This window comes from Erythrobacter sp., from assembly GCF_030066995.1.
GTDB lineage: Bacteria > Pseudomonadota > Alphaproteobacteria > Sphingomonadales > Sphingomonadaceae > Erythrobacter.
The window spans coordinates 743,373-800,419 of the sequence record NZ_JASJAP010000001.1 but is presented as its reverse complement, the minus strand read 5'-3'; the positions used below and the strand labels follow the sequence as shown (position 1 = coordinate 800,419).

Here is a 57,047-nt window from a genome sequence, read left to right as displayed (position 1 = left end):
GTCCTTCGCCCAGGCTTCGTATTCGGCGATATCCGTGCCGGGCTTGAGGTTGAAGGGAACGATAATGCGCATGGCTCAGGCTCCTTGTTCAGGCGTTTGGTTCAGACACTGGCGGATATTGGGGCGGGCGATAGGCACCCATTTTCGTGTCCAGCTTGCGGGCCTGCGCGAACAGGCTCGCTTCGGCCCCCGCGGGTCCGACGATCTGCACGCCGATCGGTAAGCCGTCCTCGCTCCATCCCGCGGGTATGGAGATAGCTGGCAGACCGGCAATGTTGGCAAGGCAGGTGAAATCGGCCTGCGCCGCGGGCTCTGGCTCGGTGTGAGGGAAGGCCGTGTTGGGCACGCTCGGCATGATCAGAAAGCCGTGATCCTGCACAATCCTGCGCACCGCATGCGCAGTCTCGGCGAGGATCGCATAGTCGTCCGCAAACTCGGTGACGGAACGCTTCGGACCGTAGGTTAGCAGCTTGGATAGCTTGTCCGAGACCGCAATCCCACGCAGGTGCGCCGCCATTTCCTTGGAGACCTGAATAAACCCGGCGAAGCGGATGCGGCTTTGTTTGTGCGCGAGCGACACGGCGCTGGGCGTGTCTGGAAGCGCCGTTACCGCCGCATCAAGAGCGGCGGCGATATCAGGGGCGACTTCGACACCATGATCGACGAGCACTGCGCCACTGCCCTCCAACGGATCATCACCAAAGCCGGAAATGATCCGTGAAACCTGCTCCAACAAATCGAGATCGCGCGCCAGCGGGCCAATCGCATCGAGAGTGAGGTCAGCCGGTTCGAGCCCGTTCTGGGAAATGCTAGCGGTGGCGGGCTTGAAGCCATACACCCCGCAATGGGCCGCCGGGATGCGAACCGATCCTAACGTATCCGTGCCAAGGGCGATATCGCAGAGCGACACTGCAACGGCTGCCCCGCTGCCTCCGGATGAACCACCGGGCGAATAGCCGTGGCGGTGTGGGTTGTGGGTCGGGCCGAAATGCGGGTTGTTGGTCTTGGCGCCCAGCGCGCCTTCTTCCATGTTCAGCACACCGATGATCGCCGCTCCCGCTTGGCGCAGCAAGGCGACAACATCAGAATCGCGCTCCGCCAGGCGGCTTTCAAAAGCTTCGAGCCCCGCGTGCCACGGCATACCTTGCACAGCGATATTGGCCTTCACGCCTACGGTCAGCCCAGCGAGCGGGCCATCGCCGAAAACTGCGCTCCGATCGAAATCGGTAAAGGCATTGAGCGGCGCATTGCGCGCTTCAAGATCATCAAAATCGATCACCTATCTCCCCTCCCGCTCTCGGGAGGGGTCGGGGGTGGGCAAGAGCTCGATAGAGCCCACCACGCTGCGACTAGCGAGCGAGCTCGCAAGTCTCGCTGCCCCTCCCGTAAACGGGAGGGGAGGTCGTATGGCGCCTCCATCAGACACCCCGCTCGTCAATCAGGCGCAGTGGCTTTTGCCGCGTATCGATCTCGGTCGCTTTGGCCGTGCCGCCTGGTTCCACCAGCGCCACTTCCACTTCGACCCCGAGCCCCTGCTTTAACGTCTCAGCGAGCGCGCCTTCATCGGTTCCACCCCGGCTCTCAAGCGTCACCCGCATATGATCCTTCTGGGCTTCATCGCGGCGCAGGTGGCAGACATATTCACCGGTTAGGTCTGCACGGTTCTCGATGATCGCGCCGATGGCATGCGGGAACACGTTTATGCCGCGCAGCTTCACCATGTTGTCGCTGCGCCCTTTGAACCCAGCGATGCGTTTAAAGGCGATCTCACCGCGCCCATCAAGCTCATGGGTAATGTCGTGCGTGTTGAAGCGAATGCAGGGCGCGATATCGTCTTTGTAAAGGCAGGTCACGACCATGTCCCCCGTCTCGCCCTTCGCGACGGGCGCGCCGTCCTCGACGCCCAGCAGCTCAAGATATTGCGCGTCCTCCCAGACATACATCCCGTCTCGATCCGGCCCCTCGCCCGCGATCGTACCGGTATCGCCAACACCATACCAGTCATAGGCCTTTGCGCCGTGCCACGCGGCCTCGGTGCTCGCGCGATCTTCTGTGCCAAGATGGCCGATGATCATGCGGATATTGATCTTGTCGAAGAGTTCCTCGGCCTCCGCCGTCGCGGCCAGTTTGCGGACATAATCGACAAAGCCGACAATGCAGGTGACGCCGAAATCGGCCATCAGCCGCACCTGGTTGATGCTGCGGGTTTCGATCCCCGTACCCGCGGATAGGAACACGCTGTTGGTGAAATGGGTAACGGCCTCGCGGATGTAGTGACCGCCATTGATCATCCCGTGGCCATAGACCGAGTGGACCACATCGTCGGGCTGAAGTCCCATCCAGCGGTACATCCGGCCGACCATCAGATTGCCGACCTCCCGCCCCTTGGGCCCAAACATCAGCGTCTGCGGCTTGCCTGTGGTGCCCGAGGTGGTGTGAAAGATCGTCGGCGGGCGGGTCGCTGCATCACCCATTCCATGGAAATCGCCATAGGGCGGGTGTTCGGCGATGGACGCCATCAGGTCCGACTTATCGTATACCGGCAGCTTGGTGATGTCCGAAAGCCCTTTGATATCGCCCGGTTCAATGCCCTTCACGCCCCACAGACGCTGATAGAAGGGGACCTGCCACCCGCGTTCCATCAACCGCTTGAACTGTTCATCCTGGATCGCAAAGAGCTCGTCCCGGCTCATACCCGTATAGCGCGCGGTGAATGCCTCACCGATGGGATAATCCTTGAGCAATTGCTCATGATCAAGCGCTTCGAAATAGGTCGGATAGGTCATCGGGGCCTCGTGAAATAGGCAAGCGGGTCAGAGAAAAGGCGCGGGTCATGGCCATCAGGTGCCAGCTCATGCGCGAGATCGAGTTTCGCCCTAGTCTGCGCCTGGTTGAGCGGGTTGTCCGGACTGCCGAGCGTTGCCGCAATCCTATGGCTTGATGTCTTGGCGCCCTTCATTGTGACGCGCAATTCCTGCGGAAACAGGGCGTTGGGATCGTCATTGCCATCCGCGACCAGTTCCACCCTGCCCGCAATCTCGGCAAGATCGGGCGCAGCCATCTGATCTGGTGTAAAGCGGCGCGGGTCTATTCGACCATCGGTAAGCATCAGCGCGGCAAGAAACGGGAGACAGAGCCGCGCATAAGCGGGTGTCATCTCGGGCTTGTATGGGCGGCCAACAAGGCGCCGGATCAAGGGCGGGCAGGCAAGCTCAACCCGCTCCACCTGAGCAGGATCGAGCGCCAAATCCTGTAATTTGCCCAACGCCGCATGGCTGGCCCTGCCACTCGGGAACGGCTTCACGCTCACTTCGCTGATCCACCAGATATCACCGAGACGATCAGTGTAGCTCGAAAGCTCGCCTTCATCGAACAGCGTGAAATAGCCGAACTGACCCTCCAACGGGTCTTTGGGCCCTGGAAAACCAGCGCGCGCCAGATCGCTTGCGGTTACAGCCGCGCGAGCCGCGTTGGCGATCTGAAACGGGAGGGTCGCGAGCCCCTCGACGTGCGCCTGCATCGTCCCGGCAGCGCTTGAGTAGGCGAGGCCCAGCGCATCATCCATCGGCGCACCGTCTATGCGAGCGACTGCCGCTGTGGCTCCGATCACCCCAGCGGTGGCGGGTCTGAAAAAGCGCAACGGACTGCTCGCCGCGAGACCAAGACCAGAGGCAATGTCTACCCCAACCGCCAATGCTATAAGAGCCTCGTCCGCCTCACATCCTCCGCGCCGATCAATCGCTGCTCCAAGCGCGGCCACCACAGTGCTCAGCGCATGGACCACGGCGGGCTCGTGCACCGCATCCCATTCAAGGCAATGAATACGGTAGCCATTGACAAACGCCGCAGCGGGAGCGGGAAGTCGCTTGGTTGTGCCAATAGATCGGGCATCCTCGCCCGCCCCCATCGACTGCGCGGCAAGGAGTATCGCATCGGCACCCGGCGCATTCACTCCGGCTGCACCGACGGCCAGAGTGTCGCCCAGCAAGCGCTCAGCATCCGCGCGAACAGGCCCAGGCAGAACGTGTTCCGCTTGCGCAAAGGCGAGAAGCTTTTCTGTCGGCGTCACCTGATCCAGTCCTCCAGCAACGCATCGATCGCTGCGGGATCGTCCCCTTCGAGCGCCAGCGTCACCGCCCTCGCCGCCTGATCTTCAGCGATGCGGCCCCACCGCGCGAGGCTGTGCATCTTTGCAACGATATCGTCTTCGCTGACGGGGCGTTCTGGATCACCCAGCGTATCGACAATCTCAAAGCCATTAACCCGCGCGCCGAAATGCGCAGGATATCTGGCGGTGATCTCGGGATCTTCGGCGACGGTGACTTGCCCGCGCAGATCGGCCAGCGCTGCAATGGCTTCGGTCGTAAAGTCTCCGGGTTCCGCTTTGCGGCCATCTGCCACCACCGCGATCGAATGCTGGAGCGAGAATTTGGCCTCCAACTCGGTCTCTGGATCAGGCCGGTCGCAAAAGGTCAAAGCGTCGGCGAAGGTCTCAACCTGGAAGGGTGGTTCAAGCTTGCCCGCCTTGCGCAGTTCCATCGCCGCATCAATCGCGGGATGTGCATGGCGGCACGCAGCGAACGGCTTGAAGCTGACAGTCTGGATCAGCCAACCGTCTCCATTCTCTGCCAGAGCGCCCGGCTCTGACGTCATGGCGGCAAAGAGCCCTTGTGGTCCCTCTAGGATCCGCTGCGGCCCCGTTGCGCCATAATGGACATGCAACGCGGCATCGCGACCGGTGCGCACGGCGTGGTGGATGTGCCATTGCTTGGTCAGCACCCCGCTGTCGTGCCGCATGTGCCAGACCCCGCCTGCGACCGAGCCCGCATTGCCGAGCGCGTTGGCATATTCGACCGGCGCGAACCCGATCAGCGATCCGAACGCGGCGCATGCACCGAAGACGCCCATCGTCGCGGTGGGATGCCAGTGTGCATAGTGCTGCGCATCGAACGCCGCGCCGATCGCGATCATCGCCTCATATCCGCGCACGGCGGCATCCAGGCGGGCATCCATTCCCGCGCTGCTCATACTCATCGCGGCAGGCCAGATCACCGGCCCCGGATGAAGCAGCGAAGTTCGATGGACGTCGTCCATCTCCAGCACGTTGCCAAGATAGGTCGCGCGCTCCCATCCCTTGAGCGAGATCGCCCCGCCCAATTCTCCCGCCTCGCTGGTTCGGGCACCCGCAACGCAGGCAAGCCAGTCCAAAAGATGAAGGCGCGCTGCGGCACGCTCGCTTTTTGAAACAGGGCGCGCTAATCGTTCAGACAAACTGGCAAGTAAGGGAACGCTCATGGACGTCTTCCTGATTTGCCCAAGATTTTCAGGAGCGTGTCTTGGCTTCCAAAGCCGCTGAAAAAAAGCCCGGCAAGATTCCGCGTTATCTGCAATTGGCGGGTGAATTGCGCGAGGATATCCTTGCGGGGGCCTACACCAAGGATTCCCCTTTTCCGACTGAGACGCAACTGTGTCGCGACTACGATGTGAGCCGATACACAGTGCGCGAAGCGCTGCGCCGGCTTGAAAACGAGGGGCTGATCCAGCGTAAGCGTGGGTCGGGCACCACCGTTCAACCCGCTGCGGCGCGCGGTGGCGCGTTGCATCAGCCGCTCTCCAATGTCGGAGAGCTGTTGCAATATGCGGCGGGGAGCAAGGTCACCTATGCCCATCTTGGCGCGTGCAAACTTCCGGCCAAAATCGCCGAACAGATTGCCGATCCTGTCCCGGGCCAGTGGTCGTGTTACCATGGCGTGCGGCGCCACGAGGCGGACGCTCTGCCGATCGCCGCGACGCACGCCTATTTTCACGAACGCCTGAGCGATGCCTTGTCTCAACTTGATCTCGCCAAGGGAACGCTCTTCAGTCAGCTGGAGCAATTGGCGGGCATCCGGATCGGAAGGATCACCCAGGACATTCAGGCGATACCTGCAACTGAGGCTGTCGCGGAAGCGTTGGAGATCGAAGCCAATGAACCGGTCTTGCGGATCCTGCGGTGCTATTACGCGCCGGAAGGCGATATCTTTGAGATTTCGGTCAGCCACCATCCCGGTGACCGCTTCGCCTACGCCATGCATATTGACGTCGACGGCTGAAGTCCCCCCCGAAGCTCTCATCCCTCGCCCAACCCCGGCACTTTCCCCGGGCTCCACGACTCACCACTAAATCGGACCGCTGGTGCGATATGCCGCCCGCCATCCTCGGCCTCGATCCATAGTCCGCGCTCGGCGATATGGGGTTCGTCCAACGCCTCGCGGAAGTTTAGGACAGGCGAGAACGCGACATCCTTGTCCGCGAACCAGGCAACCCATTCATCACGCGTGCGAGTGCCGAATGTCTCACGCAGAAACGCGATCAGTGCTCCCTGTTCTCCCGCCGGTGCTTCGGCAAAGGGGAGCAAATCCTCCCGTCCCAGCGCGGTGAGAAGGTTTTTGGCGAATTTGATCTCACGTCCGCCCAGCACCACATGCCGACCATCCTTGGTTTGATAAACCTGATAAAATCCCGCCCCGCCCAGTGATCTCTGGCGCGCGCTGACAGGGCTTTCGCCGCCCGCAATCGCACTGCCAGCGGTGTGCACGCACCACGGCAGCAGGCTGTCAAACATCGCACAGTCTATATAGGCGCCCTCGCCCGTGCGATCACGACCAACCAGCGCCATCAACACGGATGACAGCGCGGTCAATCCGGCAGCCAAGTCTGCGCTGGGAGCACCCGGTACAACAGGCATGCCGTCTGGACCGTCATTGACCGATAGAAAGCCCGCAAGCGCCTGCACCGCCATATCATGCGCAGGGTGATGGGCGAGCGCGCCTTCCTGTCCGAAAGCGGAAATGGAGCAATAGACGATATCGGATTTCAACTCTTTGACGGCGTCGTAATCGAAACCGAGACGCTTCATTACGCCAGGCCGAAATCCTTCGACGAATACGTCCGCGCGGGCGATCAGCTCACGCAATTGCGCTTTCCCCTGCTCGCTTTTCAGGTCGAGAACTACCGAGGATTTGCCGCGATTAAGATTGGCGAACCAGACCGAATGCTGTTCCCCGCCGTACGTATCAAACGGTGCCTGTTCGCGCGCGGGATCACCTGCCTGGGGTTCGACCTTGATGACTTTGGCACCCTGATCGGCCATCATCACCGTCATCATCGGGCCGGGCAAAAACAGCGACAGGTCGACAACGGTGATGCCTGAAAGTTTCCCCATGCAGCGCCTCCCGAAACCTCTCGTTCAGACGATACCGCTGGCGCGCATCTTCGCGATCGCGTCAGGATCGTAGCCCAGGTCTTCAAGGATCGCGTCGCTATCGGCTCCGAGCAAAGGCGCCGCGCGATTGGGGGGACGCTGCCCATCGAATTTCAGCGGGCTCGCGAGGATCTGCAGGTCCGCCTTGTCCGGATGCTCGACCTCATCGCGCAGCCCGATTGTGCGCAGCCATGGATTGTCGAGCGCCGCCCCTAACTCATAGACTGGAGCAACCGGCACATGTCCGGCCAGCAAATCCTGCCAATACGCCATCGGCTGTTTGGCGAACTCTTCATCGAGCAACACCGTCAGAGCATCGCGATTGGCGAGGCGATCCGGATTGGTTGCAAAACGGGGATCGTCCTTGAGGTCCTCGCGGCCCATGCGCGTTGTCAGGATGTCCCAGAACTTGGGCAGCTGGCACATCACGAACATCCACCCATCCGACGCCTTGAACATCTGGCTTGGCGTGGCGGTCGGATGCGCGCTGCGCGGTGTGCGCGCAGTCTCATCACCGTTGTTCATGTACCAAAGCGCGGGGTAGCTCGTTTGATGGACTGCGGCGGAAAGAAGATCGGTGTCTACATCCCGCCCCTTGCCCGTCCGCTGAGCATCCACCAGCGCCCCCAGCAGGCCGATGCAGAAGATCGTGCCAGTGATGAAATCGACCATCGAAAGGCCCATGCGCTGGGGGTCACCGCCTGGCTCGCCGGTCATCTGACAATAGCCGGCCTCCGCCTGCATCAGATAATCATAGCCTGGCCATTTGGCGCGCTCATTGTCGCGGCCATAGGCGGAGAGATGCGCGCACACGATAGCCGGATTGATTGCGCTGAGCGAGGCGTAATCGAGCCCAAGCTTCGCAGGCAGATCACCGCGCATATTGTTGGCGACCGCATCGCTTCTCTCGGCGAGCTTGTGCAGCACTTCCTGCCCCTCATCTGTCCGCAGATCGAGCGTCAGGGAGCGCTTGTTAAGGTTGAACGCGTTGAAATAAACGCTCTCATTCTCGCGCAGGAAATGCGGGCCAACCATGCGGGCGGTGTCGCCCCCGCCGCGTCTCTTGCCGTCTTCACCCACTTTGCCTGGAGGCTCGATCTTGATCACCTCTGCGCCCATCTGCGCGAGGAACATCGTGCCATAGGGCCCCGCGCCATATTGCTCGGCGCTGATAACCCGGAAGCCTTTGAGCGGGAAATGCACTGGCCCGCCCGCGCTCAGATCTGGTTCTCTTTGATATGCTGATTGGCGATGATGATCCGCTGCATCTCGTTGGTGCCCTCACCGATGCACATCAGCATCGAGTCCCGGTAATAGCGCTCGATATCGTACTCCGTGGAATAGGAGTATCCGCCATAGATACGCATCGCTTCCTGGCTGTTTTCGACGGCCGCTTCTGAAGCGAAATACTTCGCGATACCGGCCTCTTTGTCGCAGCGCTCACCCTTGTCGTACGCTTCAGATGCATCGAGTGTCAGCAGGCGTGCCGCGCGGGCACGGGTGACCATTTCACCCAGCTTCAATTGGATTGCCTGATGCTGAGCGATGGGCTTGCCCATGGTCTCACGCTGCTGCGCATATTCCGTCGCAAGCCGCAGCGAGCCTTCGGCCAGACCAACTCCGCGCGCGGCAACATTGATACGGCCCAGTTCCAGACCGCCCGTCGCCTGGAAGAAGCCCTGCCCTTCCACACCGCCAATCAGTTGATCGGCGGGGATGACATAGTCCTCCATCACAAGCTCAGCGGAATCGATCGACTTGTAACCAAGCTTGTCAAACTTCTTGCCGGTCGAAAGCCCATCGCGCTTGTCGGCAATAAATAGGCTCATGCCCTTGTAACGCGGATCGGCATCGGGATCGGTCTTGGCGAGCAGGGCAAAGGCCTGACCGTTCAGCGCATTCGAGATCCACGTCTTGGTACCGTTGAGCACGTAGTCACCATTCTCATTCTTGCGCGCGACGGTGCGGATCGCCTGCAGATCGGTGCCCGCATTGGGTTCGGTCAGCGCCAGCCCACCCCGGACCTCACCCGTCGCAAATTTGGGCAGCCAACGCATCTTCTGCTCAGTCGTCCCGAACCGCTCGACAGCGGCGGCCATGATCAGATGTGAGTTGAAGATACCCGTGATTGCCATCCAATAGCTGGAGATGCGCATCACGATCTTGGCATAGGTTGTCGCGGGCAGTCCCAGCCCACCATACTCCTGCCCGATCGTCGCCCCGAACAGGCCCATTTCGGCCATTTGGTCCACAAGTTTCTCGGGCCAGATATCGCCGTGATCGTGATGCTGAACAACCGGGATCACCTCACGTTCGAGCCAGCGATCGATCGCGTCCATGAAGGCGCGTTCTTCATCGGGATCGATGGTGCGGATCTGGTTTTCGAGAATAGCTGCGGTTGCCATGGTTCAGGTGTCCCTAGAGTGATCTGTCTATAGATTAATCGTCGAGCCCGCCAAAGCCGCGCTTCCATACGAGTACGGTGCGCTTGTAGTGGCTGACAACGTCGCCGTGCTGGTTTTTGGCGATGGTTTTGAAGGTAACGATGCCCTGTTCGGGGCGGCTTTTGCTCTCGCGTTTTTCGAGCACTTCGCTCTCGCAATAGAGCGTATCGCCGACGAAGAGCGGCTTGGTCATTCGCACCTCGTCCCAGCCCAGATTGGCGATCGCCTTGCCGCTTGTGTCCGACACGCTCATTCCGGTCATCAGAGCAATCGTGAACGGTGAGACTACGAGTGGCTTGCCAAACTCGGTGTCCTTCGAGAGCTCATAGTCGAAATGCGCCGGATGGGTGTTCATGGTCAGCAGAGTGAACCAGACATTGTCCGCATCCGTAATCGTGCGTCCAGGCCGGTGCTCGTAGACGTGTCCTTCGACAAAATCCTCAAAGTAGCGCCCTTGCACCTCGCGGAAGCGCCCGGGAGCGACTTCGATAACACCATCACGCATGGGCAGTTTCCTTCTTCCCCGAGAGAGCGGCATGCCGTGCGAGCACCGCCCGATAATTCTTCACAAACGGCGCTTCAAGCATGCGCCCCTTGAAGCGGATTGCCTTGCCGCCCCCAGCGTCATACGCATCCAGCGCCTCGCGCGCCTCGGCCACTTCCGCCTCACTCGGCGCAAAGGCAGACGCGATTGCGGGCACTTGCCGAGGATGAATGGCCGCTTTTGCCGCAAACCCGATCGCGCGCGCTTTTGCACATTCCTCGGCGAGGCCGACTTCGTTTTCCAGCTGGATGAAGGGCACATCGATAGCAGGCTTTTTAGCTTCCGCACAGGCGAGGACAACATGCTGCCGCGCAGCCAGCAGCGGCTCCCATGCGAGTTCAACACCCAGCTCGCCTGAGAAGTCCCCCCCGCCAAACATCAGTGCGGACACCGCGTCACGACCGACAATGTCGAGCGCATGGCGCAGACCTTTGGGCGTCTCGACCAGCGGAATAAGCTGCGGGCACCGGTCACCCAGGGCACCGCTGATCACATCAATCTCCGCGGCGCTTTCGACCATGGGGACGAGCAAAGTCCCCGGAAGCGTCTCAGCATCGATCAGAGCCGCCAGGTCTCGAACACCTGCTGCCGTGGTGACACCATTAATGCGGATCGCCCAGCCAGATCGATCATCAGAGATCTGCGCCAATGCGGCGGTACGCGCGCTTAGCTTGTCCTGATCAGCAACCGCATCTTCCAAGTCGATCACCGTCAAGTCTGCGCCACCTGCCTTCGCCTTAGCGAACCGGTCCGAACGAGAGCCGGGGACAAACAGGAGGGTCGCAGCTGAGAACACAAAATCGCCTTTGCCTTTAACGGATACAGCCATACGATGGTGGCTTCCAAAATTACCTTCACAATTTGTCCGGACAAATATAAAGTCAAGGACGAAATGCTTAAATATCCGGACAGACTTGGCTTTCCGGACAGCTATGGGGAGATATGTCTATGCGTTTCGCGAAAACGGTCCTCGGTCTGAGCGGTCTGAGCGGTCTGGCACTAGCATCTTTTGGCATGGCGGCCAGCGCCAGTGCTCAGATGCTGGACCCCGAAAAGCCCGAAGACGCGCTCGAAATATCCAAGCGGCTGCAATGCGGTGTCTCTGCGGACGAGCCGGCCGTCTATCACTGGTCTGGCAACATCTATGGCCGCTCGCCGGGGGTTCGCGACAAGTTGTTATTCAAGGGCGAAGGGATGAACATCCGCCGATGCGTCGAGGTGGAAGACCCGGTACGCGGCAAAGGCTGGCGCCTTATCAGCCGCGAAGTGATGCTGATGCTGGACCCCGATACCGGCGAAGTGGTCGATGAATGGGAGAACCCCTACACTGGGGAAACCGTCGCGGTTATGCAGATCCACAACGATCCTGTGAATGGCCGCCCCAATTTCGCCAAGGGCGCCGATGGTACGCCGTTCGAGCTCTCGACCCTGCGCGAGGCGGGGCCGTTCGTCTTCATCCCGTTCGAAGTGCCACTGTTCTACCGCAACCCGCTGGCCGGGGGATATCAGGACGCCGTCGGAAACATGTATCACGCGATGGAAATCTTTGATTTCTCAGCGCTCAAAGAGGAGCTTTATGACGGCTCCACCCCAACGGCCTACCCGATGATCAGCTGGGTGCGCGTATCACCCTGGGCGCCGTGGATGAAGATGGGTGGGCGGCCCGGCCAGATGGTCTTCAACGCCATGGGACGCAAGCTGCCCGGCGGCTTCGAAGAGCTGCCTGACGTGCTCAAGAGTGAGATTCGCGAGAACTACCCGATCTACGAGAGCGCTCCGCCGAAAGACGATACGCGGCGTAACGAAACCACCTGGACCAAGTATAAGAAGCTAACAGACGCCGCGCGGGCGGAAATGGAGCAGAACGCGAAAGTGGCCGGCGGCGAGGACTAAGCGGCAAACCAGGCGGGCGGCTTTCTGGCCGTCCGATCGGACAACAGGAAAGGGAGGAAGGCACCGCGCCATCCTCCCTTTTCTTATGGTTAGCCTTGAGAGCTACAGCACTCAGAAGGTCGAGAGCAGATTAACTCCAAACCGCCGACCGGGGCGCAAGCCTGCGATAAAGCTGCGCTGGAAGCTGTTGTCGGCATCGGCATAACGCAACACCTGCTGCACCGCGTCTTCGTCGAACAGATTGTCGACATAGAACTGCACGCGGTATGTCCCATTGGTAAACCCAAGGCGTGCATCGACTTCAACCGCATCGCCGGTCTTCGCTTCGTTGTGCACTTGAGCAAAGCTGCTCGACGTCAGCGTTACGTTGGCGCCGGTGAAGAACTGCCAATCGCTCGAGCCAAGATCTGCCCGGTAATCGAGATCGGCGAAGACCCGATGCTCTGGCGCGCGTGGGATGCTCTTGCCCTCGATCGAACCGAACGCGCTCTGGCACCCGTCAACGTCTGGAAATTCATCGCCTGTCGAACAGTTTACCAGGCCATCATCTGCAACGTCGTTCAGCACACCTTGGTTCTCATCAACGCCGTCGGTGAACTCGCTGCTGGCCAGAGCATAGTTCATGGTCAGCGTGAAATTGCGCGTAATCCGTCCCACAAACTCCGCTTCCAACCCGATGATCTCGGCATCGCCTGCATTGGTGATAACGCTGATCTGATTGGGTGGGACAGAGACGTTTTGGGTAAGCTGATAACCCTCGACCTCAGTGAAGTAGGCAGCCAGATTGATCGTTACCCGACCGTCGGCAAAGGTGTTCTTAAGCCCGATTTCATAGGTTGTGTTATCCTCGGGATCATATGTTGCGATGTCGAGCGTGGGATCAGCAGCCTCTGCCTCCTTCGCCAGAGCACCATTGAAACCACCGGGCTTTTGGCCCTCCGCATAGATCGCATAGAGCAGGTTATCCGGCGAAACCTGCCAATCGAGTGTCACACGCGGCGTAAAGGCTTTGAAGGTCTCGCTGTCTGATACGGGATCCGGACGATCCTGGCCCTCGTTGAAGCCAAAGGTTGTCTGACTGACCTTCTCTTCAGCGTAGCGCCCCTCGATGCCGATATTGAATTCCGGCGTTACGTGCCAGTTGACCGCCCCGAAAACAGCTATGTTCTCGATATCGGTCAAAGTCTCGTCGCGCGGCTCTTCGAGCAGGGTGATCAACTGTGGGGATGTGTAGAAACTAAAAAAGCATCCCTCCGCAGGTGAGCACAGTTCGGCGGCGCGTGCATCGGATGCCTCCAAGGCGATATCTTCTGCATCCGCTGGCAGTTCGCGGATCGAAAAGCTGTCAGAGCTTTGATCGAAAAAATAACCACCAATGAGGAAGTCGAAAGCATCGCTTGCGTACGTCAATCTCAGTTCCTGAGACCAGTCCGACACTTCGCTGCGATTGGCAAATGAGAAATCAACCGGCTGGCCGTTCACAATACCAATCCCACCATTCACGGGGAAAGTCGCAAAGGTCGTCGGTTGGAAACTGGTTGGACTGTAATCACCATCGGTCAGTTGGGTCTCGGTCCGATCATTGTAGCCGGTCAACGAGGTTATCACCCAACTATCGCTTACCTCATAGTCCATTCTCAGCGAGATATTATAGGTATCGGCCTCCAGCCCCACTTCGCTTTCATCAATGAATTGACGCGAGTAATCGGTGTTGATTTCCCCAGGCTCGATCGTCCCACAGAAATAACGGCCCCGCCCGTTATAGAAGGACCCATTATCAATGAAGCAATTGTTCTCTTCGGTACCCTGCTGGAAGATCGCCGGTTGGCCATCATCCGTGCGGTTGTAGTAAGCTCGCGCGGTTGCGGTGAACGGGCCACCATTATCCCAGTCAAGCAGCCCTGAGAGCGACCAGGACGATTGCTGCCCAACCTTCTCGCCATCAAATTCATTGGTGAATTCGCCGCCAAAATCATAATAGCGACCGTTAATGCCGAAACCTAAGCCATCGGTGATGGGTCCGCGAATGCCACCAGTGATCTCATAACGATCATGCTCGGCAACATCGATTGACAAACGACCCTGCAAGGTGTCGGTCGGCTGCTTGGAAATGATGTTGATCGCACCCGAATAGGTGTTCCGCCCGTAAAGCGCGCTTTGCGGCCCTTTGACAACCTCTAACCGCTCGATCGTATCCACATCATAGTCGGCCAGACTGCCAGTGTAGTAGATGCCATCGATGAAGAAGGCGACGCCGCTCTCGCCAAGGATGTTTGCCTGCCCGCGAATGACGGGGCGATTGCCGTTACGCCCAAAGCTCTCATCAAAGAACAGGCCGGGCGTGGTGTTGGCGATCTCTTCCAAACTGTCGAGCGCAAGGTTCGTGATCGTTTCAGAAGTGACCACTGCGACCGATGTCGGAACTTCCTGCAGGTCTTCCGACTTTTTACGCGCAGTTACGATGATGCGATTATCATCTTCGGTATCTTCTGAGGCGATCGATACCGGCTCCTCATTATCGCTGGACTGCGCATGTGCGCTTGTGGCAATCATCATTGCCGGCGTCAGGATCGTTGCTCCAAGCAAAGCACGACGAGTAAACGCATTCATATGCGATCCCCCAGTTCTTTTCCGCGACGTCCCGACGTCGCTCCCATCCAGTGTCGCATTACTGCCGCAGGTCGATCATTTGTCCAGACAAATTTGGCGGCGGATTCGAACTATCGGGTGTCACTGAGCCCATCGCGCAACACCTCGATCAAATCTCCCCTATTTCCAGTGCTTTATACGCAGCCATCAACGGCAAATCCGATCAAAACGGCTTCACATTTCCCAGAAACGCAGTGATGATGAGCAAGATATACACCGCCCAAACCCAGATCCTGGTGCGATCCATTGTCCGGCGAAGCGGCACCTCAGTCGCATCGGATGACCCTTGCTGGAGAACTGCCGCGAGTTGTGGCCCCACAGGCTTGAAGGTCACATCGATCATGATCGCGGCAATGAATATGAGGCCGAACATAAGCGCCTTCCAAGCCAGCCAGTCCGGCTTCAAAGGAGCGTCGGCAACAAGGCTCTGGCCACCCAACCACAGATAAAAGCCGCCAATGATCCAGCGCAGCCAGCCTTCGATCCGGCGATTGCGCGCCGCACGCGGTGTCTGATCATGCCAGTGGGAATCCCAGACCAGGGCCAACCAAAAAAGCCCGACAAGCCACGCGCCAATCGTCAGCCAATGTGGCACATCCCACCAACCACCCAGGTCAACAACGCTTAGAGACAGCGGCACCATCAACGCCCAAGCGGTGCGCGGGACCATATCGATCTCTACCAGCAGAGTAAGCAGCGCTATCCGCTGATCGAGAGACCACTTTTCACGCTTGCGAAAATGCTGGCCCAGTACGAACACGCCAACATCAGCGCCAAGCCACAAGACGAACATAATCAGGTGGACATAGACAAGCGTCGGATAGGCATAGACTGATAACTCCATTAAAGATCCTCCGCAAAAGTGTTGCGTCGATACAACGATCCGCGACATTTTCCATCCGTTTGTCCGGACAAATCGCACTTCCCTGCTTGACAAGCAAGAGCTTGTCCGGACAACTTTGCGTGCCTTGAGGGGTCGTGCAGCCGCACGATACGGCGGGGACACAAGGCTTTTGAGGGAGCTACTGTCGATGAAATCTTCTCTGTTTGCGACGCCGGCGACGGCAAAGATCACGCTCGTTGGAATGGCATCGGCGATCGCCTTGTCGGCGCTGCCGTCAGCAGCCCTGGCGCAGGATGCAGAAGCCGAAGGCGAGGCTGAAGAGCAGACAGGGGTCGCGCAGATCATCGTCACCGCTCAGCGCCGCGAAGAAAGCGTCCAGGACGTACCGATCGCCATTAGCGCCTTTAACACGGAAGAATTGCAGCGACGCGGCATCCAGAATGCGCTTGAGGTGGCTCAGTTTGTCCCCAACCTCGTCGGTCTCAACAACACCGGCCTCGGCACCGCGAATGCATACTTCCTGCGCGGGGTCGGAAACACGGAATCCATTGCAACATTTGACCCGCCGATCGGCACATATGTCGACGACATCTATCTCTCCCGCCAGAATGCCAACAACCTTTCCTTGTTTGATGTCAATCGAGTGGAGGTGTTGCGCGGGCCGCAAGGCACTCTGTTCGGGCGCAACACGACCGGCGGCGCCGTAAACGTTTTCATGAACGATCCCGGCGATGAATTCGCTGGCTATGCTGAGGTCGGTTATGGCGCCTATGATCAGTATCTTGCTCGTGCATCGGTCGACTTGCCGTTGGCTGAGACCTTTTCGGCGAAGATTTCTGGTTATTTTCAGGACGACGATGGCTACGCGATCAACTCGGTGACCGATGAGCGTACCAACGAGAATGATGGCTGGGGCGTGCGGCTTGGCTTGCGCGGAGAACTCTCGGATAGTGTGCGGTGGCGAGGTTCCTACATTCACACCTATGCAGACGCCACGAACACCCTGAATTTCGACTGTGATCCGGCCAACCCCACCAATTGCGATGGGCGTTTCACTTCGACCGGCTTAACCAATGGCGGCGACTTCAACAGCGATGTGTTCGGCCCGTTGGTCACAGGCGAGAAGAACGACTTCGGCCAAGGCAATGAAGTGGTTATGGACTTCGTTTCGTCCAATCTCGAAGTTGATATTGGCGAAGACTGGGCAGTCAATTTCATTACCGGTTTTGTCAATCTGGACCAGGATTTCGCGGTCGATTTCGCCGACGGGCGCGGTTTGCCCTCGACGTCGAATCCAAATCCGGCGGTCCAAGGCTTCACCTATGGCGGGTTCACGATCGTCAATGACGGGAGGCACACCCAGTTCACCCAGGAAATCAAACTGACCGGGTCACTGGGCGATGGCCTTGTCGACTTCGTGGGCGGCGTATTCTACTTCCATGAAGACAACCTCACCGATTTTGCCGATATTTTCTCGCTCAATCTGGGGCCCGGCCCCTTCAACGCACCGGATGGCTTTCCGCTGGTTTTGGCTGACCGGACGCTCGACAATACGACGGAATCTTGGGCTGGCTACGCGCAGGCCGACGTCAATCTCAGCGATCGACTGACTGCAACCGCAGGCATTCGTTACACCGATGAGACGAAGACACTTGGGGTGCGCGACAATCGCCCAAGGATTGGCGGCGGCCTGTGCCAGTCTGCAGCGCAGTTCGGCCCGTCCACCTGCATCGACACTGCCAACCTTACCGCCTCCAACGGAGAGCCGATCCCGACCGAGCAATCGGTGGGCATTTTCACGCCACGTTTTGCAGTGCAGTACGACCTTGACGATGTGCTGCTCTTCGCCAGCGCCACGCGTGGTTTCAAGTCGGGTGGGTGGAATGCGCGCGGGACAAACCCGGCCGAGCTTCTGCCATTCGAAGAAGAGATCGCCTGGTCTTATGAAGCGGGCTTCAAGTCGGACCTTTTCGACAATCTCGTGCGTCTCAACGTAACCGTTTTCTGGCTCGATATCGAGGGTCTTCAAACACCATCGGCCTTTATCCGCGACGACGGAAGTATTGCCTTCCTCACTCGGAATTTTGCCGATTATCGAAACCGCGGTGTCGAAGTCGAGTTTACGACAGTGCCGGTCGAGGGGCTCAACCTGTTCGCATCGCTTGGCTATCAGGATGATGAGTATCAGATCGATCAGGACGCCCCTGAATTCGACGAATTCGGTGTCCAGTCAGTCGCCGCACAACAGAGGGATTGTCAGGCGCAACTCGCCGCTGGTCTTCTCCCCAACACCACCGGTGGAGACAATGCGACGTCCTGCGGCGTTGGAATCGTTGCGCCCGATGGATCAATTTCCGAACCCGTGCGCACACCCGATTTCACCATCGCAATTGGCGGCAGCTACGATATCGATGCGGGCGACGTGACCTTCCGACCATTCGCTAACGCCAATTGGCGCAGCGAGAGTGAAGTTGGAACCAGCAATGTAACACTCTTTGACGAGCCGGTGACTGGCCTATCAGGGACGGAATATCCAACCAACACGTTGGGCCTTGGCGACCCGCTCGATCCGTCGACGGGCTCAGGCTCGGGCTCGCTCAGCCCCTCGCGCTGGATCGTCAATGGCGGTCTGACATTGGCGCACACCAATGGCATTTCAGTCACCGCAGAATGCCGCAATTGCTTTGACGTCGAAGCGGTTGAAAGCGCGCTGGTCAACTACAGCTATCTCAACCCGCCACGCACCTGGATTGTGCGGGCCAAGGTGGAATTCTGATAGCTTCAATCCGAAAGGGCAGGCACGGCAAGAACATGGCTGTGAACGGCTCTCGATGGTCAGGAATGGTGGCAGTGGCGCTCAGCGTTGCTGCCACCCTTGTATCTCTCGCCGTGCCCGCTCACGGGCAGGCATCCGAAGACGACACCAATCCCCATGGCATCCAGCCGTGGGACGAAGTTGTTGTCAGTGTCACTGATTTGGAAGAGAGCTCGGAGTGGCTTGTCGAGGATGGTGGCTGGCGCGCTACCAGTTCTGGATCGTTGGCGCGCAGCGAGCTTGCTTACTGGGACCTACCCGTCACGATATCTGGAGAGTTCCTGAAGATCTGCGCCCCGAAAGCCACAACCGGCTGCATCCGGTTTGTTCGTTTCGACGGCGCATCTGAGCAACGCCCCATCCGCCTCGCCGCGAGGCCATGGGACACCGGCGGCATCTTCTCGATCATGCTCCGCAGCGAGGACACGCAGGCCCTGTTCGACGCCGCGATTGCGCGCGGATGGTGGGCGGAGAGCCCGCCCTACGCGTTCAGCTTCGGTGGTTCAGACCTGCTCAATGTCGTCATTCGTGGGCCTCACGGGGTCAACTACGCGGTCTATGAACGCAAAAGCCCGCCCTTCACCGGCTTTCCGGTCGGGCGATTGAGCCAGGCGTTCAACACTATGCGCATGGTCAAGGATCAGCCGACAAGCCTCGCCTTCTATCGTGACACGTTAGGCTTTCAGACACTGTTTGACGCCCCGTTCACTGATCCCGAGCCGCGTGCGAACAACTTCTCAGTGCCTGCCAATCTCGCGACCAATCTGGTGCGGCGCGCAGCTGTGGTGCAGCCGGTCTTCCCTGGCGAGGATGGCCGGATCGAGCTTATGCAGTTCGAAGGCTTTGACGGGCGTGATTATTCCGCGCACGCTTCCCCGCCCAATCTCGGGATAATCTCCGTTCGCTATCCGGTGCGCGATCTCGACGGCTATCGCGCCGCTATCGCTGCCAAAGGCGCAACGCCGGAATATGCCGGCTCAGCCGTGGAAATCCTCGCTCTTGGCGCGGAACCAAAAACCGACATAATGGCCATCAGAGATGCCGACGGAAGTCTCTCTGAGTTTTATGATGTCGATTAGAAGCGCGCTTTCAGGTGTTAAGCGGCGCGGCTTTTTATTTGGCGCAGGGAGCGTTCTGGCAGCAACTATGATAGCGCGCGGATATTCCCGATCTCGCGCCGCCCCAACCGCCGCCAAACGCGATATCATGCTGGTCCATGGCGCATGGCATGGCGGGTGGTGCTGGGATCCGGTTCGCACCCCGCTCGAAGCGGAAGGGCACCGGGTGTTTACGCCGACGCTGAAAGGCCTGGCCGAGCGCGCGGATGAACTCAGCGCCGAGGTTAGTCTGGAAGACCATATCGAAGATGTCCTGACGGTCATTCGCGACAACGATCTCTCCGACATCGTGCTGTGCGGACATTCCTATGGCGGCATGATCATTACAGCCGTCGCCGACCGGTTGAAGCCGCGCATCGGGCATATTGTCTATCTCGATGCGGCGCTGCCCGAAGATGGAGAGACGATGGTGAGCTATGGAGAGCCGCGACCACGGGCGGTGGTCGAGGCCGCCGAGCAAGCTATGCGCGAAATTGCGCCCGACGGTGTCGGCATGATGGTGTTTCCTCCGGCCCTTCTCGGGGTACCGCCGGATCAACCCCGTCATGGCTGGGTCGAAGCGAAGTTGACGCCGCATCCACTCAAAACCTGGCTAGATCCGATATCGTTGGCAAATGGCGGGCCTGCCGGGCTACCGCGTACCTATGTCCATTGCATCGACCCCGTTCTTGCGCAAACCCAGTTTGGGTGGCTCTATAGCCAATTCAAAGACGACCCGGAGTGGAATGCAGTGACGCTCGCAACTGGTCACGACGCGATGATCACCGACCCGGCTGGCGTTGCACAGATATTGCTTAAGGCTGCGCACGCGCCCGCGGGGTCCAAAGAAACCGAGAAGAAGGGCTAATCGACTATATGGCCACGCACAGCGATAATGGCGGAGAATTCTCCAAAGGCTGGAAAGTCCTGCTGGCGGGTGTCCTCGGGGTCATGTGCGGCGCCTCACCCATCCCCTTCAATGTGATCGGTTTTACGCCAGGCCCACTGCGGGAAGAGTTTGGCTGGAGTCAGACAGAGATCATCCTCCCGATCACTATCTTCGGGGTGATCGCAAGTTTCCTCGCGCCGGTCTTCGGCTGGATGGCGGATCGTTTTGGCGTGCGCCCGGTGGCACTGTGGTCGCTCTTTGCATTCGGGATCGCCTTTGCTGCGATTTCGCTGACACCGAGCTCAAACGACCCATCCACGCTGTATATCTATTACGCGCTTTGGGTAGTCGTTGGCGTCGTCGGTATCGGCTCGACCCCAGTTACTTGGAGCCGGGCAATCAACCTGTGGTTTTACAAGAACCGCGGTCTCGCGCTTGGTATTCTGCTTACGGGGACAAGTTGGGCTGCGATCGTTTTTCCCAAAGTCGCCGTTTGGGTGATCGAGAACTATGGCTGGCGGGCAATGTTTGCCAGTGTCGGGCTTTTTCCCCTTGCTGCCCTCATTGTCGCCTACTTCCTGTTTCGAGAACCGCGCCCTGAAGAGCGCCCCGCTGCAATTGAAAGCGATAGCGGAAACCTGACCGGTAAGACACTCGGTAGCGCGCTCGCTGACTATCGCTTTTACATCATCTGGCTCAGCATCGCACTCATCGCCGGTGCGTTTGGCGGGGCATTTATCAATCTTCCGACCATGGTAGGGCTGCGCGGGATCGAAGGGCAAAGCGCCGCGACCGTCATGGGCATTTTGGGCATCGGAATTCTTTCCGGACGGCTGATTACGGGTGCCTTGCTTGACCGATTCTGGCAGGGGTTTGTCGCGTTTCCGCTTCTTTGCCTGCCAGCGATCTCTGCCTGGCTGCTGTTGGACGAAAGCCTTACCTTCCCGCTGGCCGCGCTGGCGGGCTTTCTGCTGGGCTTCGCTGCGGGAGCGGAGAGCGATCTCATCGCTTATCTTACAGGCCGCTATTTCGGCATGGCGCATTACGGCAAGATCTATGGCATGCTGTACATGCCCTTCGGTCTGTTCTCTGCCGCCTCGCCGGTCATTTACGCACAGGTGTTCGATCGCACGGGGAGCTATGACGCGATCCTCGAAGTGGCGATCTACGCCTTTATCGCCGGCGGCGCGCTCCTCCTGCTGCTCGGTAAATATCCAGAGGACTTCCCCGAAATCGAAACGCCCCACCCCGAACTGGAGCCCGCTTGATGGCCACCCTTGCCTCTGACAATCCGCTCGCCCCCCTTCGCAGCGCGGTCGCTGGCACATCGCTGTTGACGGATGACGCCAGTCTCTCGCTTTTCAGTCATGATGTGCTGTCGAAGGGCAATGCGCCGCTGGCCGTGTTCCAGCCCGCCTCGGTTGAGGAATTGGCTGCCGGTGTTGGCGCTGCCACGCGCGCTGGCGTCGCGATCGTCCCGCGCGGTGGGGGGATGAGCTACACCGGCGGGTATCTCTATGAAGGGGGACCGCACATCCTGATAGACACGCGCTCGCTGGACCGGGTGCTGGATATCAATCAGGACGACATGACCGTCACGGTTGAAGCGGGTTGCAGCTGGGGGAAACTGCTCGGCAAATTAAAGCCGCTCGGCCTGCGCGCGCTGGCCTGGGGCACGCTGTCGGGTCTGCGCGCCAGCATTGGCGGCGGGATGAGCCAGAACGGCATATTCTGGGGTGCCCGCAATGGCTCCGCCGTCGATGGCGCGCTGAGCTTTGATGTCGTGCTGGCCGATGGAAGCATCATCTCCACCGGATCGCAGTTTTTCCGCCCCTACGGCCCTGATCTGACCGGGCTGTTTGCGGCGGATTGCGGAGCGCTCGGCGTGAAGGCGCGCGTAACCCTCAAACTGGTGCGCGAGGCCAGCGCTTTGTCCTATGGCTCCTTCAGCTTTGAACGGCATGACCAGCTTCTCACAGCGATGAGCGAAATTGCCCGTGCCGAACTGGCGGCGGAAAGCTTCGCCTTCGATCCGTTCCTGCAAGCCCAGCGGATGAAGCGCGACAGCCTCGTCAAAGACGCCAAGCAGTTCGGCAATATGGTCAAGGAACAGGCCAAATCCGGCGGCATGCTCAAAGCACTTAAGGAAGGCGCGAAGGTCGCAATGGCCGGGCGCAGCTTTCTCGATGATGTGCCCTTCAGCCTCCATTGCATCGCGGAAGGCCGCCACCAATCAGCGGTCGATGCCGACATGGCGCAGATCGAGACCATCGTGCTCGATGCAGGCGGAAGGGTGGTCGAAAATTCGATCCCCAAGATTCTGCGCGCTAACCCCTTCCCGCCCCCCAATTCGATGCTGGGACCTGAGGGGGAGCGGTGGGTTCCGGTGCACGGCTTCCTGCCCCACTCCAAGCTGATCGCAGCATGGGACGCGCTGCAGGAGCTGTTTGCGGAACATGCCGAGGAAATGCAGCGCCTCAAGGTAGAGACCGGGGCATTGATTGCGGCCACGGGCCGCTCCTCATGCCTGATCGAGCCGGTCTTCTTCTGGCCGGGGGAGCAAAACCCGCTGCATAAAGCCTCGCTCGAACCCGATCATCTGGCGAAACTGCCGACTATGGCGGATAGTCCTGAAGCAACAGCGCTGGTGATGAAGCTGCGAGAAAAGGTCATCGCGATCTTCCAGTCGATGGATGCAATCCACCTGCAGATCGCGCGGTCCTACCCGCTCCAGCAAAGCCATGATGAGGCGGCATGGAGCATTCTCACCGCACTGAAAAAGCAGGTCGACCCGCAAGGGCTGATGAACCCCGGCTCGCTGGGGCTCTAGGTGAACCGATTGTATGAGCTAGACCGGAGACGCGCATTGGCAGCGAGTGCCTGCGCCGCTTTTGCCGCCCATGCACCTGTGATCGCTGCCAAAGGAGACAATGTGACCGATACCTCGAGTGACACAGCATCGACCTATTCAGCGGTGGCGATGCAGCTGACGGCGCGCTCGCTCGAACGCCTGACAGATGAGGCGGCAGCGCGGGCGGCGATGCTCGAACATATCGCCGCGATTGAAGGGCAAATCCGCACCAGCTCGATCTTCGTCGCGCAGTATTCGGGCAAGCCGGTGAAGCTGTGCGTGCTGCCGGAATATCTCTTCACGTCCTATCCGGGCCGCATCTCGATCGAGGATTTCGCCGCGAAAGTGGGCTGGGCCGCAAATGGGCCGGAATATGAGGCTTTGGGTGGGGTCGCCCAGCGTCTCGGCATGTTCATCGCGGGCAATGCCTATGAAACCGACGAGGCGTTTCCCGATTTCTACTTCCAGACCTGCTTCATCGTCGCTTCCTCTGGCGAGGTCGTGCTGCGATATCGTCGGCTGTTGTCCATGTTTGCGCCCTCCCCGCACGATGTGTGGGAAGCCTATCTCGATAAATATGGGTTGGAAGGCACCTTCCCCGTTACGCGGACCGAGATCGGAACGCTCGCTGCCATTGCCTCTGAGGAAATCCTCTATCCCGAGATCGCCCGCGCTCTCGCGCTGCGCGGGGCGGAGGTTTTCTGCCATTCCTCCAGCGAAGTCGGCAGCCCGATCGCGACCAATAAGGATATCGCCAAACAGGCGCGCGCGTTCGAAAACCTCGCCTATGTCGTCTCCTCCAACACGGCAGGCATTTCCGGCACGGCCATGCCATTGTCGAGCGCAGAGGGGAACAGCCAGGTGGTAGACTGGAAGGGCCGCGTGATTGCGCAATCCGGCGATGGCGAGACCTTCACCGCGTTTGCGAGCCTTGATCTTGGAGCCTTGCGCGAGGCACGCCGAACCCCCGCCATGACCAATTATCTCGCCCGCCAGCGCCCGGCCCTGTTTGCCGCAGCCTACGCAGCCGCTGCCGAGCCGTTCCACGGGCCCGACGGCATGATGACGGACGGCCAGGCCGCAATCCCGGACCGCGACTATTTCCGCCGCGCGCAGGCGGAAGTGATCGAGCGGCTCGATAAAGCAGGGGTGATCTGATGAAACACCGTAATGTCCGGGGCCGGATAAGCTACACCTCGACCAAACCCGAATGGGAAGGCCGTGAGCGCGGGCGCGAATGGTTCAACTTTTCACACCACGCAGACGGCTCGGTGATCATGACCGCGCAGTGCGAGATTGAGGAGCCAGACCCCACCGTTTTGCGCAACATCACCTGCCATATCGGCCCGGATAAGATGCCGCGAAACCTGCTGGTCCACCTGACGCTGGGCGATGAGTTTCTTGGCTCGGGCTGGATGGCCTATCAGCCCGAGAACAATGCGATCCTGTGTGAAAGCCAGGGGCCGTCCATCGGGCGCAACTCCGAACTGCGTGAGGATATCGGCGAATTCGACGGTTTCGGCACGCATCCGATTGTGGGCGATGGGTTCCTGACGCGGATCATGGATGTCTCCAAGGGTCCGCATAAACGCAAGCTGCGCGTCTTTCTCCCCTCCCCCGACCATCGCGGCGCGACCCCGCCGCAAATCGCCGAAGTCTTCATCACGCTCGAATATGTTGGCGAAGCAGAGAAGACCGTCGCTGCGGGCACGTTCGCCTGCCTTCACTTCCGCTTTGTGGACGACAGCGGCGATGGAATGGGCGGCAAGACGCACCCCGATTACGACATGTGGGTCACCGCCGATGAGGACCACGTACTCGTCTACGGCGCGATCGATGGCTATATGTGCAACCGCTACGAGCTGGTTGAGCTGGAGCGGTGAGCATTTAGGACAAGTGCCCGCTGATCCCAGTTTTCAGCGGACCTCCGCCCCTAGTTCTCGCTCTTTCAATACCTCGAAATAGGCGAGCAGGTTGGCAACGTCGTCATCTTCAAACACGAATACGGGCATTTCCATGGTATGGCCCACTTGCACGCCGCGCTTGAAAGACCCGGCGACTGCCCAGTCAGGCAGACGGTGAGCCGCCCTGCGAAGGCTGGGCGCATTGGGACTGGGCGACACACCGTCATCAAGCGCGTGACATCCAGCGCAGTTCGCTTGTGCGAAGTCCCTGCCCTGCTTGGCACTCTTTGACAAATCACTCGCATCGCGATCCGTTACGCAAGCGGCAACAAGGAGGGGAACCAGCAAGATGAGAAGTCGCTTGTGCACCGTACAACCTCCGTAAGGGCTTGAGTGGCTTAGCGCGGCAAGGTGTTGTTGAACAGGCTCGCCTCCCTGTTAGAGCGCGTTGGTTGAGATGCTCGCTTAGAGGTCGCAGGCTGGTTCAACCTACATGCGCAGGATACGCACTCACCCCACCCGCACCATCACCTTGCCGATATGCCCCCCGCTTTCGAGATGGGTGTAGGCCTGTTTGACGTCATCAAAGCCAAACACGCTATCGACCAGTGTCTCGACGCCCTTGTCCGCCAGCACTTTGGCCGCCTGTTCTACATGGCCGCGATGGCCGCTGGTTATGCCTTTGATCGTGATGTTCTTGCCCAGGATCGGACCTTGGCCAAAGTCTCCGGGCTCCTGCGGTGATCCCTTCAAGGCGCCAATCGTGCCGATGCGACCTTCGAGACCGGTCGCCGCCAAGGTCTGGGCAAAGTCCGCAAAGCCGACCGTATCGACGACTACGTCCGCACCGCGTCCGCCAGTTGCCTCAAGCAAAGCGGCTGACCAATCAGGCTGCGCCTTGTAGTTGACCGTATAGTCCGCGCCCATCTCGCGCGCTTTGGCGAGCTTGGCATCGCTGGAGGAGGTGATCGCGAAGTCCGCTCCCAGCGCCTTGGCCAATTGCAGCGCGAAGATCGAGACACCGCCGGTTCCTTGCGCGAGGACAAGCTTGCCCGGCCCCGCCTCTCCGAACGCCACCATGGCGTGCCACACAGTGCCCGCTACGACGGCCAGCGTGGCGGCGGTCTCATCGCTGATCGCATCGGGCACAGCGATCGCTGCATTGGCCGGGATCACCACCTTCTCCGCACACCAGCCATCCATCGTCACTCCAATATCGCGCGCGAAGATGTGGTAGCCAAACTCTCCCTCAGGATCCCAATCGACGAAGTTGGCAGCGATCACCCGGTCACCAACCGCAAACCCGGTCACGCCTTCACCCAGAGCCTCAACCACCCCCACGCCATCGGTAAGCGGAATGCGCGTTTCGGGGATGTCGCTGCCATAATGCCCGCGCAGGATCATGAGATCCCGGTAGTTCAGCCCTGCTGCCGTCACCCGCACGACCATTTCTCCGGGTCCTGCGACGGGATCAGGACGTTCAACCAGACGCATGTTGTCAATGCCGCCGCGCGGGCCGATTTCCCATGCCATCATCGCCTCATGCCTCCCTGATGGGCGCAAAGACCCGGTCAATGAATTCCTTGGCGCGCGCATCCTTATCGATCGAGGTACCGGACTTCGCTTCCTCGAGAGCCAGCAGCCGCTCTTCCTGCACCCACACTTCCTGCGCGAGATTCATGACCACCGCCACAAACCGGTCCATGCCCGGATCGGCAAAGAACCGCGGATTGCCCTGATCGTCGTAGAGGTTGGGCGGAGCATCCTCTGGCCGCAGCGGATCGCTCATCGTTTCCAAGCTCCAAAGCCGTACCACATCACGCCTTCGGCTAGCCGCCCGGTGGTCTCTTGCCCCACGCCCTCGGCCCGGTCGCCGCTGGCGGCGTCTGCCACGGCCTGTTCGCCATAGATCCCGATGGACGGCACGACGAATTCAAAGAAGTCATCTTCGGCAAATCCGGCGCGCGCGCAAAGATCACGCGGGACTTCATCGCGATAGCCTTTGTAGTAGGGCTCGTTGTTATAATAGCTGTCCCAGTCGAGATAGAAGCCATCAAACGCGCCCATCTGGGCGTTCGGCGGCAGCTCCATATGGATGACGAGCCCGCCCGGCTTCAGCACCCGATAGGCCTCTTCAAAGCACTTGGCGCGTTGCTTTTTTGAAAGCTCGTGCAGGAACATGCTCGACCAGACGATGTCAAAGCTTGCGTCTTCGAAGGCGAGATCATCGGCGCACATCTGGCGGAATTCAACCGCCTGCCCCTGCATCTTTGCCCGCGCGCTGCCGTAGGTCAGCGGGCCGGGCGCGGCATCGATCGCCACGACATCGGCCTCAGGATAGGCTTGCTTCCAGGGCAACGTGTTGTGCCCGATCATGCACCCGGTATCGAGGATCCGCCGGGGTGCGAAATCGGGGAAGCGCTGCTTGACATACTGGCTCATCGAAAGGCCAATGTCATCGAGATTGGCGCCCATCAGCCCCATGGAGAACACCGCAAGACCGCGATCATAAACCGCTCCCGCTTCCAGGCTATCGGCCCCGCGCGTGTAGCTGCCGGGCATCAGATGGACATCGATTGCATGGACATTTTTCGGCACATCAAGGCCAGGATCGAGAGTGAGTGAGCCATCCTGATCGGCAACCTTGGCCGCTTCAGCGGACAGCCGGTCAGCCTCGCGCTCAACACTCTCGGCCACGCTCGCCCAGACCATTTTCTGCGCCTGCACCCGCATCGCCGAATAGATGTTGAACGCCGGATCGCCGCGCAGCGCCTGATGCGCCTCGCGACTGGTCGCCGGATCGCGACCGTGCTCTTTACGAAAAGCGGGCGCGGCACGGCGATCATACGCCGCGCGCATGTCGCCCGCGAGATCGTTGAGGATCAGGCTGCGCATCGCTGAGACGAAGCGGCCCCGTGCGACCTCTTCGGGTGTCGCCTCGGCCTTCATCGGGTGCTGGAGTTCAACGCTCATTCGCTTTCTCCCGGTGCGTCCGGCCCCACCACAGGCGGATCGACCTGGGGAATGTCGGGCTCTGAAAAGTCGGCAAGGAAGCGCGCATCGCCGACCCGATCGACCATGTCTTCGCGCAAGGGCGCTTCGTAGTAGATCGTGACCCGGTAATCGCCCGCGCTGGGATTGAGGCGAATGGGGCGGATCGTCTCCTGATAGACCTTGCTATTCCAGAAGATGCGCGCGTTCTCGATACAGGGAAAGCGAACGGTGAGATTGACGTAATCGTCTGGCAGTTCGCCTTCGAACACTTCAACCGGGCGCGGGCTGGTGACGTAATATCCGCCGAGCTTCTGGTAGAGTTTGCTCTTCGCGATCGCGGCCGCGTAATGGCCCATGCGCGCACGGTCGAGCGTTACGCCTTCGACCACCATGTAAACCGGCTTGTCACAGGTGGATTGCGGCGGCGGCGGGGCCTCGCCCGCAGCGACACCTTGTAGCAACATCAAAAGAACTGGTGAGATCACGGTGCTTCGATCCTCCATTCATCACATAGAGTGCGTTTCCAGGGCTTACCGTCCTTGAACCATTGCCAGGTCCGCGCGCGCGATTGGCCGTCAGGAGCGATATTGATCATCTCAATATAGTAGGCGCCGGGTTCATCGATCCGGTCAAGCCTCAGCATCAGCGTCGCCTCGCTGGTCTGCCAGCAATAGCCGTTGAAGCGATCAGTGTCCCAGAACAGCCGATCCCCCATCAGCTTGCCGCCGAATTCGTAAGCCGCTTCGCGCCCGTCTTCCCAGCTCAGCCAATTGTGCTGGAGATAGTGCCACTCGCCAGCGTCGGGAAACTCGCAATGGGTTTTGACCTTGTGTGCATCGATCGGCGTGCCGTCGGCATCGAAATGGCGGTACCAGCCATCCCACCAGCCATCATGCATCAGCATGGCGGGCATCGCGGCGGCAAGCGCAGCGCGATTGCTCATCCGGCCTGCCCCTCGCGATAGGCGTCGATCAGCAACGGTGTCCCAGTCTGGCGGATATGCGCCTGTTCGCGGAGGAAGCGAGTGAGCCCGGTGTCGCCCATCCGGCTAGGGCCCAGGCCGCTGGTGCCGCGCGACTGGTTGGTCGCATCACCCACCATGCTCGTCAACGCCCCATCCTGAAGCGAGATTGCTCCCGCCTCGAGCCGCGGCGCGATCTCAGCGGCTTCCTCGAGCGAGCCGGCAAAGATCGCTGCGGAAAGACCGTATTCGGTGTCGTTCGCCTGTGTGATTGCGGTGTCGAGGTCGTCATAGATTGTGACCGGGAGGACCGGTCCAAAGGTCTCCTCCCGCATCACGTCCATCTCCGGCGTGACATCCGCAAGGATGGTGGGCCGCAGATATTTGCCCCCGCCCAGCACCTCTACCGTGCCTCCGCTCAAGACCCTGGCGCCTTTCGCTTTGGCATCGTCAATCTGCGCCTGCACTTTATCCGCCTGCGATGGGAAAATGAACGGCCCGATATGGCCCGATGCCGCGTCGGGATAGGTGATCTCGACCGCTTGTGCGCCGGCAACCAACGCCGCCAGGAACGGCTCTGCGATCTCGCGTGCAACATAGATCCGTTCGATCGACTGGCACGCCTGCCCGGTGGCGACGATCGAACTGCGCAGCGCGACACCTGCTGCCCAATCGGGATCGGCGCTGGCGGTTATGATCATCGGGTCCTTGCCACCCAGTTCCAGATTCGCCGGGATGAGTTGGCGGGCGGCGGCCTCTGCTACCTTTCGACCTGTGGCGGTGGACCCGGTGAAGCAGATATAGTCGACTTCCTCGATCAGAGCCTGCCCCACATCCGCGCCGCCCATCACATAGGCAAGCGGCAATTCGGGCACTTGCGTGAGCACGTCGCGCATCGGTTCAACAAAGCGCGGGGTCACTTCCGAGGGCTTCACCAATGCAGCACACCCCGCCATCAATGCGGGGACGGCATCGATATGGCTGAGGATCACGGGGAAGTTCCACGGGGCAATCGCCCCAAACAGCGGAAACGCGCTGTAATCGGTGACGATCTCGATCCCCGGCGTGGCGGAGGTCTTCGGCCCGCGATCAAGCGACGCGAAAAGCTCAGGCCCGCGTGTCGCCCAGCGACGGATATTGCCGACCGCGCCCTGCACTTCGATCCATGACACCGCGCCGCGCCCGGTATCGACGCGGAGCGCAGCCGCAATCTGCGGGGCCGCAGCCTCCATCGCATCGGCAAAGCGCATGAGGATCGCAGCGCGTCCCTCCGGCCCCATCGCCTCCCATCCGAGCTGCGCCGTTCGCAGACGCGCAGCCTCGGCGGCGATCTCCTCACGCGAGCTGACGGCGAATTCGTGATCCTCCTGGCCCGTCCTTGGATTGCGCGCCTTCATTGCTGCGCCTCCCATTCGGCCACAATCTGCGCGCCGGTCGCAAACCACGCATCCTCGCGCGCGGCGAAGTCGGCGAGCAGTTCCTCCAGCGCGCCTATGCGGTAGGGCAGGCCCATGATGTAGGGTGTGAGGTGGATCGGGAGCATCCGACCGCCCCCTTGCGTGTAGCCGGTGCCGCTTGCCTCAGCCGCCAGCCAGTCAAACGCATCGCGCATCATCTGCGCCCAGCCCTCCGCGGAGTGCTGCTGCGTCGCGACAATCATGCGATCGGAAAGCTCCGTGTTGAGCGGGAGGTTCACCACGCCGTTATTGAACCGGTACGGCAGTTCATCATTCACCCAGTCGCACATATAGGTGATGCCGTGCTCTGCCAGCAGGTCGGCTGTATGGAAGCTCTGTGAGCGCGCGATTGAGAGCCAACCCGATGGCTTAACCCCGCTCGCCGCTTCGAGCCGGGTAAGACTGTCCGCAATCAGCGCGCGCTCTTCATCCAGCGGCAAGTCGGACGTGATCGTGCCGTTCATATCGGTTGAATGCGCGATGATTTCGTGGCCCTCAGCCAACACCGCTTCGATCAGCTCCGGATAGCGTTCCGCGATGGCAGCGTTTGTCGCAAAGCTCGCTGTCACCCCTGCGGCCCTGAACGCATCGAGCATCCGCCACACGCCGACCCGACTGCCATAATCGCGCACCGTGTAGTGCCTATAGTCGGGATAGGGCGTGACCATATGGCCGGGCGCTTTGAACGGGCCGCCCGGTTTGATCGGGAACCACTCCAGAGATACGCACAGCCAGACTGCGACCTTCGCCCCGCCCGGCCAAGAGACAGGCGCGCGGGTGTGCAGGTTCGACCATTCGTAGAGGTCGTGGTCATAGCCCTCATGGCGATGAGGGTAGGTGGTGTAATTTGCGGGGAGGTTCATCGCACGCATGCCCCCCGTTCGCCCTGAGCGAAGTCGAAGGGCACGCTCGAGCAGAGCCGAGAGCAGTCTCGACTTCGCTCGACCTTATGCTTCGACAAGCTCAGCACGAACGGATTCTTGCGTGATGCGCTCACTGCGCCGCCCTCCAATGATCGACAATCTCGCCTGCGCGCGCCTTCCAGCAGCGCGGGTCCGCCGCAATAGTGCGGAGCGCTTCCTCAAATGGCCCGATCCGATGCGGCTGCCCGATGAGATAGGCGTGGAGTGGAATGCACATCACCGTGCCCGATCCCGTCCGCTCGCCTTCCTCGGCAAGCCGCTCAAACTGCTTAATCAGGCAGTCGGCATATTCGCGCCCCGACATGCCATAGACGTTGAAGCCATAGTGATCGTTGACCTCAAGGCTGTATGGGATTGAGGCGAGTTCACCCCCACCCTTGCTCCTCACAACGTTCACCGCCTGCACCTGATCATCATGATAGAGGTCACAGGTGTAGGTGAAGTCATACTCCGCCAGCAGATCAAGCGTGCGCGGCGTGTGTGTCAGCGCCGGGGCCAGCCAGCCCCGAATGCGTTGCCCAGTGGCGCGCTGAACCGTTTCGATCGAGTCCTCGATGATCGCACGCTCCTGCTGCTCGGACATGCCGTAAGAATAGCGCGTGTTGTAAATGCCGTGGCTGAAGAACTCCCATCCGCGCTCCGCCCCGTCGGCGACAACCTCCGGGTGGTGATCACACAGCGCAACCGAGAGACTGACCGAGCCGGGAAAGCCATGGCGGCTCATCACATCGGCCATCCGCCAGTGGCTCACGCGGTTTGAATGATCGCGATAGGAAAAGCCGACGACATCGGGATGCGGCTTGGGCCAGCTTTTGCGGTGCGGATTGGCGGGCGGATCAATCTCGTAATATTCAAGATTGGGCGCGACCCAGACCGCGCAAGTTGTGCCTCCGGGCCATTCAAGCTTCGGGCGATCGCGATAGGCATGGTAGTCGTAGAGGCCCGGATCAGGCGCGCCTTCCCGCATCAGCGCGCCTCCAGCCAGTCAATCACCGTCTGCACCGGCTCGACATCGGCATATTTCAGCTGAAGGTCGGTGAGATTGGCGAAGTGATAGCTTTCATGCTTGTCCGCGCAGGTCTCAATCGGCACGATCGTGCGATAACCATAGCTCAGCGCATCCACCGCCGTGGCGCGTACACAGCCCGAGGTTGAGCCGCCGGTGACGACAACGGTATCCGCCCGGTGAAAGGTCAGATAGCTCGCCAAAGGACTTTCGAAAAAACTGCTGGGCATCCGCTTGGTGAATTGCAGGTCGTCCGCGTGGACTTCGCAGCGCGGATCGTATTGATGCCGCTCGCTATCGTATTTGATGTTCTGCAAGCTGTCGGGCGTGTCGGTGCGCGTCCCCCAAACGCCGGCATCGCCCGCATCGGCTTTGTAGGCCACCCTGCTCCAGATCACCGGCATGCCTTTGGCCCGGGCAAGCGCGCTGATCTGGTTGATATAGTCGAACTGCTTGGGGTCGGTTTCATAGGCGGTCTTGAACAGGTCGGTGCGGGTATAGGCCTGCTGCAGATCGACGTTCACGATCGCGAGTCTATCCCCAAAGCCGAACTTCTTGCGCGCCGGATTGGCCATCACCTCTTCGAAAATCTGCCGAGCCGTCCTGCCGTCCTCGACCATTTTCGTGCCAACCAAATCGCCCATTCGTTCGCTCTCCATCTCGAAGCCCCATCCCAAGCTTTGACAAGACACAATAAAGTTGCGTATGCGCTTGTCGAGCACAATTTGTCCGGACAACTTTGAGGACCTTTTGACCCGCATCACCCGGCATATTCTGACCATTCATGCGGCAGCAGGCCAGCCGCCAAGGCGTGTGCATTACCGTCGCTGTGGGACAGGTCCAGTGCTGCTTATGGTGCATCAGAGCCCGCGGTCGAGCGCGGAATACACCGATCTGCTGCAGCGCTGGGGGGAGGATTTCACCTGCATCGCGCCGGATAGTCCGGGATTTGGGCAGAGCGACCCGCTCCCTGACGTTAAGCCAGAGATCGACGACTTTGCCGATGCGCTGATCGCATTCCTTGATGCGCTGGGGGTTGATCGCTGCGCCGCCTATGGTTTTCATTCGGGCGGCATCATCCTTGTCACCGCGCTCAAGCGTCATCCGCAGCGTTTTCTACGTCTTGCGGTTGGCGGCTATGCGATCTGGACCGAGGACGAAATGCAAAACTTCGGAGAGCGCTACCTGCCGGAATGGCACCCCTCCCCCTATGGTGAGCACCTCACCTGGCTGTGGAACCGCATGCTGGAGCAGAGCTGGGTCTTCCCATGGTTCGACACGCGCGAGGAGGCGCGGCTGAGCGTGGCCCACGCCGATGTACCTAAGGTGGCTCAGGCAGTGTCCGAAATGCTCGACAGCGGCAATGCCTATCAGGTGGGCTACGGCGCCGTGCTGCGCGCGCCGCGCGACATTCCTGCTATCGGAAGCGAAGTGCCGCCCTGCCTAATCAGCGCCTATGACGGCGATCCATTGCAAGCGCATATTGATCGGCTAGGCGAAATGCCTGCAGGCTGGCGCGCGCAGAAGGTTTCGACCCCGGCTGAGCACCAGGACGTCAGCCTTGCGTTCCTGCAAGAGGATGCTGGCGAGGTTGCGCCGCTACTTGCTGAAGACAGCGAGGAAGGCTGGCTGCCGCTCGACCACGGACTGGTGCATTGGAAGGGCACTAAGGGCGGCACTCTTGTGTTGCATGGTCCGGCTGAAGAGTTGGCTGAGCCCGGAGCGGGCGAGATTACGATTGATGTGCCCGGTCATGGCAAGTCCGACCCGATCGTGAGCCCCCGCGAAGGCGGGGACCTGCCCGCCGGAGGCTCCCGCCCGCGCGGGAGCGCGCACGCGTTCGAGGAATCCATCTCAGCAGCGGCGGCGAAACTCGGCGCGCAAAAAATTCGATACCCCAAATTGCCGGAGGGCGACCCCGCAAGGCTCTACCCCGACATGACACCCGACCGCTTTGGCCAGTACCTCCAGCGTGCCTGGCAGGCCGCGCGGGCTCAGGCGTTCTTTGAGCCGTGGTACGAAGCCAGCGCCGCGAATGCCATTCCGCTCGATACCACCAAGCTGGAACCCGCCGCCCTTCACACCCGTGCCCGCGCCCGCATCCGCGCCGGTTACGCCGCGCGCCACTATCACGAATTTCTCGAACACATGACGAAAGACACCTTATGACAACCTTCGCCGAATTCTCTGAACGCATGCCGCTACTCGCCCGCCATGAAGGCGTGTGGGATGGCACATACAGCTATTTCAACGCAGCCAATGAGAAGATTGATGAGCACGCGAGCCGTTTGCTGTGCCGGATGACGGGAAAGAACGACATCCCCTATCATCAGACCAATCACTACACCTGGCCCGATGGGAAGACCGAGGTGCGCGAATTCCCCGCGACCTACCGCGAAGGGCGCATCTGGTGGGACAATGACCTCATTCAGGGCTGGGCTGCCGAAGTGCCGCTTGACGAGTATAATCGCACGATGATGCTCTATTGGCAGCGCACCGGGGATCCCTCGCTCTATCTGTATGAGCAGATCCAGATCTCCGACAACGGCCAGAACCGCTGCCGCACCTGGCACTGGATCCGCGACGGCGTGCTCGAAACGCGCACCGCAATCCAGGAGACGTTCGTGACGAAGGACTGGCGCGCAGTGGATGCGGAGATGGCCGCGAGTGTCTAAATAGAGAGACTATGGAGAAACCGCCCACCTCGCTGCAGTTAGCAAGTTCCACTCCCCTCCCGAGAGCGGGAGGGGCGGTGCAGTTTGGTAAGGCGCAGCCGAACCTGGCGAACCGGGGTGGGCCAGCATCATGAGCCAAACCCTGTTCGAAAAAATCTGGGATACGCACGAAGTCGGGCAGACGCCCGGCGGTGCATCCCTGATCGCGGTCGACCGGGTATTTCTGCACGAGCGCACCGGCGCCTCTGCGCTCAAGCGGATGGCCGAAATGGGGCGAACGGTCCGTGATCCTTCCCGTGTATTCGCGGTGATGGACCACATCGTCGACACCCGCCCCGGGCGCGGCGATGGCACGCTGATGAAGGGCGGCGAAGGCTTCATCACCGAAACCCGCGCGGCATGCAGAGCAGCGAGGATTACCCTGTTCGACGTCAATGACCGCGATCAGGGCATTGTCCATGTCATCTCTCCCGAACAAGGGATTGTCCTGCCCGGCCTCACGCTGGTCGCGCCGGACAGCCATACCTGCACGCAAGGCGCGTTTGGAGCTCTGGCCTGGGGCATCGGATCGTCTGAAGCCGAACATGCGATGGTCACCGGAACGCTGCGCATGGAGCGCCCCCGGACAATGCGGGTGCGGTTCACCGGCGCGCTCAAAGCAGGTGTCAGCGCCAAGGACATGATCCTCACTCTGATCGCGCGCTATGGTGCAGGCGGCGGTGCGGGCCATGTTGTCGAATTCGCTGGCGAAGCGGTGCGCGCGCTCGACATGGAAGCGCGCATGACCCTGTGCAACATGGTGACCGAGTTCAGCGCGATGACCGGGCTGATCGCCCCTGACGCGGTGACGTTCGAATACCTGAAAGGCCGACCCTACGCTCCCGCAGCGTTCGAAGATCCCTATTGGGCAAGCTTGCGCTCAGACAACGAAGCCATGTTCGACCGCGAGATTGAAATCGATGCGTCTACCGTCGCACCCATGGTCAGCTGGGGGACCAGCCCGGAACACACAATCGCGGTCGATGGACGTATCCCGCAAGGCCCACAGCGAGCGCATGATTATATAGGGCTGAGTGCAGGCAGCAGACTCGCAGGCACCCCGATCGACGCGGCATTTCTTGGAAGTTGTACGAACAGCCGTATCTCCGACCTGCGCCGCGCGGCGCGTATCCTCAAAGACAAGCGCATCGCGCCTTCAATCCGCAAGGCTTTGGTGGTGCCTGGCTCTTTGCATGTGAAACGGCAGGCCGAGGCGGAGGGGCTTGACGCAATCTTCGCCGCTGCTGGGTTTGAATGGCGCATGAGCGGGTGCAGCCTATGCTTCTATGCTGGCGGAGAGGGCTTTCCTGAAGGCAGCCGCACCGTCTCCAGCACCAATCGCAATTTCGAAGGCCGTCAGGGCCCCGGCATCCGCACCCACATCGCCTCCCCGGAAACCGTCGCCGCGAGCGCTCTGGCCGGCGCGATCGCTGATCCGCGCGACTATGTGCGTGTGCCCAAAGAGGTGGCAGCATGAGCCGGAGCTCGAACCAATCCGTCATACTGAATGTGTTTCAGGATCCATCATGCATCTTTGCGCAGGTTATCGATGATCTTGCGACCACATTGCCACTTCATCTGCGCAAACTGCGGCCAGACAAAACATGGATGCTGAAACGAGTTCAGCATAACGGGAAGGGCATTCAGAGATGACCGCCTTCCCCTCCCCGCTTACCGGACGCGCGGCGCCGATCCTGATCGACAATGTCGACACCGATACGATCATTCCAAGCCGCGAGATGCGCTCCACCGGGCGCAACGGTCTGGCCGAAGGGATGTTCGCCCCTTGGCGCTACACCGATGCTGACGCGCGCACCGAAAACCCAGATTTCGCGCTCAACCAGACCGAGTATCGCGGGGCGTGCATTATCGCTGGTGGCGCGAACTTTGGGTGCGGGTCGAGCCGCGAACACGCGGTCTGGGCTCTGGCAGAATACGGCGTGCGCGCTGTGATTGCGGAAAGCTTCGCGCCAATCTTCCACGGCAATTGCATCCGCAACTTTGTCCTGCCCGTCACCCTGCCGCGCGAGGCCGTCAATGCGCTCGCCGGAGACGAGGTGACGATTGATCTGGCCGCCCAAACCGTCACTCACGGCGATATGGTACACCTTTTCACTATCGATGCGGAGGCGAAGCAAATGCTCGCCGAAGGGCTTGATGCGATTGATCTGACGCTGACGCAGAGTGCTCAAATCGACAGCTGGACCAGCGCCGACCGCGCGTTGCGGTCCTGGGTTTACCTCCAGCAAGATGGCAAGTCGCTTTCCCACGCAGGGTCAGATGGAGCATGAGCTTGGTATGAGATGGACGAGCACAAGACTAACACTGCGAAATGAAAAGTGACACACAAACACTCGGTTGGATCATGAACGTCGCAATGAAACAAAGATTTATGCAGACACCCCTACTTCGTAAGAACCCCGCTTCAGTGTGTAAGCAATGACGCGGATCCTCGTATCCGAAGTCGGCCCGCGCGACGGTTTGCAATCGATCAAGCCGGTGATGCCGCTGGAGGCCAAGAAGCGGTGGATCGCAGCGGAGGCGGCAGCGGGCGTGCAAGAGATCGAAGTGGGCAGCTTTGTCCCGCCCAAGCTCCTGCCGCAGATGGCGGACACCGCCGCGCTGGTCGAGTTCGCCAAGGGCATTGATGGCCTCATCGTCGTGACGCTGGTACCCAACGCCAAAGGCGCGCAGCTCGCCGCCGATGCCGGCGTTGATGCGATGAGCATCCCGTTTTCCATGAGCGAGACGCATTCGATCAAGAATGTCCGCAGAGATCACCCGGCCATGCTGGAGGAAATGCGCGCCGCAGCAGCCATCGCGAAAGAGCACTCGATCCATTTCGCGGTCGGGCTCTCAACCGCCTTCGGCTGCACGATAGAAGGCGCGGTGAGCGAGGATCAGGTGGTCCGTCTCGCCGAGCAGGCCGCCGAAGCGGGCGCGCAGGAATTCAGCCTCTCGGATACGACCGGCTATGCCGATCCCGCGCAGGTCCGCCGCCTGACGCGCAAAGTCAAAGCCGCAGTGGGCGATGACATGCTGACCACCCTGCACCTCCACAACACGCGCGGGCTGGGCCTCGCCAATGTGGTCGCGGGGCTGGAGGAAGGGATCACGACCTTTGACGCATCGCTGGGCGGGCTTGGCGGTTGTCCGTTCGCTCCGGGAGCGAGCGGCAATCTGGTGACCGAAGACCTCGTCCTGATGCTTAATTCAATGGGCTATGAGACCGGCATCGACCTTGAGGCCTTGCTCAAAGTGCGCCGCATCCTTGCCGAAGCGTTGCCGGATGAGCCGCTCTACGGCTTTACGCCTGATGCCGGGCCGATGCTGGACTATAAAGCGCGGATCGCGGCATGAGCGAGGCGCCCACCCCGCTCGCTGGCCTGAAGGTCGTTGAATTCACCCACATGGTAATGGGGCCGACCGTGGGGCATATCCTCGCTGGTCTCGGCGCAGAGATCGTGCGGGTGGAACCGATCAGCGGGGATCGTACGCGGCGGCTGAAAGGATCGGGCGCTGGCTATTTCCCGATGTACAATCGCGGCAAGCAATCCATCTGCCTCGACCTAAAATCCGACGCTGGGCTGGCTGTCGCCAAAGATCTGATCGCACAGGCCGATATACTGGTGGAGAACTTCCGGCCCGGCGCACTCGATCGCTTGGGTCTCGATTACGAAAGCTGTTCAGGCGGTAATCCGGGGCTTATCTATTGCTCGGAGAAAGGGTTTCTGCCCGGCCCCTATGAACAGCGCACCGCCCTGGATGAAGTCGCGCAGATGATGGGCGGCCTTGCCTATATGACCGGCCCGCCCGGCAAGCCCTTGCGTGCGGGGGCAAGCGTGATCGATGTGACCGGTGGCATGTTCGGTGTAATCGGTATCCTCGCCGCGCTCGAACAACGTCACCGCACCGGGCGCGGGCAGAAGGTGACCGCAAGCCTGTTTGAAACCACGATCTACCTCGTCGGCCAGCACATGGCGCAATATGCCGTCACGGGCACGCCCGCTGCGCCCATGCCTGCGCGCGTCTCTGCCTGGGCGATCTATGACGTGTTTGAAACGCAGGACGATCCGGTCTTCATCGGCGTGGTCACCGATGCTTTGTGGGAGAAGTTCTGCACGCTGTTTGCGCTCGACGAATTGTGGGCGGACGAAAGCCTGCGGGAGAACAATGCCCGCGTCGAAGCACGGGATCGAATCCTGCCCGTGATCCGCAGCATCATCGGGAAAATGACCGCGAGTGAGGTGATTGGGAAGCTCGATGGCACCGGCCTGCCCTTCGCGCCGATTGGCAAGCCGCAGGACATGTTCGATGATCCGCATCTCAATCAGGGTGGGCTCGAAGACGTGACGCTCGATAACGGCACGGCTGTTCGGCTGCCGACGATCCCGCTCGAGATGGATGGGAAGCGGATCGGCAGTCCGCAGGAATTGCCGGTGCCCGGTAGGGATGCGCGAGGCGTTCTGGAAGCGCTTGGCTATACACCCGAAAAGTCAGAGGAATTGATCGCCAGTGGCGCAGTGGGAGCAGCATAGATGAAGTGGATTGGGCCGGTACTCGCGGCAGGATTGCTCAGCGGATGCGTCATCGCGGTCGATAACGATGGCAATGATGATGCCCCGCGCAGCGTCTCGGCGGCTCAGCCCAAAGCCGCAGGAGTGGAAGCGCCCGAAGACCGACTGCCCACCGATGTGCGCCGCACCACCATCATCGTGCGAGACATTGAGAGGAGTCTGGCGCTCTATCGCGATGTGATCGGGCTGGAGGTTAATTATGACACCACCGTCACCACATCGGGCGTCGCCCTTCCCGCAGGCGAACCCGGCGCGACTGCGCGGCTGGTGCTGCTCAACGCCAATGATCCTTGGGTGGGCTGGATCGGGCTGATGGAGTGGGTGGATCCCGCCATTCCTGCCGATGACTATCCCACCCGGATGGGTCCGGGCGATGTTGTGATCATCCTCAACACCGATGATGTGGAAGGGCGCTGCGAGGGCGCGAAGTCGGTGGCGGGCGTGACCTTCACCGCCGAGCCGCGCCTGCAAGTCTATCCGGGGCGTGATGGCGGGGCGGATATCCGGGTGATGGGCTGCAACTTCTTCGATCCCGATGGGATCCTGATCGAGCTCAATCAGATACTGGAGTGATATCCGGCCCTTCGATCAGAGTGATCTGCACATCCGCGATCCCGTCGCGCAGCTTCTTGACTTCGGCGTATTCCGGGCTGTCGAAGAACGCTTTGGCCGCGGCCTTGTCAGGCCATTTGGAGATCGCCATGCTCGCCCCATCGCCAAAACTGCCCTCCAGCAATTCCGCGCCCGGCCCGCGCAGCAAGTACTCTCCGCCGAACTTCGCAACCAGCGCAGCGGCAGCGGGGCCGTAGCCCGAGATAAAGGCTTCGCGATCATGAATATCGGCGGTGACAAACATGTAAGCAGGCATGGCCGCTCCTCCTCAAAATGGTTTGACAGCGCCCAGGAAACACACCGATGCGATGGTCACCCAATAGATGTAAGCCGCGATACGCGCCTGTCCGATTTCGGACTTCAGAGCGGCCTCCTGCTTGGCGTCGGGACCCGCGGCGAGTATCCGGAAGCGCGAGGTCCAGCGCCGCATCACAAGCCGCAGGAACAGGCCGATGCACAGCGCAAAGGCATAGAGCGCCATTTTCGCGGGATACCAGTCGCTTCCCTCGCCCGACTGGATCGGGCCGGTGCCGTTGAACGCCATGAAGGAGACGATGAACAAGGCGACGATCAATGGGTAGCGCAGCAGCTCTTCTGCGCGGGTCACGGCGATCCCGATATCGGTCTCACGCTTGATGAAGGCGGTCCAGGTCATCGCCAGCCACACGGCGAAGAACAGCCACATCCACCACACACCCATCCCATCGAGAAGCGGGACAAAGCCATAGATCTTGCCCATATGCAGGCCCAGCGGGAGGAGCAGAACAATCCCGGTGCGCGCAAGGATATCGATGCGGTAGGCGGTTTCCATATGCCGTTTGCGCTCTTCCAGCGAGAGCGCCGGATTGGTGACGTGGTAGCTCGTCTGAAACACGCCCCACTCGCCGCCCAGCCAATAGACCATCGCAAGGATGTGAACCCAGCGCAGAATGCTGAGTTCATTCAAAATCAGAAATTCCATGATCCCGTTCCTGTATCTTGCCAGCGTGGGCGCGAACTGGACCCCCATCCCTTCGCGCCGCCGGTTACCTCCTCAACTCAATGCTATTCTCTGGATAGTTGCGTCACCACATCCATAATCGGCGGGTCTTTCGCCTCCATAGCCTCGACCTCCTGCTGGAAACCGCGCATGATGCGCGCGATGTAGGCGCGGGTTGCGAGCCCCCGTTCATCCGCCGCCTCGCGCGTTGGCTCGTACGCCTCGATATCCGCGCGGCTCAGCGTGCCGTTTTCATCGAGCAGACGTTCAACCGTATCCTGCCTCTCTCGCAGTGCCGAGATTTCGGCCGCCATTGCAAACACGGTGGAATACAGGCGATCTAACGCAGGATCATCGAAGAATTCCGGGCGCTTGCCCTTGGCGCGCTTTCCGGAGAGGGCGATCCAATCCAACGGCTCGCCGTTCATGCTGCGACCGCCGCCTGCTCGGCCTTCCAGGCGCCATAGGCGTTCCAGATGGCGGCACGTCCAAAGTCTTCTTCGCCCTCATCCGGAGAGGGCGGAAAGATGTCCGGGTCCACTACCGCACGCACTCCTGCGGTAAACTGGCTGTCTTTAGCGAAACCAGCATCCGCCATGACCTGCTTCAAGTCCTGGCCATGCATCGCCGACCAGAACGGCTCATTGTTGTTGAACGCGTCCCAGTCCCGCATGAACTGTTCGAACAGCGGCATTTCGTCGGTGTATTGCGGCTGTTCCACATGCAGGATCAGCCCGCCCGGCTTCAGCACCCGGTTCGCTTCCGCCAAAATGCGTGGCATCGCCCTCGCCGAAAGTTCGTGCAGGAACATCGTCGTCTGCACCCAGTCAAAGCTCTCATCCTCAAAACGCGAGAGGTCTTCGCCAGAGGCTTGCACGAATTTGATGTTTGTGACGCCGAGGGAGGCCGCACGGGCCGCAGCATATCGCAGCGAGGCCCCGGCGGTGTCGATCGCGATCACTTCCGCGTCGGGATAGGCCTGCGCAATCGGGACCGCATTGTGACCAATCGTGCAGCCGATATCGAGGATGCGCTTGGGCTGCCAATCAGGGCGCTCGGTCTTCGCCCAGTTGACCACCGCCTGACCACCGCCGTCATTCAGCCCACCGAGCGCGCCACCCACGGTCGCAAACAGGCCGACATCGTAATTCGCGCCGACAGAGACGTCTCCGTCCCGCTCTTCGGAATGGTAGCCGCCGGGCTGACAATGAATATCCACCGCAGTCTGATAGAAAGGCTGCTCAATGGTGCTGTCGAGCTCAAGCATCCCGGAGTGCTCGTTATACTGGCGCGCCTGCGCGTCGAGCTCATCGAGCTGACGCAGCACCACCTGTCGCCCGAAATGCTGGCGCATCTCCATCGAATTGCGCTTCAAGGCCGACCAGACCCGGTGCCACTCATCCTTGTTCATCACATCACGGATTTCGTAGCGATGCTCAGGGTCGCGCCCATGCTCTGCGCGAAACGCAGGCAAGACACGCTTTTCATACGCAAGCTTATTGCCCGCACCGATATCGCCCGAAAGATAACGGTTGAAATGAGTCAGAAAGTTGAAGCGCGCCGCTTCATCATGGGTTGTGCGCGGCGACATACCGTGAAGCGTAAGCGCGGTGTAAGGAGGTGGCAGGTCAGAAGCCATTTTCGGATCCCCAAGAGATGGTTTGGCGGCATTTGTCCGGACAAATTTGCCAAATGAGTCACAATTGTCAACGTCTGAGATACATTGAGGTAGATACGTAGCCCACACCTGCATTTGGTCCAGGCCCCGCTGACAAACCGATTGGTCCAGAAACGTACAGGGGCGATGTGTATGCAGCCGAGACAGCTTGCTGATGTCTTGTCATAGAGCGTGGCGAGGGGACGCGAGCGTTGGTAATAAGTTGGATCTTGGACGCGAAGCTCTCCTCAGCATGTCGAAGCGCCACCTTTTGAACGGCCAAAAGCCCGTCTTTGGGTTCCCCTTTTTGCGCCCGCTGCCAAGTGATGTGCACGCCTCAAGATGCTGTCGATCATCGGCACGCTGTCTGGCGCTGTGCCGCTGTCATTGAGGGCATCAAGCCCCAGCTTCCATAGCCTCGCCAGGGTACAGCGCCGAAACTGGCGATGGACGCTCGACCACTTGCCAAACTCTTCGGGCAGATCGCGTCAGGCCCTTATGTCAAGCGGATTGCTTTTCTTGACGAACTCGCTTCAGTATCTCAGACGTGGCACCACGCGGCGCACCTTGGACCAGGTACGTAATCCGGCGCGAGAAGCCATGTCGAATACGCAATCAAGCGAGTTACACCACACTGGCAAACCCAAGCGCCCATCCCGACGATCCCCACTATGTCCATCGCGGCGGATGGCTCCGAGCGGCCGTGCTAGGCGGCAATGACGGGATCATCTCTGTATCGTCGCTGATTATCGGTGTCGCGTCGGCGGGCTCTGATCAGAGCGTGGTCGTCTTATCGGGCGTTGCCGGCTTAACCGCTGGTGCCATGTCCATGGCGGCCGGGGAGTATATCTCGGTATCATCGCAGCGAGACTCCGAGCTCGCAGACATCGCGCGCGAAAAGCGTGCCCTTTCAGACATGCCAATGGAAGAACGCGATGAACTCGCACAGATCTATCGCGATCGCGGATTGAGCGAGACGACGGCGAGGACGGTCGCGCGCGAGTTGATGGAGCAAGATCCGCTCGGCGCGCACCTGCGCGATGAGGTCGGGATTATCGAGGCGCGACGCGCGAAGCCCTTTCAAGCTGCCCTTGCATCCGGCGCCACCTTCAGCGCAGCGGCAGCGCTCCCTATCCTGACGACGATACTGGCGCCCCCTTCATCCGTCATCGTCGCGGTTGTCGCGGTCGCCATGCTTTCGCTGGCCGCGCTCGGTGCCGTTGGAGCAAAAGTGGGCGGTGCGCCGATCAGCAAAGCGGTGCTTCGTGTCGTGTGCTGGGGAGCGTTTGCCATGGCCATAACAGCCCTGATCGGCACCTTGTTGGGTGTGAACGTTTGATCGGCCGGACTATTGTTCAGCTTCGCATCGGATACGTAGGTGTCCATAACGACTCTCGGGACGATCTCGTCGACTGCATGCTGCTCGTCAAGTGGACCGGTCGGTCGGATCGAAAAGGATAAACGACTGCAAGGGCATTCGGAATCTATAATCCCAAGGCAGGGTTTTGTAATGGACTTCCTGCTCGGGCGAAGGTGATGCCAAAGCCGAACGAACCGCCGCGCAAGCGTGGGATGGCCAGAGGAGGACCGAGCCGATTTTGGTAGATACGACGATCCTTGCCGAACCTCTGCCATCCTGGGCACTTTGGCTATGGGCGAACAAATTTGTCGTTGCCGGATGGATCGTCGCCCTCGTTGCGTTCGTGCTCGTCCCGTTTCGCAGGCCTCCCGCCGAAGCGCGCAGTTGGCTGCTCATATTTTTTGGCCTGCCCTGGGTCGCGCTGGTCGTCTACGCCCTGATCGGGCGTCCATATTTCGCAGCCGACAGGAAAGCTCGGATTGAGCGGCTTCCGGACCTTCTTGACCGCATCCGCTCGCGGATCGAAGACTTTGGGCGGACACCCGAATTGTCGTCGGACAATCGCGCAGTCGAACGATTGGCAATGGGCATAGGAGGCTTCTCGGCAACCTCGGAGAACAGGATCGAGACGCTCGATCGTTATGAAGCAGCATACGATGCGATTGTCGCCGACATCCTTGCGGCCGAGCATCATGTCCATCTTGAGTTCTACATCTTCAGGGATGATCGGATCGGCGAAAAGATCATTGTAGCCTTGGAACAGGCCGCCGCGCGCGGTGTCACATGCCGCGTTCTGGTCGACGCTCTTGGATCTTATGGCTCACTGCGAAAGCTCAAGCGGCGCCTTCGGAGTATAGGTGCACAAGTGCACGACATCCTCCCGCTACGCCGACGTTTGCGCAGCTCTCGTGTCGATCTGCGAAATCATCGCAAGGTTGTGATCGTTGATGGTAAAATAGGGTATATCGGGTCGCAGAATATTTGGGACCCGACCCAGCATTCACGCCGGACGAACAAGGATTTGCTGCTGCGCATTGAAGGTCCGGCAGTCTCACAACTCCAAGCGGTCTTTGCGCTCGACTGGTATCTTGAAACGCTGGAAGAGCTGGTCAGTGATGAACTCTTCCCCCGCCCGGAGCGAGGGAATGATCGGTCAGCGCAGATTGTAGCGACAGGCCCTGAGAACCCCGAGGTTGGCGTCGATCTCATTTTCGCTCAGGCCATCTACAACGCCGCCGAACGGGTCGTAATTACCACACCCTATTTTGTCCCAAACGATGCCATAATCTCAGCCATCAAGGCCGCGACACTCGGCGGAGTGCGCGTGTGTCTGATCACATCAGAGCGCAGCGACAACCGCGTGGTCGGCCTTGCCCAGCGAAGCTACTATTCCGAACTGCTTGCCGCTGGGCTGGAGATCTATCGCTACGGTCCGGATTTTCTGCACGCCAAGCACTTCCGCGTCGACTATGAAGTCTCGATCGTTGGTACGAGCAACATGGACATGCGCTCTTTCGAATTGAACGCGGAGATCGATCTTATTTCCTTCGACGCTGACTTTGCCCAGGAATTGCAGCAGATTGAGGACAATCTGCTAAGCAACTGCGAAAGACTCTCTCTTGAAGACTGGCGCCAACGGTCGCTGTGGTCGAAAGTCCTGGAAAACACCGCCCGTTTGATGGCTGATCTGATCTGATGTCGAGGACCGAAGTCAAAGTCGCGAGCTACAACATTCGCAAAGCGATCGGGACCGATCGGACCCGCAGGCCCATTCGCATCCTCAACGTTCTGGAAGAGATCGATGCAGATATCGTCATACTGCAGGAGGCGGACCGCCGTTTCGGGCGACGTCAGAGCGCCCTGCCCCCATTTCTCATCGAGGCTCACTCGAATTACCGGGCCGTTCCCCTCGACGTGCAAAGGGATTCGATGGGTTGGCATGGCAACGCAATCCTTGTTCGCGAGCATATTGCAATCGAACATCACGACATCATCCATATCCCCTATCTCGAACCGCGAGGAGTTATTACGGCAAGGCTCAGGGTAAGAGGCCGACCTGTATCCGTGTTCGGAATGCATCTCGATCTGTCGGGATTGTGGCGCACGCGTCAGGCCAACGTGATCGCTGACCTTGCGCTCGAAGAGCAGGAGTTCGGGCCGACCATTCTGACCGGGGACCTTAATGAGTGGCGCCCGAACGCCGGATGCCTAAAGGTGTTCGGCAAGCACTTCTCGGTGCTTGACTGCGGACGAAGCTTTCACAGCCTGCGGCCCCTCGCTCGCCTTGATCGAATAATGCATTGCGACCGGGTCGAAGCGCTCGAATGCGGAGTGCATCGCAGCTCTCTTGCAACACGGGCATCGGACCATTTGCCGGTCTGGGCCCGGCTGAGGCTATAGAACTGCAAAGAAAGTGCGGTCGCATGATCCCATCGGAAGCCCCTGGCAAAACGCAACAATCGCAAGACGCTGAGGCTAAACCAAAGCTCAGGCGCGCTTTGTCTTGGCCACTGCTCTGCCTTTATGGCCTTGGGGTTACTCTGGGCGCCGGGATCTATGTGCTGGTCGGCGCCACCGCCGAAAAGGCCGGGATCTTCGCGCCCGTTTCCTTCCTCATCGCAGCAGCGGTCGTCGGGGTAACGGCGCTTTCGTACATCGAGCTGGCTACACGCTATCCTGTAAGTTCGGGGGCAGCCGCTTATGTCGAGGCCGGCTTTCAGAAGCCCTGGCTCACCACCTCGATCGGTCTTCTGATTGCGCTTTCGGGGATCGTATCCGCTTCCGCGGTCGCAATCGGCGCGGGAGGTTATTTGAACGGCCTTACCGGCTTGCCGATCCCGCTCCTCGCCATTGCTACGGTGGTGGTCATGGGTCTGCTCGCCGCGTGGGGCATCAGCGAATCCGTCAGGGCGGCGGCTACAATTACTCTGATCGAGGTCGCCGGGCTGCTGCTGGTTATCGGTTGGAGTTTCGCTGGTCCTTCAGCTTCGATCATCCCCGCGGTCGCTCTGTTGCCCACGTTCGAGATAGGCCACTGGTTCGGTATCATAGCTGCCTCCACGCTCGCCTTCTTCGCCTTCATCGGATTTGAGGACATGGCAAGCGTTGCGGAAGAGGTGAAGGACCCGCGCAGCGCCTATCCCAGGGCGGTCATTGTGACCCTTGCTGTTTCGACCCTGCTTTACACGCTGACGACCATCGCGGTCGTGACAACGATTCCCATAGAGGTGCTCGCGGGCAGTTCATCGCCCTTGATGCTCGCCTTTGGCAACGCGCCCTCGCTTGTGCGCGATGCATTCGGCGCTATCGCCGTGGTGGCCACGGTAAACGGCATACTCATCCAGATCATCATGGCTTCGCGCATGATCTACGGCATGGCCGATCGCGGCTATCTGCCACAACCGCTGGCAGCGGTGTCGAGGCGCACGCAGACACCCCTAGTCGCCACAGCGACGGTGGTCCTTATCATCATCGCGCTCTCGCAACTCTTCCCCATTGGAGTGCTGGCGGAGCGAACATCGCAAATCGTACTGGTCACTTTCATCCTCGTGAACATTTCCCTTTTGCGGGTCAAAATGCACGAGGATCGCCCGCCACAAGAGTGCTTCACGGTACCGCAACTGGTCCCTGCCATCGGAGCCCTCGCTTGCAGTCTCTTGCTGCTTTCGGGCGTTTTCTAGAAGGCCAGTAATTTCAGTTGCTTGTCTGCGCCTTTTCGCGCAAGTCGGACGCCATCATGGAGAGTGCATCACTGTCGATCAAACGTCCGTTGGCAATAACAGCCCTCGGCTTGCGCAGCGGCGCCAGCCCATCCAGCGGGTTCGCGTCAAGCAGGACCAGATCCGCGCGCCGACCTTCGGCGATTGTGCCATCCTGATCGGCAAGGCCAAAGAAACGCGGCGGAGCAACGGTCGCTGTGTAGAGCGCCTCACGCGGGGTCAGCCCGATCTCGACATAGAGATCAAGCTCGTCGAGCAGAGAAAAGCCATGGAACAAGAAGGGATTAGCAAAAGAAGCATCGGATGAGGCAAGGATCGGAACCCCGGCCCGATGCGCCATAAGGAAGGTCTTGCGGTCGAGCGCGATGCTCTTCTCGGCCAACGCGCGCACCTCGTCGGTCATCGCTTCCAGTCGAAAGTCAGGCTTGCCCCAGGCTTCGCGCACTTCGGCGGGGATCAGCTTCATCCGGGGCGCTTCCGCCGGCGGCCAGTTGCCGAGATAGAAGTTGGCGACGACCAAAGTCGGGCTGACATGCAACCGGGCCGCTGCGACCCGCTGGAGCACACGCTCGCAGAGCGTTTCGTCCCACGTATCGAGGATGATCCGGTTGCGTGAGGCCATTATGGCAAAAACCTCTTGGAGCGACACTTCCAGGTCCATTGCCGCCCGCAATTCCTCAATCATTTGGTTCTCGGCCTTCGAGCAGGCCATCGTCATGCGCCCGAAATGCTCCATTCCGCGCTGGCCAGCGACAAGCGCGGTGGGCAGTGAGACCCGCTCGGGGATATGGCCGACCAAAGGCAATCCGGCGTGCTTGGCGGCGTCGGCCAGAGCGAGATACGTAGGCTTGGCCAGCATTGAATAGGATTTGACCGCAGCCCACCCCTCTTCTGCGATTTGGGTCACAGTTTCGCGTGCCTCATCCGGCGTGTCGGCCAGAAACATGCCAGGCCACGAACCCGGTCGGGCGTCGACCCAAGCGCCCGCCAGCAAAAGGCGCGGGCCAAGCGCTTCGCCGCTCTCGATTTTCGCCTGCAACTCCTTTTGATCCGCGATGGGCCACAATGCGCCCATATCCCGCACGCCGGTAATCCCATGGATAAGGTAAAGCGGTAGCGCCGTCTCGGGCTCGCTGCGCGACGAGAAAATGTGCACGTGGCTGTCCCACAAGCCCGGAATCAAGAAGCGTCCCTCGCCCTCGACGCGCTCGGCGGTTTCGGGCGCTTCAAGACGAGGCGCGATACGGGCGATCCGACCGCCTTCGATGAGGACTGTCTGCTGATCGGCAACGGCGCCGGTCTCCAGGTCCACGATACTGACGTTTTCGATCACGACGTCCGCAAACGCGGTGCCCGGTACCGCCAGACAGATGAACAACAACAGCGTTGTGACCAAGCCTCGCCCAAGCCTCTCGACGCCCATCATGAAGCCTTTCCTGACCAGTGTTCAACGCGCATCATATCGGACCAGTCGAAGGTGGCCATCGGTGAAGAGTCCATCGGCAAGATGCCAGATTGCGCCGCCAAGGGCCATCGCGCCAAGAACTCTTACGACCCGCATAGCCGGCGTAATCCCTCGAGATTCGGGGTGATCGGCCTAGTGGGCAAGAAGCAGCGGCAGACGCGGATCGCTCAACATGCTCCGCGTAACGCCGCCGAGCATGCGCTCTCTGAAACGCGAGTGGCCATAGGCGCCCATGACTATGAAGCCCGCCTCACGGGCATGAGCCGCTTTCATGAGGGTCTCGGCTATCGAGTCACCTTTCTCACGCTGCAATTCAATCAGCTCGCTCTTTAGATCGTGCTGCGCCAGATATTCCAACGCCTGCGTTGATGGCAGATCGAATTTATCTTTGTATTTCTTCTTTTTCTTCTCAGCGACTTGCAGGACATGAACGCAACTGGCTTGGCGCAACGCTGGAAGCGCGGCTCGCAAGGCGTGCGCGCATTCCGGCGCGCCGTTCCAGGCAACTACGGCAGGAGCGCCAAAGTCGAACGAGCGGACGCTTTCAGGCACGACAAGGATTGGGGCCCTGACTCTTTCGATTAATTCGCCAACAAATCGTGAGGGAGAACCTGGAAATCCAAGGGGGTCATTTGATCCGACAATCACAACATCGTGGAGGGGCGCACATGACCCGATCAGCCCGACAGCTGCGCCTCGCGATGACTTCCAAACCCAGGACACGCCTTCACCCGCCAGGCGCTGCTCGATCTCGCCTCGGCTCCGCGTGGCCGTCTTTTCGTAATCGACAACCATCTCCGCGGACATGGCACCATAAAAGTCCGTCGGCACCCCATAGTCATAGGGTGCGGCTTGAGCGCAGGTGATGCGTCCCTTGAAATGCCGCACGAAGTCCAGCGCGACCTGAAGTCGCGCTTCGAAGGCCTTGTCATCGTAAACGTGCAGAAGAATGGATCGCATGGTCACTTACCTTACCTTCGAGAAGAGCTTGTTCGCAGGAAAGGTACTGGCCATGCAAGCGAACAAACTACGTAAACTGCCGTAAAGCCGCCAGCGGCTGCCGCACCCGGGCATGCGCGACGGCTGGGGTAGTCATGGGCGTTTTTTTTGAACTTTCCTCATATTAAACACCATCAAATTCGCAATCGCCCACTAATGAGCGTTATTTGGACCTCTTCAAGCAATCGGAGATCATCGAGGATGATCTGCGCCACCCACACGATGCCAGCTTTTGCGGCCAGGCTATCGCTCTTGCCGATGATGAAGCGCTCAGGGCCGAAATGAAGCAAGTTGGCTTTGCATTGGCGCAGATCGAGACCGGAACACACGGCGCTTGCGCAAAATGCGGTCAGGACATCTGCAAAGCCGGATCAAAGGCCCGTCCCATCGCCACCCTTCGCGCCAACTGCGACTCTTACGAACTTACCGGCTCAAGGCACATTCGACCCCACGACATCAGAGGCCGTCCGATGGGAGCAAAGCCTCGCATAATCTCACATCCGGACATTTACGGATACTGGTGGCACAGCGGCACCGCCACAAGCAACGTCTCTTGAAATGCTGTTGGGCAAAGGCCCCGGCGGGGAGGCGTTCGACATGATTGTTATCGACTATGCGCCGATCAAACGGCTGACTTTTGGGTTGCTGCTCACGTTTGGTGCCATCGCCCTGCCCTCAAGTTCCCTCGGCCAGAGCGCAGAAGAGCCTGTGGCATCAGATGGGGACGGACAGAGCGACATGGTCTTTGTCACGGGCGAGGACATCAGCGTATCGCAAAAGACCACGGATGATCTTTTCGCCGCCGCAAGCTCGCTTAAGGTAAACGGTGCGCAAGCGGATCATCTGTTCCTTGCCGGTGGCGATCTCGAAATCTCAAGCGCTCAAGTTCGGGATGTTGTGGCAGCCGGTGGCAATATCCAGTTGAACGCGGCAACGGTTGCCGACGATGTTATCCTGGCTGGCGGCGAAATCGTCGCGCGCGAGGGTTTCGACATCGGTGGAACCGCCGTTATTGCGGGCGGAGAGGTGCGTTTCGAAGCGCCCGTCGGACGCGATCTGCGGATCGGGGCCAATGACATTTATGTCAATTCGGTGGTCTCCGGATCGGCTCGCCTTTCCGGCGATGCGATCGAGCTTGGTCCCAAGGCACGGATCGAGGGGGATCTCGTTTATCGTGGTTCCACCCTCAAGCTCGATCCCGCCGCAGTGATCGTAGGCGAGCGTAACCAGCTAACATCGACCGAGCCCTATGCCGCCGAAGATGCGGTGAGAGGCGTTGGCCAGTTCTTCCTGTTCTTCAGCCTAACGATGATCGTCAGCTATTTTGTGATCGTTGCCCTGCTCGTCATGCTCGTGCCACGCGTGATGGACGCAACCTCGCGGATGCTCGCTGGAAAACCGCTTCAGGCTCTGGGCATCGGCGTGCTTTTCGCTGCGGCAGTCCCGGTCCTGGGGATCATCTTGTTTTGGACGGGGGTCGGGATCCCGCTGGCCGTTTTCCTTTTTGTCTCATCTCTGGCGCTCACACCGATCGCCGTGGCGGTGGCCGCCCACTTCATCGGAATGTTTGCGCGCAAAGTCATCACCAGGAAAGACCAAGACGCAATGGGCACCTTCGAGCGGTTCCTATGGCCGCTGGCAGGCGTCGTGATCTTGTTGGCGCTCACCCTGATCCCGCTAGCAGGATTGCTGTTCCTCCTGTTGGCAATGCTTTTCGGACTGGGCGCATTCGGACGGCAAGTTTTGGGGATGCTCACCACCCCGCCTGTGGCTCCGGCGGGTTCACCAGCGATGGCTTGACGGATGAAAGGGGGCGGCGCGACATCCATCCTGAGCGTTCGCTGCATGCTTACAATTCGCCGAGTGAGCCGCCATAGGAGAGATCGAAAATGACTCCCCTTTGGCAATCGGCTTTCGTCTTCATTCTTGCCGCCTCGGCGGTCTGGTGGGCTGGCACCCGCCTTCCGGCGTACGTGGTTGCGTTGAGTGAGAAGACCGGCATCGGCAAGGGCATCGCGGGGATGCTGGTGCTTGGCGGTATCACCTCTCTTCCCGAACTCGCCACGGGAACGACCGCCGCCGCGATCGGCGTGCCGCTTCTTTCGCTTAACGACATCCTGGGCAGCGCCAGCCTCAATCTCCTTCTGCTGGCGCTTGCTGATACGGCGATCGGGTCCAAACCTTTGACATCGGTCGTCGCGCGTCCTGTGACGTTAATTCAGGGGGTTCTTGGCATGACGCTTTTCGCCTTTGTGGGAGCGGCGATCGGGATCGGCGGGGGCGACTGGGGCGGGCCAGCAAGCGCCTGGTCGTTCGCCATCTTCGCTTGCGTCATCGTCGCCTTGCTGATCTCGGATCGGGCTGAACGCCGCCCCATGTGGCAGGTCATCAACCCACCCGACCTCGAAGTTGCCGAGGAAGCGCGGCAGAAGTCGATCACGACCGGCAGACTGGCTCTCGCCCTTGTCGGCCTTTCATCGGTCATCCTGATCGGCGGTGTCACTCTCGCCAACACTGGTGAGACGATCGCCAGCGAAACAGGGCTGAGCACGGGAGTTGTGGGCTTACTCATTATCGCAGTGGCAACCTCGCTACCCGAAGCGAGTGCCATTGTGGGAGCGATGCGTCATAAGAGGTACGAATTGGCGGTTGGAGAGATCTTCGGCTCCAACATGTTCAATCTCGCGATCATCCTTGCAATCGATCTGGTTGCCCCTGGGCCGACTGTCATCGAGCAGGCCGGAAGCTTCGAGATTGCGGCGACCATGCTTGCGCTGCTGTTGACCGGGTTGTTTGTCATCGGCCTGATCGAACGGCGCGATCGCACGGTCCTGCGCATGGGCGAGGACTCCATTGCGACGATCATCGTCTATTTCGGTGGGGTCGCGCTACTTCTGACCCTGGCGCCCTGACAAAGCATCGTCCACGAGCTTGCCACGGCTATGCTATCCGAGTTTCTATTGAGTGGGATACTCGATCTGAGGCGCCAGGCGTTCGCTCACCTCACGTGCATCAAAACTGCGGAGGTTTCCATTGGGGCGTGGACCTTTACCAAGGACGATGTCGGCGCTTGCTTCAAACCGCTCAATCGTTCGCACGCTGTAGCGCTCGGCCCAGAATGGGTCGCCGAAATATGGGTACCAGTGATACCAGCCAACACCCGATCTGTAGTAACGCCAGTAGGGTCTCCAGTAGCCGTAGCGCAGGGAAAACCACGGATTGTAGACGGGGTCGCGTCGCACTTCCCGCTCGATCTGGTGTTCGACTTCGCGGTCTTGGATGATGAAGTAGTCGTATCCTTTAAGGAGCGTCAGTTCGGCAGCGCGAAACAACAGGTAACTTTCCACTCGCTCGCGCGATGTCAGACGATTTCCGGCAAAGCTGACCCTGTAATGCGTTTCATCGATTCGAAGGTCGGAATAACCTCCCGAGACCCGGCTCCCGGCGCTTAGGGGCTGATACGGCGTGCTGCTTGTCGCGCAGGCGGTCATGACGATCATTATCGCACTGCTCAATGCGACCACGCCCATACGGGTTGCTGTAGGCATGACAGTCAAACCTCCTTCCTAAAAACTGGAAGGCAATTGTGCCGATCCACCGCATGGCAGATATAGGTAAACCTACGATAGATACGCCGGTACGCGCTAGATCAGGCCGCGAGCGTGCCAGCGATCGTCGCCCGCTGGAGTTTCGTTTGTCAGCTGGATCAGGTGTGCGATGGCTCTTTCATGCGTGAGGAAAACCTTGCCGTGCAGGTCTTCCAGAATCTTGGCCCTTCCCAGCCTGTCCATAACCGGGCCTTTTACCTCGGAAAGGTGCAGGCTGACGCCAGCGTCAGCAAGCTTGTGGTTGATCGCCTCAAGACTCTCCAATCCTGACGCATCGATCGAATTCACCGCCGAACACAGCAACACGACATGACGAAGCTCGGGCTGTTCAGCCATGCGGTCCTGCACATAGTCCTCCAGCCAGCGGGCGTTGAGGAAGGTGAGGCTTTCATCAATACGGATCGAGAGAATATGCGGCCATGTGATGACCTCGTGGCGATCGATGTTTCGGTAATGCTCCGATCCGGGAACGCGCCCAACGATGGCCGCATGCGGACGCGACGCCTTCCATAGGTAGAGGACGAGCCCGGTCGCCACGCCGACGATCACTCCGATCTCCACCCCCATCGCGAGGGTCATCCCGATGGTCGCCAAATGCGCGGCAAAGTCGCTCTTGGAATACATCCAAAGCCGCAAAGGCGTCTTGGAATCGATCAGGCTGAGGACCGCCACGATAATCATGGCCGCAAGGGTCGCGACCGGCAGAGAAAACAAGAGCGGTGTCAGAAAAAGCGAAGCCAGACCGATGCCCGCTGCGGTGTAGGCTCCAGCGGCAGGGGTGCGCGCTCCCGCATCGAAGTTCACCACTGAGCGCGCAAAACCTCCGGTTATGGGATAGCCACCCGAGAAGGCCGCTGACAGATTGCTGGCGCCGAGAGCAACGAGCTCCTGATCGGGCGAAATGCGCTGGCGGCGCTTGGCTGCAAGCGTCTGGGCGACCGAGACGCTTTCGACGAAGCCGATGATCGAAATGAGCAAGGCGGGCAGCCAGAGCTTGCTCCACAAGTCCAAGTCAACTTGCGGCACACCAAAAGGCGGTAAACCTCTGGGTATTGCGCCAACGACAGCGACGCCGCGCTGTTCGAGCCCTCCGACGCTCACCGCAAGAATGGCAGCGGCAACCGCCAAAATGGGACCGGCCTTTGCGACGACTTCGGCGACACCCGACCGCAGCCCAAGCCGGACCAGAAAGGGCTTCGCACCCTTGCGAACCCAGTACAGGAAGGCCAGACTAGCCACGCCAAGACAGATCGTAGGCGCGTTGGAAGCCCCGATATTGGACCACAGACCTTCGATTTGTTCGGGCAACGTATCGCCCCCTCCCGCAATACCGAGAATATGGCGCAGCTGGCTCGTCGCGATCAGGATCCCGCTCGCCGTGATGAACCCTGAAATGACGGGGTGCGACAGGAGGTTGGCGAGAAACCCGGCCCGGATGAAACCAAGGATTGCAAGCATGATGCCTGAGAGGAAGGCCAACGCGATGGCTGCCTCTAGGTATTCTGACGTCCCCGGCGCAGCCACACTTCCCGCCGCCGAAGCCGTCATGAGCGAGATCACCGCGACCGGCCCCACCGCAAGCGTCCGGCTCGTGCCGAACACAGCGTAGGCAACAAGCGGCAGGATCGAGGCGTAGAGGCCAATGACGGGCGGGAGCCCGGCAAGCAGCGCGTAGGCAAGGCTCTGCGGGATCAGCATGATCGTGACGATCACCGCCGCCAACATGTCGTTGCCCAAAGCGCTGCGATTGTACGTGCGTCCCCATTCGAGGATCGGGAGATATCGTGCGAGACGTGAGGCGGCGGTCACAGTGTAGCGTCAGGCAAACGATCGCTTGCTATCGAGAAAGGCGCTCGACATCCGATACAGCCACATCCCTGCGAGCATGGAGGCAACAAAAACGAAAGGCTGCCAATCGCCGAAGACAAGACCCGCAATCGCAGGCCCGGGGCAATATCCGACCAGACCCCAGCCCGCCCCGAAGATCAGCGCGCCGGTCACGAGCTTCAGATCGATCGTTCTGTTTGCAGGAACGAAGAATCTTTCTTCGATCAACGGGCGGCTCAGTTTCTTCGAGAAGGCGTAGGCAAGAGCCGATGGAACGATTGCCCCGCCCATGACAAATGCGAGCGTTGGGTCCCAGTCGCCGAAGATATCGAGGAAGGCGAGTACGCGAGCCGGGTTGACCATGTCGGAGACGATCAACCCGCCGCCGAACAGAGCTCCCGCGATCAGGGAAATCAGGATTCTCGCCATCGTCCTATGCCCCAGTAACAAAACGACTGGCGGCGACGGCCGCGAAGCCTGTGAATATGAAGGATGCCGTGGCCACCAGCGAGCGCGGCGAGAGACGCGAGACGCCGCAAACGCCATGTCCGCTGGTGCAGCCATTGCCCATTCTTGTGCCGAAGCCCACCAGCAATCCCGCCGTGATAAGAAGCGGCACTGAGCTGGTTACGGCGATTTCGGGAGATCGCATCCACGAGCCAAATACGACAGCCCCGACGGGCAATCCGACGATGAAAGCGAGCGCCTGTCCCACAGGCATGCCCGAATTGGAGATGCCAGTCGCACGGGCGACGATCCCACTGATCCCGGCGATACGGCCCGAAAATATAAGCAGTAGAGCAGCGGCAAAGCCGATCAGGAGCCCACCTCCCAATGCGAAAAGCGGATCCAAAGGAGAAATCGGAGACATCGCCTTAATCTCCCCTAAAGGCTGTTGAGCGGAAGTTTCAGGTAACGCGTGCCATTATCTTCGGCCTCTGGAAAGTGGCCCGCACGCATGTTGACCTGAATGGACGGAAGGATGAGCCTGGGCATTCCCAGGGTCTTGTCGCGTG

At 60.1% G+C, this 57,047-nt stretch carries 55 protein-coding genes and 1 pseudogene (2 of these 56 cut by a window edge); 22 read left to right on the top strand and 34 right to left on the bottom strand.

All coding sequences use genetic code 11. The features are described 5' to 3' along the window. From QNI87_RS03825 to QNI87_RS03805, 5 genes are all read right to left on the bottom strand, one after another. On the bottom strand, positions 1–72 hold the beginning of the coding sequence (locus QNI87_RS03825) for an REDY-like protein HapK (RefSeq protein ID WP_300594195.1). Its footprint begins 237 nt before the window's first position; only the first 72 of its 309 coding nucleotides appear in the window; its start codon is at positions 70–72; its stop codon lies off the left edge, out of view. Between the two features lie 16 nt (positions 73–88). Continuing rightward, entirely contained in the window at positions 89–1,279 is a 1,191-nt protein-coding gene (locus QNI87_RS03820; RefSeq protein WP_300594192.1) for an amidase, read from the bottom strand. Between the two features lie 139 nt (positions 1,280–1,418). After that, positions 1,419–2,786, bottom strand: coding sequence for a phenylacetate--CoA ligase family protein (locus tag QNI87_RS03815; protein ID WP_300594189.1), 1,368 nt, complete (start codon positions 2,784–2,786; stop codon positions 1,419–1,421). Continuing rightward, positions 2,783–4,069, bottom strand: a complete 1,287-nt coding sequence (locus QNI87_RS03810) for an MmgE/PrpD family protein (RefSeq protein ID WP_300594186.1) — start codon at positions 4,067–4,069, stop codon at positions 2,783–2,785. The genes QNI87_RS03815 and QNI87_RS03810 overlap by 4 nt, the downstream gene beginning before the upstream one ends. Further along, a complete protein-coding gene (locus QNI87_RS03805) occupies positions 4,066–5,208 on the bottom strand; it encodes an MmgE/PrpD family protein (RefSeq protein WP_300594182.1) in 1,143 nt (380 codons plus the stop codon). Before QNI87_RS03805 ends, QNI87_RS03810 begins: the two co-directional genes overlap by 4 nt. A 128-nt stretch (positions 5,209–5,336) precedes the next feature. On the opposite strand from QNI87_RS03805, the gene QNI87_RS03800 reads away from it, so the two are divergent. Next, complete coding sequence (locus QNI87_RS03800; protein WP_300594179.1) at positions 5,337–6,092, top strand: GntR family transcriptional regulator; 756 nt, start codon at positions 5,337–5,339, stop codon at positions 6,090–6,092. A gap of 17 nt (positions 6,093–6,109) precedes the next feature. On the opposite strand, the gene QNI87_RS03795 is transcribed toward QNI87_RS03800, so the two are convergent. From QNI87_RS03795 to QNI87_RS03775, 5 genes are read right to left on the bottom strand one after another with little or no spacing between them, the layout of a single operon-like run. Beyond that, complete coding sequence (locus QNI87_RS03795; protein WP_300594177.1) at positions 6,110–7,204, bottom strand: CoA transferase; 1,095 nt, start codon at positions 7,202–7,204, stop codon at positions 6,110–6,112. Between the two features lie 24 nt (positions 7,205–7,228). Next, positions 7,229–8,446 (bottom strand): CoA transferase, encoded by a 1,218-nt coding sequence (locus QNI87_RS03790; RefSeq protein WP_300594175.1) that lies wholly within the window; start codon positions 8,444–8,446, stop codon positions 7,229–7,231. A 14-nt stretch (positions 8,447–8,460) separates the two neighbouring features. Beyond that, the gene (locus QNI87_RS03785; protein ID WP_300594173.1) at positions 8,461–9,648 is read right to left on the bottom strand and encodes an acyl-CoA dehydrogenase family protein; all 1,188 of its coding nucleotides are present in this window, start codon (positions 9,646–9,648) and stop codon (positions 8,461–8,463) included. Positions 9,649–9,682: 34 nt separating this feature from the next. Continuing rightward, on the bottom strand, positions 9,683–10,192 hold the full coding sequence (locus tag QNI87_RS03780) for a MaoC family dehydratase (protein WP_300594170.1): 510 nt from the start codon (positions 10,190–10,192) through the stop codon (positions 9,683–9,685). Next, positions 10,185–11,060, bottom strand: a complete 876-nt coding sequence (locus QNI87_RS03775; protein WP_300594168.1) for a CoA ester lyase — start codon at positions 11,058–11,060, stop codon at positions 10,185–10,187. Before QNI87_RS03775 ends, QNI87_RS03780 begins: the two co-directional genes overlap by 8 nt. A 119-nt stretch (positions 11,061–11,179) precedes the next feature. On the opposite strand from QNI87_RS03775, the gene QNI87_RS03770 reads away from it, so the two are divergent. Then, positions 11,180–12,124, top strand: coding sequence for a DUF1838 family protein (locus QNI87_RS03770; RefSeq protein ID WP_300594165.1), 945 nt, complete (start codon positions 11,180–11,182; stop codon positions 12,122–12,124). A 111-nt stretch (positions 12,125–12,235) separates the two neighbouring features. On the opposite strand, the gene QNI87_RS03765 is transcribed toward QNI87_RS03770, so the two are convergent. Together QNI87_RS03765 and QNI87_RS03760 are read right to left on the bottom strand one after the other, a co-directional pair. Then, entirely contained in the window at positions 12,236–14,734 is a 2,499-nt protein-coding gene (locus QNI87_RS03765) for a TonB-dependent receptor (RefSeq protein ID WP_300594162.1), read from the bottom strand. 202 nt (positions 14,735–14,936) lie between these two features. Beyond that, positions 14,937–15,617 (bottom strand): hypothetical protein, encoded by a 681-nt coding sequence (locus QNI87_RS03760; protein ID WP_300594159.1) that lies wholly within the window; start codon positions 15,615–15,617, stop codon positions 14,937–14,939. Positions 15,618–15,804: 187 nt separating this feature from the next. Between QNI87_RS03760 and QNI87_RS03755 the strand changes: the two genes are divergently transcribed. From QNI87_RS03755 to QNI87_RS03725, 7 genes are all read left to right on the top strand, one after another. After that, positions 15,805–18,393 carry a TonB-dependent receptor gene (locus QNI87_RS03755; RefSeq protein WP_300594156.1) on the top strand — a complete coding sequence of 863 codons (2,589 nt, stop codon included), beginning with the start codon at positions 15,805–15,807 and terminating at the stop codon, positions 18,391–18,393. A gap of 35 nt (positions 18,394–18,428) precedes the next feature. After that, a complete protein-coding gene (locus QNI87_RS03750) occupies positions 18,429–19,511 on the top strand; it encodes a VOC family protein (RefSeq protein ID WP_300594154.1) in 1,083 nt (360 codons plus the stop codon). 127 nt (positions 19,512–19,638) lie between these two features. Beyond that, complete coding sequence (locus QNI87_RS03745) at positions 19,639–20,397, top strand: alpha/beta fold hydrolase (RefSeq protein WP_300594151.1); 759 nt, start codon at positions 19,639–19,641, stop codon at positions 20,395–20,397. Between the two features lie 8 nt (positions 20,398–20,405). Continuing rightward, positions 20,406–21,686, top strand: coding sequence for an MFS transporter (locus QNI87_RS03740; RefSeq protein ID WP_300594149.1), 1,281 nt, complete (start codon positions 20,406–20,408; stop codon positions 21,684–21,686). Beyond that, positions 21,686–23,248 carry an FAD-binding oxidoreductase gene (locus tag QNI87_RS03735; protein ID WP_300594146.1) on the top strand — a complete coding sequence of 521 codons (1,563 nt, stop codon included), beginning with the start codon at positions 21,686–21,688 and terminating at the stop codon, positions 23,246–23,248. Before QNI87_RS03740 ends, QNI87_RS03735 begins: the two co-directional genes overlap by 1 nt. A gap of 102 nt (positions 23,249–23,350) precedes the next feature. Next, positions 23,351–24,427: a nitrilase-related carbon-nitrogen hydrolase gene (locus QNI87_RS03730; RefSeq protein WP_300594143.1), complete on the top strand. Its 1,077-nt coding sequence runs from the start codon at positions 23,351–23,353 to the stop codon at positions 24,425–24,427. Then, on the top strand, positions 24,427–25,152 hold the full coding sequence (locus tag QNI87_RS03725; protein WP_300594140.1) for a hypothetical protein: 726 nt from the start codon (positions 24,427–24,429) through the stop codon (positions 25,150–25,152). The genes QNI87_RS03730 and QNI87_RS03725 overlap by 1 nt, the downstream gene beginning before the upstream one ends. A 33-nt stretch (positions 25,153–25,185) precedes the next feature. Here QNI87_RS03725 and QNI87_RS03720 read toward each other — a convergent pair whose 3' ends face one another. The 10 genes from QNI87_RS03720 to QNI87_RS03675 form a co-directional block, all read right to left on the bottom strand. Then, positions 25,186–25,521 (bottom strand): cytochrome c, encoded by a 336-nt coding sequence (locus tag QNI87_RS03720; RefSeq protein ID WP_300594137.1) that lies wholly within the window; start codon positions 25,519–25,521, stop codon positions 25,186–25,188. 162 nt (positions 25,522–25,683) lie between these two features. After that, entirely contained in the window at positions 25,684–26,709 is a 1,026-nt protein-coding gene (locus QNI87_RS03715; protein ID WP_300594134.1) for an NAD(P)-dependent alcohol dehydrogenase, read from the bottom strand. Between the two features lie 4 nt (positions 26,710–26,713). Next, entirely contained in the window at positions 26,714–26,962 is a 249-nt protein-coding gene (locus QNI87_RS03710; RefSeq protein ID WP_300594131.1) for a hypothetical protein, read from the bottom strand. Next, positions 26,959–28,146 carry a class I SAM-dependent methyltransferase gene (locus tag QNI87_RS03705; protein WP_300594128.1) on the bottom strand — a complete coding sequence of 396 codons (1,188 nt, stop codon included), beginning with the start codon at positions 28,144–28,146 and terminating at the stop codon, positions 26,959–26,961. Before QNI87_RS03705 ends, QNI87_RS03710 begins: the two co-directional genes overlap by 4 nt. Then, positions 28,143–28,652, bottom strand: coding sequence for a DUF1330 domain-containing protein (locus QNI87_RS03700; RefSeq protein ID WP_300594126.1), 510 nt, complete (start codon positions 28,650–28,652; stop codon positions 28,143–28,145). Before QNI87_RS03700 ends, QNI87_RS03705 begins: the two co-directional genes overlap by 4 nt. Further along, complete coding sequence (locus QNI87_RS03695) at positions 28,649–29,110, bottom strand: hypothetical protein (protein ID WP_300594123.1); 462 nt, start codon at positions 29,108–29,110, stop codon at positions 28,649–28,651. Before QNI87_RS03695 ends, QNI87_RS03700 begins: the two co-directional genes overlap by 4 nt. Next, positions 29,107–30,525 (bottom strand): aldehyde dehydrogenase family protein, encoded by a 1,419-nt coding sequence (locus tag QNI87_RS03690; RefSeq protein WP_300594120.1) that lies wholly within the window; start codon positions 30,523–30,525, stop codon positions 29,107–29,109. Before QNI87_RS03690 ends, QNI87_RS03695 begins: the two co-directional genes overlap by 4 nt. After that, the gene (locus QNI87_RS03685) at positions 30,522–31,448 is read right to left on the bottom strand and encodes a polysaccharide deacetylase family protein (RefSeq protein ID WP_300594116.1); all 927 of its coding nucleotides are present in this window, start codon (positions 31,446–31,448) and stop codon (positions 30,522–30,524) included. The genes QNI87_RS03690 and QNI87_RS03685 overlap by 4 nt, the downstream gene beginning before the upstream one ends. 130 nt (positions 31,449–31,578) lie before the next feature. Next, positions 31,579–32,475 (bottom strand): polysaccharide deacetylase family protein, encoded by an 897-nt coding sequence (locus QNI87_RS03680; protein WP_300594113.1) that lies wholly within the window; start codon positions 32,473–32,475, stop codon positions 31,579–31,581. After that, positions 32,475–33,158, bottom strand: a complete 684-nt coding sequence (locus QNI87_RS03675; protein WP_300594109.1) for an isochorismatase family protein — start codon at positions 33,156–33,158, stop codon at positions 32,475–32,477. The genes QNI87_RS03680 and QNI87_RS03675 overlap by 1 nt, the downstream gene beginning before the upstream one ends. 208 nt (positions 33,159–33,366) lie before the next feature. On the opposite strand from QNI87_RS03675, the gene QNI87_RS03670 reads away from it, so the two are divergent. The 7 genes from QNI87_RS03670 (at position 33,367) to QNI87_RS03640 (ending at position 40,378) form a co-directional block, all read left to right on the top strand. After that, the gene (locus QNI87_RS03670; protein WP_300595300.1) at positions 33,367–34,683 is read left to right on the top strand and encodes an alpha/beta hydrolase; all 1,317 of its coding nucleotides are present in this window, start codon (positions 33,367–33,369) and stop codon (positions 34,681–34,683) included. Next, positions 34,680–35,189, top strand: a complete 510-nt coding sequence (locus QNI87_RS03665) for a DUF3598 domain-containing protein (protein ID WP_300594107.1) — start codon at positions 34,680–34,682, stop codon at positions 35,187–35,189. The genes QNI87_RS03670 and QNI87_RS03665 overlap by 4 nt, the downstream gene beginning before the upstream one ends. 130 nt (positions 35,190–35,319) lie before the next feature. Next, positions 35,320–36,705 (top strand): 3-isopropylmalate dehydratase large subunit, encoded by a 1,386-nt coding sequence (locus tag QNI87_RS03660; RefSeq protein ID WP_300594104.1) that lies wholly within the window; start codon positions 35,320–35,322, stop codon positions 36,703–36,705. A 172-nt stretch (positions 36,706–36,877) separates the two neighbouring features. Beyond that, positions 36,878–37,519, top strand: coding sequence for a 3-isopropylmalate dehydratase small subunit (leuD, locus tag QNI87_RS03655; protein WP_300594101.1), 642 nt, complete (start codon positions 36,878–36,880; stop codon positions 37,517–37,519). A 148-nt stretch (positions 37,520–37,667) separates the two neighbouring features. Beyond that, positions 37,668–38,588, top strand: coding sequence for a hydroxymethylglutaryl-CoA lyase (locus QNI87_RS03650; RefSeq protein WP_300594098.1), 921 nt, complete (start codon positions 37,668–37,670; stop codon positions 38,586–38,588). Next, positions 38,585–39,766 carry a CaiB/BaiF CoA-transferase family protein gene (locus QNI87_RS03645; RefSeq protein ID WP_300594095.1) on the top strand — a complete coding sequence of 394 codons (1,182 nt, stop codon included), beginning with the start codon at positions 38,585–38,587 and terminating at the stop codon, positions 39,764–39,766. Before QNI87_RS03650 ends, QNI87_RS03645 begins: the two co-directional genes overlap by 4 nt. Further along, positions 39,767–40,378, top strand: coding sequence for a VOC family protein (locus QNI87_RS03640; protein ID WP_300594092.1), 612 nt, complete (start codon positions 39,767–39,769; stop codon positions 40,376–40,378). Here the strand turns inward: QNI87_RS03640 and QNI87_RS03635 are convergent. The 5 genes and pseudogenes from QNI87_RS03635 to QNI87_RS03615 form a co-directional block, all read right to left on the bottom strand. Further along, entirely contained in the window at positions 40,359–40,673 is a 315-nt protein-coding gene (locus QNI87_RS03635) for a DUF1330 domain-containing protein (RefSeq protein ID WP_300594089.1), read from the bottom strand. The genes QNI87_RS03640 and QNI87_RS03635 overlap by 20 nt on opposite strands. A gap of 12 nt (positions 40,674–40,685) precedes the next feature. Then, the gene (locus QNI87_RS03630) at positions 40,686–41,378 is read right to left on the bottom strand and encodes a hypothetical protein (RefSeq protein ID WP_300594085.1); all 693 of its coding nucleotides are present in this window, start codon (positions 41,376–41,378) and stop codon (positions 40,686–40,688) included. Between the two features lie 83 nt (positions 41,379–41,461). Further along, positions 41,462–41,824: a hypothetical protein gene (locus QNI87_RS03625; RefSeq protein ID WP_300594082.1), complete on the bottom strand. Its 363-nt coding sequence runs from the start codon at positions 41,822–41,824 to the stop codon at positions 41,462–41,464. Continuing rightward, positions 41,821–43,035, bottom strand: a complete 1,215-nt coding sequence (locus tag QNI87_RS03620; RefSeq protein WP_300594079.1) for a class I SAM-dependent methyltransferase — start codon at positions 43,033–43,035, stop codon at positions 41,821–41,823. Before QNI87_RS03620 ends, QNI87_RS03625 begins: the two co-directional genes overlap by 4 nt. 272 nt (positions 43,036–43,307) lie before the next feature. Next, positions 43,308–43,541, bottom strand: a pseudogene (locus tag QNI87_RS03615) (IS5/IS1182 family transposase); the annotation flags it as partial. Between the two features lie 215 nt (positions 43,542–43,756). Here QNI87_RS03615 and QNI87_RS03610 point away from each other — a divergent pair. The 4 genes from QNI87_RS03610 to QNI87_RS03595 all read left to right on the top strand — a co-directional run bounded on the left by QNI87_RS03610 (position 43,757) and on the right by QNI87_RS03595 (position 48,093). Next, entirely contained in the window at positions 43,757–44,392 is a 636-nt protein-coding gene (locus QNI87_RS03610) for a VIT family protein (RefSeq protein WP_300594077.1), read from the top strand. A 259-nt stretch (positions 44,393–44,651) separates the two neighbouring features. After that, positions 44,652–46,109: a cardiolipin synthase gene (gene cls / locus QNI87_RS03605; RefSeq protein ID WP_300594074.1), complete on the top strand. Its 1,458-nt coding sequence runs from the start codon at positions 44,652–44,654 to the stop codon at positions 46,107–46,109. Continuing rightward, the gene (locus tag QNI87_RS03600; protein WP_300594071.1) at positions 46,109–46,813 is read left to right on the top strand and encodes an endonuclease/exonuclease/phosphatase family protein; all 705 of its coding nucleotides are present in this window, start codon (positions 46,109–46,111) and stop codon (positions 46,811–46,813) included. The genes cls and QNI87_RS03600 overlap by 1 nt, the downstream gene beginning before the upstream one ends. 98 nt (positions 46,814–46,911) lie before the next feature. Continuing rightward, complete coding sequence (locus QNI87_RS03595) at positions 46,912–48,093, top strand: amino acid permease (RefSeq protein ID WP_300594068.1); 1,182 nt, start codon at positions 46,912–46,914, stop codon at positions 48,091–48,093. A 13-nt stretch (positions 48,094–48,106) separates the two neighbouring features. Here the strand turns inward: QNI87_RS03595 and QNI87_RS03590 are convergent, their stop codons facing one another. Both QNI87_RS03590 and QNI87_RS03585 read right to left on the bottom strand, forming a co-directional pair. Beyond that, the gene (locus QNI87_RS03590) at positions 48,107–49,558 is read right to left on the bottom strand and encodes an amidohydrolase family protein (RefSeq protein WP_300594065.1); all 1,452 of its coding nucleotides are present in this window, start codon (positions 49,556–49,558) and stop codon (positions 48,107–48,109) included. Positions 49,559–49,729: 171 nt separating this feature from the next. Beyond that, positions 49,730–50,557, bottom strand: coding sequence for a universal stress protein (locus tag QNI87_RS03585; protein WP_300594063.1), 828 nt, complete (start codon positions 50,555–50,557; stop codon positions 49,730–49,732). Between the two features lie 597 nt (positions 50,558–51,154). Here QNI87_RS03585 and QNI87_RS03580 point away from each other — a divergent pair. Both QNI87_RS03580 and QNI87_RS03575 read left to right on the top strand, forming a co-directional pair. Then, positions 51,155–52,396 carry a hypothetical protein gene (locus QNI87_RS03580; protein WP_300594060.1) on the top strand — a complete coding sequence of 414 codons (1,242 nt, stop codon included), beginning with the start codon at positions 51,155–51,157 and terminating at the stop codon, positions 52,394–52,396. An 89-nt stretch (positions 52,397–52,485) separates the two neighbouring features. Then, entirely contained in the window at positions 52,486–53,508 is a 1,023-nt protein-coding gene (locus tag QNI87_RS03575; RefSeq protein ID WP_300594058.1) for a sodium:calcium antiporter, read from the top strand. Positions 53,509–53,553: 45 nt separating this feature from the next. On the opposite strand, the gene QNI87_RS03570 is transcribed toward QNI87_RS03575, so the two are convergent. From QNI87_RS03570 to QNI87_RS03550, 5 genes are all read right to left on the bottom strand, one after another. After that, a complete protein-coding gene (locus QNI87_RS03570; RefSeq protein WP_300594055.1) occupies positions 53,554–54,096 on the bottom strand; it encodes a hypothetical protein in 543 nt (180 codons plus the stop codon). 144 nt (positions 54,097–54,240) lie between these two features. Continuing rightward, complete coding sequence (sulP, locus tag QNI87_RS03565; RefSeq protein ID WP_300594052.1) at positions 54,241–56,013, bottom strand: sulfate permease; 1,773 nt, start codon at positions 56,011–56,013, stop codon at positions 54,241–54,243. Positions 56,014–56,022: 9 nt separating this feature from the next. Then, positions 56,023–56,460, bottom strand: coding sequence for a DUF6691 family protein (locus QNI87_RS03560; RefSeq protein WP_300594049.1), 438 nt, complete (start codon positions 56,458–56,460; stop codon positions 56,023–56,025). Between the two features lie 4 nt (positions 56,461–56,464). Beyond that, the gene (locus tag QNI87_RS03555; RefSeq protein WP_300594046.1) at positions 56,465–56,902 is read right to left on the bottom strand and encodes a YeeE/YedE thiosulfate transporter family protein; all 438 of its coding nucleotides are present in this window, start codon (positions 56,900–56,902) and stop codon (positions 56,465–56,467) included. A 14-nt stretch (positions 56,903–56,916) separates the two neighbouring features. Beyond that, on the bottom strand, positions 56,917–57,047 hold the end of the coding sequence (locus QNI87_RS03550) for an MBL fold metallo-hydrolase (RefSeq protein ID WP_300595299.1). Its footprint extends 763 nt past the window's final position; 131 of the gene's 894 nt are visible here — the last part of the coding sequence; its start codon lies off the right edge, out of view — the gene reads right to left on this strand; its stop codon occupies positions 56,917–56,919.

What these genes read in the sequence shown, in the direction of transcription:
- QNI87_RS03815 (WP_300594189.1), bottom strand. Translation starts at nt 2,786, where the DNA reads ATGACCTATCCGACCTATTTCGAAGCGCTTGATCATGAGCAATTGCTC.
- QNI87_RS03795 (WP_300594177.1), bottom strand. Translation starts at nt 7,204, where the DNA reads ATGGGGAAACTTTCAGGCATCACCGTTGTCGACCTGTCGCTGTTTTTG.
- QNI87_RS03785 (WP_300594173.1), bottom strand. Translation starts at nt 9,648, where the DNA reads ATGGCAACCGCAGCTATTCTCGAAAACCAGATCCGCACCATCGATCCC.
- QNI87_RS03780 (WP_300594170.1), bottom strand. Translation starts at nt 10,192, where the DNA reads ATGCGTGATGGTGTTATCGAAGTCGCTCCCGGGCGCTTCCGCGAGGTG.
- QNI87_RS03775 (WP_300594168.1), bottom strand. Translation starts at nt 11,060, where the DNA reads ATGGCTGTATCCGTTAAAGGCAAAGGCGATTTTGTGTTCTCAGCTGCG.
- QNI87_RS03770 (WP_300594165.1), top strand. Translation starts at nt 11,180, where the DNA reads ATGCGTTTCGCGAAAACGGTCCTCGGTCTGAGCGGTCTGAGCGGTCTG.
- QNI87_RS03765 (WP_300594162.1), bottom strand. Translation starts at nt 14,734, where the DNA reads ATGAATGCGTTTACTCGTCGTGCTTTGCTTGGAGCAACGATCCTGACG.
- QNI87_RS03760 (WP_300594159.1), bottom strand. Translation starts at nt 15,617, where the DNA reads ATGGAGTTATCAGTCTATGCCTATCCGACGCTTGTCTATGTCCACCTG.
- QNI87_RS03755 (WP_300594156.1), top strand. Translation starts at nt 15,805, where the DNA reads ATGAAATCTTCTCTGTTTGCGACGCCGGCGACGGCAAAGATCACGCTC.
- QNI87_RS03750 (WP_300594154.1), top strand. Translation starts at nt 18,429, where the DNA reads ATGGCTGTGAACGGCTCTCGATGGTCAGGAATGGTGGCAGTGGCGCTC.
- QNI87_RS03745 (WP_300594151.1), top strand. Translation starts at nt 19,639, where the DNA reads ATGCTGGTCCATGGCGCATGGCATGGCGGGTGGTGCTGGGATCCGGTT.
- QNI87_RS03740 (WP_300594149.1), top strand. Translation starts at nt 20,406, where the DNA reads ATGGCCACGCACAGCGATAATGGCGGAGAATTCTCCAAAGGCTGGAAA.
- QNI87_RS03735 (WP_300594146.1), top strand. Translation starts at nt 21,686, where the DNA reads ATGGCCACCCTTGCCTCTGACAATCCGCTCGCCCCCCTTCGCAGCGCG.
- QNI87_RS03725 (WP_300594140.1), top strand. Translation starts at nt 24,427, where the DNA reads ATGAAACACCGTAATGTCCGGGGCCGGATAAGCTACACCTCGACCAAA.
- QNI87_RS03715 (WP_300594134.1), bottom strand. Translation starts at nt 26,709, where the DNA reads ATGATGGCATGGGAAATCGGCCCGCGCGGCGGCATTGACAACATGCGT.
- QNI87_RS03710 (WP_300594131.1), bottom strand. Translation starts at nt 26,962, where the DNA reads ATGAGCGATCCGCTGCGGCCAGAGGATGCTCCGCCCAACCTCTACGAC.
- QNI87_RS03705 (WP_300594128.1), bottom strand. Translation starts at nt 28,146, where the DNA reads ATGAGCGTTGAACTCCAGCACCCGATGAAGGCCGAGGCGACACCCGAA.
- QNI87_RS03695 (WP_300594123.1), bottom strand. Translation starts at nt 29,110, where the DNA reads ATGAGCAATCGCGCTGCGCTTGCCGCCGCGATGCCCGCCATGCTGATG.
- QNI87_RS03690 (WP_300594120.1), bottom strand. Translation starts at nt 30,525, where the DNA reads ATGAAGGCGCGCAATCCAAGGACGGGCCAGGAGGATCACGAATTCGCC.
- QNI87_RS03685 (WP_300594116.1), bottom strand. Translation starts at nt 31,448, where the DNA reads ATGAACCTCCCCGCAAATTACACCACCTACCCTCATCGCCATGAGGGC.
- QNI87_RS03680 (WP_300594113.1), bottom strand. Translation starts at nt 32,475, where the DNA reads ATGCGGGAAGGCGCGCCTGATCCGGGCCTCTACGACTACCATGCCTAT.
- QNI87_RS03675 (WP_300594109.1), bottom strand. Translation starts at nt 33,158, where the DNA reads ATGGGCGATTTGGTTGGCACGAAAATGGTCGAGGACGGCAGGACGGCT.
- QNI87_RS03670 (WP_300595300.1), top strand. Translation starts at nt 33,367, where the DNA reads ATGGTGCATCAGAGCCCGCGGTCGAGCGCGGAATACACCGATCTGCTG.
- QNI87_RS03665 (WP_300594107.1), top strand. Translation starts at nt 34,680, where the DNA reads ATGACAACCTTCGCCGAATTCTCTGAACGCATGCCGCTACTCGCCCGC.
- QNI87_RS03660 (WP_300594104.1), top strand. Translation starts at nt 35,320, where the DNA reads ATGAGCCAAACCCTGTTCGAAAAAATCTGGGATACGCACGAAGTCGGG.
- leuD (WP_300594101.1), top strand. Translation starts at nt 36,878, where the DNA reads ATGACCGCCTTCCCCTCCCCGCTTACCGGACGCGCGGCGCCGATCCTG.
- QNI87_RS03650 (WP_300594098.1), top strand. Translation starts at nt 37,668, where the DNA reads ATGACGCGGATCCTCGTATCCGAAGTCGGCCCGCGCGACGGTTTGCAA.
- QNI87_RS03645 (WP_300594095.1), top strand. Translation starts at nt 38,585, where the DNA reads ATGAGCGAGGCGCCCACCCCGCTCGCTGGCCTGAAGGTCGTTGAATTC.
- QNI87_RS03640 (WP_300594092.1), top strand. Translation starts at nt 39,767, where the DNA reads ATGAAGTGGATTGGGCCGGTACTCGCGGCAGGATTGCTCAGCGGATGC.
- QNI87_RS03635 (WP_300594089.1), bottom strand. Translation starts at nt 40,673, where the DNA reads ATGCCTGCTTACATGTTTGTCACCGCCGATATTCATGATCGCGAAGCC.
- QNI87_RS03630 (WP_300594085.1), bottom strand. Translation starts at nt 41,378, where the DNA reads ATGGAATTTCTGATTTTGAATGAACTCAGCATTCTGCGCTGGGTTCAC.
- QNI87_RS03625 (WP_300594082.1), bottom strand. Translation starts at nt 41,824, where the DNA reads ATGAACGGCGAGCCGTTGGATTGGATCGCCCTCTCCGGAAAGCGCGCC.
- QNI87_RS03620 (WP_300594079.1), bottom strand. Translation starts at nt 43,035, where the DNA reads ATGGCTTCTGACCTGCCACCTCCTTACACCGCGCTTACGCTTCACGGT.
- QNI87_RS03600 (WP_300594071.1), top strand. Translation starts at nt 46,109, where the DNA reads ATGTCGAGGACCGAAGTCAAAGTCGCGAGCTACAACATTCGCAAAGCG.
- QNI87_RS03590 (WP_300594065.1), bottom strand. Translation starts at nt 49,558, where the DNA reads ATGATGGGCGTCGAGAGGCTTGGGCGAGGCTTGGTCACAACGCTGTTG.
- QNI87_RS03585 (WP_300594063.1), bottom strand. Translation starts at nt 50,557, where the DNA reads ATGCGATCCATTCTTCTGCACGTTTACGATGACAAGGCCTTCGAAGCG.
- QNI87_RS03580 (WP_300594060.1), top strand. Translation starts at nt 51,155, where the DNA reads ATGCTGTTGGGCAAAGGCCCCGGCGGGGAGGCGTTCGACATGATTGTT.
- QNI87_RS03575 (WP_300594058.1), top strand. Translation starts at nt 52,486, where the DNA reads ATGACTCCCCTTTGGCAATCGGCTTTCGTCTTCATTCTTGCCGCCTCG.
- QNI87_RS03570 (WP_300594055.1), bottom strand. Translation starts at nt 54,096, where the DNA reads ATGATCGTCATGACCGCCTGCGCGACAAGCAGCACGCCGTATCAGCCC.
- QNI87_RS03560 (WP_300594049.1), bottom strand. Translation starts at nt 56,460, where the DNA reads ATGGCGAGAATCCTGATTTCCCTGATCGCGGGAGCTCTGTTCGGCGGC.
- QNI87_RS03555 (WP_300594046.1), bottom strand. Translation starts at nt 56,902, where the DNA reads ATGTCTCCGATTTCTCCTTTGGATCCGCTTTTCGCATTGGGAGGTGGG.